Consider the following 57671-nt stretch of genomic DNA (forward strand, 5'->3'; position numbering starts at 1 on the left):
ATCTCCAGCGATAACGACCATATCCCATAAGCCAACTTGAATGGCTTTAGTCACTAAATCCATCCGCATTTGAATATTTTCATTTGCTTCTTGCATCTTTTGCAGCGCTTCATTCACTTGTGCCACTGCTTCTATCGTTTGGCTAGAAGAAAATGCAGCAGTATCTAGTCTTGCTGAAAGGTCTCCCTTTTCAATTCGTTCTATTAATTGACTGCTTTCATTCAGAAGGACTTCAGTCGATGAATCATTTCCTTTTCTCTTAAACATCTTTCATAACTCCTTTCAACTCTTACGTTTTTGAAATATTTTACAGTTATAAACAATTCTTTATTAGGACTTTAGTAATACAAAAGATATATCGACAAAAACAGACAATTGTTTATGTCATAATGAAGGCAAATGTTTATTTTTTCATGGGATTTCATATGTTGGATTTGGATGAAGGAAGTGTTTTATGGAGTTATGTGGGTAAAATGATAGAATCAACCTCTGTTTTTGTCTGAAAAATCTCTTTTTTTATATTGACACTGGCGTCTTGAAAAAAGAAAATGGAACATAAGCATTTTTAAAAAAGGAGAACGTCATGAGCGCGAATCAGGAGCAACAAGAATTAAAAAAGCTTTTATCACCGCGTCACATTCGCATGATTGCGATGGGCGGGGTCATTGGTACAGGAATCTTTAAAGGAAGTGCCGATACAATTGGTTTAGCAGGTCCTGGGGTGATCTTTTCCTATGTATTTGCCGGATTGCTGCTCCTCATTGTGATGGCAGCATTAGCCGAAATGGCCATTGTGTACCCGGGAAATAATCTACGCGACCTTATACAAATTGCGCTTGGTCAACGTTTTTCATTTGTCGTCGGCTGGGTTTACTGTTTTATGTGGCTCACTGTATGTGTCATTGAGATTATTGCAGCTGGCAGTCTGCTTCAATACTGGCTGCCGAACGTACCGCTATGGTCACTATGTTTACTTTGCTCACTCTTAGTCATCGGAATTAACTTAAATAATGTAAAATACTTTGGTGAAATTGAATTTTGGTTCGCTGGAATGAAGATTTTCGTTATTATTGTCTTTATTATTCTCGGTGCAGCATTATTATTTGGGATCATTCCAAACGAACAAAGCACACCAGCGCTTACCAACTATCAAAACTTCGTCCCGAACGGATGGGGAGCGATCTTTGCATCACTTTTAGTGGTTATTTTCTCTTATGGAGGCTCTGAATTGATCGGGCTGACCATTACTGAAACAAAGGATGCGGAGAAGGTCTTGCCTGGAGTAGTCAAAAGTATGATGTGGCGGATTATCTTATTCTACACATTGCCGATTTTGATCATCTGCGGACTCATTCCTTGGAATCAAATTGACCCAAATAACAGTCCTTTTGTCCAAGTCTTCTCTGCTGCTGGTATGCAAGGCGCCTCTCACTTCATTAATTTCGTCTTGATTACAGCCGTTCTATCTGCGGCGAATTCTGGAATTTATGGAACGACGAGAATGATTCATTCTCTTTCTAAATCAGATGGCGGGCCGAAAAAGCTGGCACAGGTCAACAAAAGAGGCGTACCCATTTTGAGTTTATGGGTCACCGTTCTATTTCTTCTCATTGGAACATTCTTTGCTTACTTATATCCGGACCAAATTTTCAGCTATATGCTGGCTATTCCTGGTTTTGCGGTTTCACTCATTTGGATCAGCATTTGTATGGCACATCTAAAGCTACGTCCAAAATATCCACAGGAGCCGTATTTCAAAGTGTGGCTGTTTCCGTATTTGACTTTATTTGCAGGTCTTGTACTCAGCTTGAGCTTTGTTTTGTTCCTATTCAGACAAGAAAACCTGCCTAGCTCCATTATCAGCATCGGCTTCTTAGTCGCTGCCATCATCGCTTCATTCTTAATGAAAAAGAAGGCTTAAACGCCAAAACCCGCCGAAATGGCGGGTTTTTTCATGAGCTGCTATCTTCTGTTACTTCAAAATCAACCGACGCTTTTGGAATGCCGTTGATGATAATCGTTAAAGTATGGATTCCCTCATAGTGCTTTCTCGTCGTCATATTTTGAAAGGACTGTGACCTGACGAATTCTCTATGTAACGCTGCACTTGTTTCAAACTCTGTGATTTTAAATACCTTTTGGTTGCGGGTACCCCGAGCTTTGACATAGTCTATGGCATACTCTACACGCAACTTTAGTGGCTTAGCAGCTTGAAGTGTAAATTGAAAGATCATTTTCTCTCCAATACGAATTGGATTTTGCACTACCTTCAAATCCGTTACTTGAACAGATGGATCGTCCCCATAACCAAACAAAGCCATGATATCTGGATCGCCTTTTTTTAGTAAGGTACGGGATGCATGTTTGATGATCCAGTTCGTATGTTCATTCGTTCCATACCAGCTTTTAGCCGTCTTCTTCATCAGATCAGGCTGAATTGCAGAAATATCATTTAAGTGGTTCGCTACACTTTTTTGCACATACCGCGCTGGGTCCGACTTCAAGTTTTCTAATATAGGGAACGTAACCGAAGGGTCTTTTTTAAGTGCAGGAACAGTTAATCCCCATGGCAAACGTGGTCTGCATCCTTCACTAGCAAGCCGCCGGATATGCTCGTTTTGATTCTGTGACCATACGAGCATTTGCGCCAGCATTTTGTCTTGATCCTGAATTAGAAAAGGCCGAACAGCAAATTCAGAAGTGGAAAAAGGCGTAAAGAATTCGAGCGCCTTGATCGAGATATCCCAATGTGTTAGACCGTACGTTTCGACGTAGTCTGGAAATACAAGCGCACTAAGTCCTGAAAAATGCGGGGCTGTCTGACGCAGCACCTCAATTGCCTGCTCATAATCCTTAGGTAGACAGGCATGTATTGATTCAGTGACTCTTCTCATTCTGCCTTTTAACTCCAGCTGCTCCCAATCCTTTTGGAGCACAAGCCGCTGGAATTCTTCAGCATCAAATCCAGTCGACGCTTGTGCAAGTTTCTCGGCTAATTCTGCAATAAATAATTCATGATAAACGTGTTTTAATGGTTCGATCTTGTCCGCCTCCCACTTCTCAATATCTTCATTTTACCCCAATCTGAAAAAGGTGGTATGGCTAAAAGCAAAAACAGCCCCATTCCGAAGAATCAGGCTGTTGCGTTTCACTATATAAACATATTAATGATCATAATAAATGCAATGGCACTAACAGAAATGATCGTCTCCATAGCCGTCCATGTCAAAAACGTTTCTTTAATGGTCATACCAAAATACTCTTTAATCAGCCAAAAACCAGAGTCATTCACGTGAGACAAAATCAACGAACCCGCCCCTGTAGCTAACACTAGAAGCTCTCTGCTCACATCCGGCATAGATGCAGCAATCGGTGCGACAATACCGGCTGCGGTCATCATGGAGACCGTAGCAGATCCTGTTGCCACACGAATAACCGCAGCAATCAGCCAGCTAAGCAAAATTGGCGAGATCGGCGAGTGTTTGGCTAAATCTGCAATATAATCACCGACACCTGAATCGATAAGCACATTATTGAAAGCCCCGCCTGCTCCAATGACAAGCAGAATGGAAGCGATCGGACCTAAGCACTCATTACTAAAGGAAAGCACCCGGTCACGGCTCATACCTTGCACAAAGCCAAGACTGAAGAAAGAATACACGGTTGCAATCAGCAGTGCTGTAATTGGATCTCCAATGTACTTGAATATCTGAAACCATAAACTGTCCTCTGGTAAAATAATATCTGCCAGTGTGGCAAGAAGCATTAGAATCACTGGCACCAAAATCGTAAACATCGTATTTGCAAAGCCGGGAAGTTTTCGATCTTCATTGCGTTCAGTAAATTGCTTTCTCAGCAGCTCCGGAACTGGTTTATGAATCCGTTTTCCAATCCACTTTCCATACAGCGGCCCAGCAATAATAGCTGTCGGTAAACCGACAATAATGGAAAAGAAAATGGTTTTCCCCACGTTGGCATGATAGATGCCGACAGCCGCCATGGCAGCTGGATGAGGCGGCACAAGACCATGAACGACAGACAAGCCAGCAATGAGCGAAATCCCAATTGTCACGAGCGAGATGCCCGTTTCAATCGCAATCGTAAACAATAAAGGAATGAGAAGAACGAATCCGACCTGGAAAAAGACAGGTATCCCCACAATAAAGGCAACAAACATCATTGCCCAATGCACATTTTTTGTCCCAAACCGGCCGATTAATGTGTGAGCGATCCGCTCAGCTCCACCTGATTCAGCCATCATTTTCCCAAGCATGGTGCCAAGCGCTAGAACTATGGCCAATAATGATAACGTATTGCCTAACCCTGTTTTAATGGATTGAATGATTTCCTGCAGGTCCATCCCTGTGGCAAAGCCGACTAACATAGAAGTAATAATTAAACTCACAAACGGATTCAACTTAGCAACTGTTATGAGGATGAGTAAAAGGACAATTGCTGCAATCACGATGAATAAAAGCATGCTCTCCCACCTTTTCCCTGATGTTTAATGATTTTGTTTTAATTGCAGCGCACTGATGACATCAAATTCATCCTTCAGTTTGTCATAGAGGCGCTCATATAAGTAAAACAATTCTATGTATGTTTCATTGTTCTCCATATTTGGTTCATGACGGGCAGAGATTCGAATCCAATCTTGAACCTCTTCTATCTCTTTCATATAACCTAAACTATGAAGTGCGAGGACAGCCGCCCCAAGTGCTGATGCCTCGTAGCTTTCTGGAACAAGTACTTCCCTGCCCATCGTATCCGCTAAAATTTGCCGCCACAGCGGAGATCGCGCAAAACCGCCCGATGCCCTGACATCCTTTGCTGAACCGGTTAAATCCCTTAAGGCAACACCGATTGAGAAAACACTCATAATGACGCCTTCTAACACAGCTCTTATAAAATGCTCCCGCTTATGCTGAAGACCGATCCCAAAGAAAGTACCTCTCGCATTTGGATTCCAATAAGGTGCACGCTCACCCGTTAAAAATGGCAGAAACAGCAGCCCCTCTGAGCCGGCTGGAACTTTTTTCGCGATATCAATCATCAGATCGTAAGGATCCACTCCAAGGCGCTTTGCTACCTCCACCTCCGAGGATCCAAATTCATCCTTCAGCCATCTCAGCATGATTCCGCCATTATTCGTCGGTCCTCCAACCACCCAATGCTTATCAGTCAGCGCATAGCAGAACGTTCTTGATTGTTCATCTGTGATTGGTTTGTCCACGACCGTACGGACTGCACCGCTTGTCCCAATCGTGACAGCCACCTCCCCTTTTCCAATCGCTCCCACACCTAAATTCGCTAGAACCCCATCATTCGCACCAACCACAAATGGTGTATCTTCCGCAATACCCATTCGCAGGGCGATCTCTGGCTGAAGACCTCTCAGCTGATGCGTCGTCGGAACAAGTTCAGACAATTGATTGGCTTTAATTCCAGTAATACGAAGCGCCTCTTCATCCCATTGAAGCGTTTCCAATCGGAACAGCCCTGTTGCTGAAGCAATTGAATAATCGACCACATACTGGCCAAAGAAATGATAAAGAATATATTCTTTGATGGAAATAAATTTCGCTGCCTTCTTGAAGACATCAGGTGCCATTTCCTTGAACCACCTTATTTTTGAAAGCGGTGACATTGGATGGATCGGTGTACCGGTTCTTTTATACACTTGGAAGCCATCCATGTCCGAAATGATTTGCTTCGCTTGTTCTGCACTTCTGTTATCTGCCCAAATGATACTGTTCGTTAACGCCTTGCCATCTTTATCCATCACAATCAAGGAATGCATCGCTGTACTAATTCCGATGCCTATGAGACGTTTTGCATCAAATGCTGCTTTCGTCAACACACCTCTTACACTTGCAATGACAGCTTCTAATATATGTTCAGGGTCCTGTTCAACCCATGCTGGTTGGGGCTGAATGAGATCATAAGGAACCGAATGCTTTGCTATCACTTTCCCCTGTTGTCCAAACAGAACCGCCTTTGTACTTGTTGTTCCAATATCCAAACCAATTACCGCCTGGTTTCCCTTCATCTGTATCACGCCCAATCATTGATTTGAAATCATATTTACTGTTTTCATATACCTGTTAAATCCCATTATAGGAATAATTTTTTCGACATTCAACGACTGAAAAGAAAATTTTTTTCACTTAAAAGCTCACAATCGTTACCACAACAGCATTTTTCATTAATAGAAAAATTTATTTTTGAAACCATTACACCCTTTTTTGTGAAATGGTTTCTCTCATTTGTTTTAAATTCGATAAAGTTTCCTGCTGCCTTAAGTGAGCAAGTGCAAAGTATAGTACGTCAATGACAGTGAGCTGAGCAAGTCTTGCAGACATCGCCTCTGTTCGAAAGGCCGTTTCCTGCGTCGATGTATACAATGTAACATCAGCAAGCTGGCTTAATGGAGAGCGCTGATAGCTTGTAATACCGATGGTTTTCGCGCCTTTTTCCTTTGCTGTTTTCATCGCATCGAGTAAATCTTTATTCCGGCCAGAATGAGATATACCGATCACTGTACTGTGCTGGTCGAGAAGACCGGCAGACATCGCTTGAAAATGAGAATCGGTGTGAACAATACAGTTGATGCCTGTCCTCATAAATTTATGAAAAGCGTCTGTTGCAATGAGGCCAGACCCGCCACTCCCATAAAACTCTAAGCGCTTTGCTTCATGAATGAGTTGTATGGCTTTTTCTACATCTTCTGGATTCAACAATTGAAAGCTATCCTTTAATGCGGATATATTCGCCTGAAAAACCTTTTGCATAAAAACGGCCGTATCATCATCAAGACTCATTTCTTCGTCTACATAATCAGGCTTTGTTTGATCTATTTCCTGGGCAATTGCAATCTTCAAATCTTGAAAGCCCTCAAATCCAAGCCTTTTACAAAGACGAAAAATCGTTGCCTCTGAGCTCGCTGTCTTTTTGGCAAGCTCGACAATAGATAAATGAATAATGTCGCCAGGTTCACTCGTAATATGTTCTGCTATTCCTTTCAGCTTTGGCGGCAACCCTCTGCTTGCTGCTCGTATTTTTTCAATACTACTTAAACTGACAGAAGCCAATTGACTTCACTCCTTCCTTTTCATGTGAGCGCATACATTTCCTCATGTTCCCATCTTATAAAAAAGAAGCCTGTTTGCACAGACTTCTTTTTTATGAATTCATCGTTTTGATCAATAAATCAAAAAAAGCTTCAGCATCTACATCCATACACACTTGGACATTGCGCTCTTTTTCCCATTGGTGCTGAAAATCACCGATCATTTGACCGTCACAAAACTCACTCTTCGTCTCCACTTCTACATGAAAAGCCTGTGTGCTTACAAGCTCCTTGTTAATGGCAAGACTTACAGCAAGCGGATCATGCATGGCACACGCCCACACACCATTGCGCTCAAAATAGCGCTGGCGGTAAATGCTTGTACTCTCTCTGATGTAAGCTGCCAACGTTCCCTTTTGAATGGCATCGATTCTCTCATCTGTTAACAAGACCTGTCTCGTGACATCCAGCCCTACTTGAGTCAATGAAGGGAACCCAGCCTCCAGCACCAATTTTGCCGCTTCTGGATCTGCATATGTATTAAATTCCGCAACCGGTGTGACATTCCCCTGTCCTTGCACGACTCCCCCCATAAAAATGACCTCTTTCACGTGATGAATCAGCTCAGGGCATTTTTTTACCGCAAGGGCTAAATTCGTTAAAGGCCCTGTCAACACAAGCGTGACCTGCTTCGAATACTGCAGCACTTGTTCAATGATAAAATCAGGCGCAAAACCAGCATCTGCGGTCTTCTTAGGCCGGGCATCCTTTAAAGCGCCGCCAATTCCATCCTCACCGTGTACCCGGTGTTCATAATGAGGTGCTCTTAAAAGAGGGGTTGCTGAACCTTTGATGACAGGAATGTTATCTGCCTCAACCAGCTCAAGCACTTTACACGTATTCAAAGTAGCGGTATCGACAGACACATTCCCGCACACCGTTGTAATCCCCAACATATCAAACTGCTTACTTTTCACTGCCAGCAAAATCCCAATCGCATCATCGATTCCAGTATCTACATCTAAGATCAATTTCTTAGTATTTGGCATGGGTGAAATCTCTCCCTTGTTTGTAAGTGTTGTTAAGTGAATGATAGCATATGCCTGTTTCAACTATTCAGCGAATATTAGCAGGTTGATCTTATTACTCTTTTTCTCCAATGTCTTTGAGATATTGCTCTCGTTCTTTTTTGGGGAGGCTTTTTAGGAAATTCTCTTTTAATTCCGGTTCATCTTTATATTTTTCCCAATCCCTGAATCGAATTGATAACTCGTATGAATAACTCATTGAACTAATTTCATTCGTTCTATACTTTAAAGATGCAGAAAAATTGAACTTCTCAGGTTCATCGTTAACGTACCCTTTAACAATAATATAGCCCATAGGACTAATGGTAACTCCCTTTTTAAAAGTTATATCTTTAATGAATTGATGGATGTCCATTTCATGAAGATCTTCTTCTATTTTCGGTTTCATTTTTTCAGCTAGTTCTTCTGCCTTTTGTTGATCACTTTTCTCTTTTTCTTGCACAGTATTATTTCCTCCTGAATCGCTAGTTTTATTTTGCTTATCATGTTGGATTAAAAGCACTACCACCGATATGATTATTACTACAATTAGAGCAAATAAAACCTTTAATGTATTTTTCATTAGCAACTATATCCACCTTTTAAAAAGTTAAAATATATTTTTAAACTTTATGCTCTTTAAATCCCAGACCATAATAGATATTTAATAAACTATATAATATAATTATTATGATAAATATTACAGGAGTGACAGTTTTGTCTAAAAAGATATCAAGAATTATGCTTAGCGACGAAGACTATAATAAAATTTCGGACGAATCCTATAAAATAGAAAATTATAGTGATTCAAACATGATAAAAATAAGTAATGGTAACAACATGTACGTCATTGATTATAAAGAGACAGAAAAAGGGCTCAATGCCTTAACTCTTGTTTCTGAAGAGGATTTCACTCGATCGAATGGCGGCAAAGACCTCACCAAAATCAAAAACGCAGTCATCGCATACCGTGGCTCAGAACCGATTGGTGCAGGCCAATATAAAGATACCATTAAAAAACATGGAAAAAAAGAGTCAGATGATCTTCTTTCTACCATTTTGACGAAGCTGCCTCCTTTTAGTCGGTCGAAGGGTTCACAGGAAGTGACGACTAAGTTGACAACAGGTACAACCGCCTATACAAATGAAATTGTTCAAGATTGGATGGTTTCGGATACAAAGTATCTGATTAAAAATATCCCATTTGAGCATGGTGCAGAGAATCAAATGGTTCAAGCGGATCGGTATGCGAAAGAAATCCATAAGAAAATGCCGAATGCGAAGATGTATGTCACAGGGCATTCACTCGGCGGGTCAAATGCTTCCTATGTTCTTGTCAAAAATGATTTTATTCAAGGCGGGGTCACCTTTGAGAATCCGAATATTTACCCAAATCTATCGGATGGTCTACAAGCTAAAGCATTAAAAGGCGATTACCGCAGTAGATTAACAGAATATATCAATCTCAATGACGGGCTTTCTCTTTTAAATCGGCATACGACAGAAATCGGTCGAGTGAAAGTGATGTATGATGCCGCTCTCCCTGAAGGCGTCGATTACTCCGAGGACTCCTCAAAAGCCGTCCAATTCATAAAAGACCTCCTCAATCGGGCAATGAGTGTGAATCCTTCACTGGATGCGAATTTATTTCTTGAAGCCCTCGCTGGCAGCCATGGATTAGATCGTTATACCTTTTCGCCAGATGGCTCCGTTCAAACCATTGATGATATGTTGAAAAAAAATCCTTCTCTTACTACGGCCATGTTACAACAGTTGGGTCAATCTAATGTTGATCCGCATAGTGTAGTGGCGATTTTAATTAAGTCCCACGTTCTCATGAACACAGGGCGTAAATTCTCGACATATGCTGATCACCATATGCAGCAAATCATTCGCAAAATTGAGAAACTCGATGACAAAGTAGATCAATCGGTAGAACGAGTTCGTTCGAGATACAAACAAATTGTCGGTTTCGGTTCGTATGATCAGCTGACGGCTTCAGATGTAGATGCCGTGATTCGCCACTTAAAAACAGAAGGTCTTGAAAATGAGTTCTATTCGGTCAAAAAGTATGATACAGCGATAGATAGCGCTATGAATATGAAAAGGTGGATGGACTCAATATCAGATGATATGAGCGATCTTGGAAAACAATACCACAATGCAGATACAGCCCTGGCAAAGAACATGGGTATTTCTTAAGGAGTACGATAAATGGAATTTTCAAAGAAACAACCAACAGATGCAGATCGTTTTTTGCAAAGAATGACAGATACGCATACATCAAGCTCCATCTTCTCAAAAGCAAACTTTGACACGGAAGACATGACACCAGCAGAGCTGGCAGCTTTGAAAGCAAAGATTAAAGAAGAACAGAAAACAGCACTTATCAGAGCCATCCGGCATCAGCTTCAAAATGAGTTTGCAGATGACCGTCAAGAAGCGGAAAAAATTTTAGATCTAATCGATGAACTTCAGATCAAAGTGTATACACATCAAAATCGCATCCAAACACATATGTCAGGTCAAGCCATTGATGCCTTAATAGAAAAAATTGAACAAAGACTCAAGTTCTACGAAATGAAAGAAGATGTTCGTTCCGCCATCAACTCGATTGGCATTTAGATGAACCTTCCATCCGATGAATCTTTTCCCCGCCTCACTCGTATATACTAAAAGAGTGATTGATTTGAAAGGAGATCTGTTTGTGGGATATATTCTGTTATTTTCGGTTGTGATCGGTCTTGTCCTGACCCTTTTGCTCACACCAATTAGGTTGATTATAAGAAAGAAAGGAACAGAACAGCAGGTGCCGTTCATGTGGATTGCTGGCCTTGCTTTACTGTTTATGATCGGTATTTTTGTTTTCTATTACATCACCAATTTAGATCGGAACCCTTCCTCCCTATGGCTGATTGGTCTTGTTGTGACAGCAGCAGGCGCCTTTTTGTCAGTTGGATTGGAGCGTAAAATCAAAGGCGTGCTGTTCCTTATTCTATTACTGCTCGGTGTTTACATGGCGACAGCTTTTCTATTCAATGCGAATGAGAAATTCGATGTCTCCAAAATGGAGCAAAAAGTAGAAATCAAAGCGTTTGAAGAGACAGAAACACCTGCGAGTGTACCGCCTCAATTTGCCCGTAATAAAATGAAGAAATCGTTCGGACAGGTTCCACATACAAGCTACTATGAGCTTGGCAGCTTGCAAATTCAGAAGGTCAACGGTGAGTATGTTTACATCGCTCCGGTGGAATTCTCGGACTTCTTTAAATGGATTCGTGCAGGCAGCACGCCGGGTTACTTTACATTAAGCGCGACTGACTCATCTGCTAATCCAAAGTTCGTGAAGACGGAGATGGTTTATACGCCTTCCTCCTATTTCAACAAAGAAATTGAGCGGCATATCCGTCTCCAGTACCCAGATTTGATTTTCTACGGCGATACACAGCTGGAAATCAATGATGACGGCAAGCCTTATTACATTCAAACGTATGGCGATTTCATCTCTGCACGAAACGGCTTTAAAGCTTCCGGTGTGGTCGTTGTTGATGCCAAAACGGGTGCCACGAAGAAATATGCTCTAGATCAAGTACCTGCCTTTATCGACGGTGCTGTTTCACCAGAGGCGGTCAGCCTGCAAAACAGCTATTTCGGAAACTATATTCACGGGTTCTGGAACAGTATGTTTGGGAAGTCAGATGTAAAGCTGCCTTCCGATGAAGGAACGGAAGCCAATGTGAGCCCAGTGTTTGATTCAAAAGGAGATATGTATTACTTCACAGATTTCACAAGTCCGAAAGAGGGCGTTGATTCCATGCTCGGATATGCCCTCACAAATGCCCGGACAGGAAAAGCGACTTATTATACCGGAAATCTTGAAGAATCCTATATGGATTCTCAGGGCGCTCTGCAAATTATTGAGAAACGATTCATCGAGAAGAAATGGAAAGGGCGCATGCCGATTCTCTATAATTTCTATGGTGAAGCCAGCTGGCTCACACCGGTTCTCGATTCAAATGGATTCCTGCAAAACTACTTTATCGTTTCTGCAGCCAATCCAGAAATCGCTGCGTACGCTTCTACACCAAACGAAGCACTGAGAGCCTATAAAACAGCTCTGCAAAAAGGCGGCGGTACCGTTAACAGTTCCTCTAAGCAAGAAAAGAAAGAAGCAGCAGGGAAGGTCAAACGAGTCTACAAAGAAAAGACCGGTGATTATACAACCGTCACCTTCCTGCTAGACGATGGAAAAAGCTACACTATGTCATCTGAAAAAGAACCTCTCGTCATCTATTTAAAAGAGGGCGATCAGGTCACCATGAAATATACAGATACAGGTGAAATCTTCCTTCCAGTCGATGAAATTAAAATCAAAGGGTTATAAAAAAAGAAGCTTCTCCTATTGTGGAGAAGCTCCTTTTTTCTCTTTCCTTAACAATTCAACGAGCAATTCCTTATTTTTATTTCCCCCAGTCATCGGTGACTCGACATAGGAGAATTTTCGTTTGAAATCCATGCCTCTCACAGAAATAACAGCCAATTCACCGCCAATGCTGCCTCGCTGGAGGACATATTTAGATAAAACAGAAAGACCCATTCCGTGGATCACAGCTTCTTTAATGGCTTGATTGCTGCTAAAGGTCACAAAGGTTCGTGCTTTCAGTCCATTTGATTTCAGGACATGCTGTAAATATTCTCCTGTCCCTGATCCCTCTTCTCTCGTGATCCATGTTTCGTTTTGTAATTGATCAATGGTGACATCTTTTTTCTTGGCAAAAGGATGATCTAATGGCGCCACAATATACAGCTCGTCCTCTAGAAAAGTTTCTACAGAAAGCTCTTTGTCATTGGTTTGTCCTTCGATCAAACCGATATCGACATGGAATAAACGGACGTGTCCGGCGATCGCCTCTGTATTATCAATGACCACCTCAATATCAACATGCGGATAGAGCTGATGAAACTCCGCCAATATTTGCGGCAGCACATACTCACCAATTGTGAAGCTCGCCCCGATGGTCAGCTTTCCTCTTGCCAAATGATGATGCTCATAAATGTCCTGCTTCGCCTGTTCATAGAGACGAATGATTTGTTTTGATCGATGGTATAGCATATCCCCTGTTGGTGTAACGGTTAATTGCTTTGGCGAACGATTCAGCAGAACGGTCTGGAATTCCTGCTCCAAGTTCTTAATATGAAGACTGACACTCGGCTGAGAAATCCGCAGCTTTTGGGCTGCTTTTGTAAAGTTCTTCTCCTCCACCACTGTCACAAAAGTCTTCAGTGCATCGTAATACATCGGTCCCTCTCCTATCAGAAATCTTAATCCAACACCTTACATATATATATCTTACTAATTCCTTTCCAGCACGTAAAGAACCGCCTAAACGAAAACAATTTAATAAAAATATTTACTAATTTTTTTAAAGACTCTATACTAAGAGGAGATATTTTCTATAGGAGGTGCTGATTTGGCAGCTAAAATAAAGGACATTGCAGAAAAAGCAGGTTTATCCATTGCAACGGTATCTCGCGTACTGAACCAAGATCCCAACCTATCTGTCACTGATCAAACACGCGAAAAAGTATATGCCGCCGCAGAAGCTTTGTCCTACCAAAAGAAGACATTCAAACATTCATTAAAAAAAATCGCCTTTCTCTATTGGATGACTGAAAAGGAAGAGCTTGAAGATATTTATTTTAAATCCATTCGACTAGGCATTGAGGAACTGACCAACACTCGGAGTTTAAATGTTACCGCTTACAATCCGTCTGATGGGCTTCATTCCATTGATCCTGCTACAGAAGGGATCATCGCCATCGGCCGATTTAAAACGTCAGAGCTTGACCAATTATATGCTGTCACTCCGCACATTGTCTTTATTGATACGACACCAGATGAAGATCGTTTTGATTCTGTAAAGCCGAACCTGAAACGAATTGTTCAAAAGATCATCGATTCTTTTATTGAAAAAGAACACTCATCCATTGGATTCATTGGCGGCACAGATCTTGATCTCAATACGAATGTGCACATTCCAGATATTCGTGAAACGACTTTCCGTGAATACATGCTTGCCCGCCATATGCTTGATGAGCGATTGGTCTATATCGGCCACCATTTCTCAGTCGATGAAGGCTATGCGCTCATGATGAAGGCGATTGATGAGCTTGGTGATGATCTGCCCACCGCTTTTTGTGTCGCTAGTGACCCTCTTGCCATTGGCTGCTTACAAGCATTAAATGAGCGCGGATTTTCTCTGCCGAATCGCGTCAGCGTTTTTAGTATCAACGATATTCATGTATCTCAATATGTGTCGCCGCCGCTCACCACGTATCATATCCATACGTCATTACTTTGTGAGACAGCGATCGATTTACTTTTAGAAAGACTTGTGGACGGCAGAACATTGCCTAAAACTGTTCTGATTGCCTCAGAGCCTGTTTTTCGAAAAAGCACCATATAATCAACTGGAAGCCCCTCCTAATATGGAGGGCTTCTTTTCTCTCTATATTAGTAAAAAATTTTACTTAATAAATTTAATAAAATATGTTTACTTTTTTTACTTAAGTTGATATTCTCACATTAAGAAAGCGTTTTCTTATCATCTGTGAAAAAAGAACGAGAGGGGATTACCAATGAAAAAGGGAAAATGGGCGACATTATCAGCAGTCGTTGGTACTGCTGTGCTTCTGCTTTCAGCATGCGGGCCAGGAGATGACAATTCAAGCGGGAGTCAGCCAGCATCTACAGGTACAAAGACCTTGCTAGTATGGGAGGATGTCAAAAAGTCTGATGGGATTCAAGACGCTGTAAAAGAATTCGAAAAACAAAACGATGTGAAAATCAAAGTGGTCGAAAAAGCGTATGCTGACCAAATCGAAGCTCTCCGCCTTGATGGAGCAGCCGGGACAGGCCCAGACGTCATCACAATGCCTCACGATCAAATTGGATCAGCTGTCACTGAGGGGCTGTTACAGGAAATCAAGCCTGATCAAAAAGTAATCGATTCCTTTACAGACGAATCCATTCAATCACAAACGGTAGACGGCAAGCTGTATGGCCTTCCGAAATCCGTTGAAACGACTGTGCTTTTCTATAACAAAGACCTTGTCAAAAAGGCACCAACTACACTTGATGACTGGTATGACCTTTCGAAAAAGCTGACAAAAGACGGGAAATACGGTTTTGTTGCGAAATGGGATGAAATTTACTATGCACAAAGTGTGTTAGGCGGATCAGGGGGCTATATTTTCAAACAGAAAAGCGATGGCTCCTATGATGTGAATGATATTGGCCTGAACAACAATGGCGCCATCGAAGGCGGAAAATACATTCAAAAATTCTTTAGCGAAGGACTTTTCCCGAAAGGTATCATCGGTGAACAAGGAATCAATGTCCTCAACTCCTTATTCACAGAGAAAAAGGCGGCAGCTGTCATTTCTGGTCCATGGTCATTTGGTCCATATAAAGAAGCTGGAATTGATTATGGCGTAACAGAGCTGCCAACACTCCCGAACGGAAAGCATATGAGCTCATTCCTAGGTGTAAAGAGCTACAACGTCTCCTCTTATTCTAAAAATAAAGACCTTGCTGAAAAATTTGTTGAGTTTATCACGAATGAAAAAAATTCGAAGAAGCGATTTGAAGTAACAGAGGAAATTCCACCAGTGAAAAAGCTGATGAAGGATCCAATTATTACTGAAAACGTCAATGCGGATGCTGTTTCAAAACAAACGAAATATGCCACGCTGACACCGAATACCCCTGAAATGGCAGAGGTGTGGAAGCCGATTGACAGCGCATTAGGTCTCATTGCAACCGGACGAACAGATGTGAAAAAGGCATTTGATGATGCGGTCAATCAAATCGACTCTCAAATTAAAGCAAATCACTCTAAATAATCATCAAACACGGGTAGCCTTTAAGTCTATCAAGCTGCCCGTATTTGATCTAATTTCATATGAAGTAGGTGTTAGACGTGACGGGTAACCTTGAACTAGACCGCACACACATAGTGGAATCAAAGACACACCGGAGACGGGCGCTAATGTTCTCCTTAATACCCGGGATGGGGCAGATATACAATAAACAGTACGGCAAAGGGGCACTTTTTTTCCTATTCGGCGTCTCTTTTATCATCGTATTTTATGATTTATTTAATATTGGCTTCTGGGGGCTGTTCACACTAGGTACGATGCTGCCTCGTGACAACTCTGTTTTTCTTTTGGCAAAAGGGATTATTGCGCTGTTAACAGCTGGTTTTGGTATCGGCTTTTACGTACTCATGATGCGTGACGCTTTTATAAACGGAAAAAAACGTGATCAAGGGGATCCGCTTCATTCCATCCGAGCTCAATATCATCAGCTTATCGACCAAGGCTTTCCTTACTTAATGAGCACTCCTGCTTTCTTTTTACTTCTATTCTCTGTTGTCTTTCCTATTATGTTCAGCTTTGCGCTGGCTTTTACGAACTACGATCTATACCACTCGCCTCCTGCCAATCTGATTGATTGGGTAGGGATCAAGAACTTTCAAAATATCTTTTCAATTGATATTTGGAGAGACACTTTCATTGATGTACTTGGCTGGACCGTCGTATGGACGTTGGCTGCGTCGACCCTTCAATGTGCCATTGGCATCTTTCTAGCGGTTCTGCTCAACCAGAAGGATTTAAAGGGAAAACGTTTTTTTAGAACGATTTTGATTCTTCCTTGGGCTGTTCCAGGTTTTGTGACCATTTTGGTGTTTGCCGGACTGTTCAACGATACATTTGGAGCCATTAACAACACACTTTTTGCATCGATTGGGATTGATCCAAAACCATGGCTAACAGATCCATTTTGGAGCAAAATCGCCCTCATCGCGATGCAGACTTGGCTTGGATTCCCTTTTGTTTTCATTATGACAACCGGTGTTTTACAGGCGATTCCAGAGGATCTATACGAAGCTGCGACCATTGATGGGGCAAACTTCTTTCAGAAATTCCGGTCCATCACGTTACCGCTTGTCCTTTATTCCATTGCGCCTATATTAATCACGCAATATACGTTTAACTTTAACAACTTTAATATCATCTACTTATTTAATGGTGGAGGACCGCCTGTGGCTGGCTCAACTGCTGGGGGAACGGACATCTTGGTTTCTTGGATTTACAAACTCACGATGCAGTCTTCTCAATATGCACTTGCTGCCGCAGTCACGATCTTACTTTCAATCTTTGTCATCGCCATTGCACTCTGGCAGTTTAAGAGAACGAATTCATTCAAAGAGGAGGACATGATGTGATATGGGATCAAAACAAAATAAGCTCATTCGCCTGAGCATCACTTATTTTATCCTTTTCATTGCCTCCATTTGTATTCTATATCCACTGCTTTGGACGATCGGTGCTTCCTTTAATCCTGGGAACAGCCTGATGAGTACCAGTATGTTTCCGAAGAATCCAACGTTCAGCCATTTCACCGAGCTGTTCTTCGGTCAGGGGGCACTTTATGCAAAATGGTATTGGAACTCAATGAAGATCAGTATTGCCACTATGGTTTTAACGCTGATTCTTGTTAGTTTTACAGGCTATGCCTTTTCCAGATTCCGCTTCAAAGGACGGAAAAATGGGCTGATGCTCTTTTTGCTGCTGCAAATGATTCCTCAATTTTCAGCGCTGATTGCGATTTTTGTTCTTGCTCAAATGCTTGGACTCATTAATAGCCACCTTGCCCTGATTTTGATTTATGCAGGTGGACAAATTCCGATGAATACGTATTTAATGAAAGGCTATCTTGATGCGATTCCGAAGGATCTCGATGAATCAGCCAGAATGGATGGCGCAGGGCATTTCCGGATTTTCATCCAAATTATTATGCCGCTCGCTAAGCCCATCTTAGCCGTTGTCGCGATCAACTCATTTACAGGTCCACTGGGTGATTTCATCATTTCCAGTGTTATTGTCCGCTCACCCGAAATGTATACGCTCCCAATCGGTCTGTACAATCTTGTGTCAGATAAAATGGGTGCCAGCTACACGACCTTTGCAGCCGGGGCTTTACTCATTGCGATTCCAGTCGCTTTATTGTTCCTTGTTTTACAAAAACAATTTGTGTCCGGTCTCACACAAGGCGGGACAAAAGGATAAGGGGAGATTTGATGAAAAAATGGTTGCTTGTCACTGTTGCCTTTTTCTTTCTGATAGGGTTAGGTGTTTTGCCTGAAGCTAAGGCAGATGCGATTTCTGTTCAGCCGATCAATGGATTGCAAGGTGATTTCATCAAAGGAGCCGATATCTCTATGCTTGCAGAAGTAGAGAAAAGCGGCGGCAGATACTACAACCAGAACGGACAGCAGGTTGATCCACTCAAGCTATTAAAGGATAAAGGCGTCAACTATGTGCGTATCAGACTGTGGAACCATCCATATGACAATCAAGGCCGTGCCTATAACGGCGGGACAAATGATCTCAATACAGCCATCGCTTTATCGAAACGTGCAAAAGCACAAAATATGAAAGTGCTGCTTGATTTTCACTATAGTGATTTCTGGACCGATCCTGGTAAACAATTCAAACCGAAAGCGTGGGCGTCCCTCTCACAAAGTGATTTAGAAAAAGCAGTCGGCACTTACACAGGCGATGTGCTCAAAGCGATGAGAGCGCAAAATGCCTTGCCGAATATGGTTCAGGTCGGGAATGAGTTGAACTCAGGTATGCTGTGGCCAAACGGAAAAAGCTGGGGTGAAGGCGGTGGTGAATTTGATCGGCTCGCTGCTTTGCTAAAAGCTGGCACAAATGCCGTCCGCTCTGTCGATTCAAACATCAAAATCATGCTTCACCTTGCACATGGCGGAGACAATGGTGCATCCCGCTGGTGGTTTGATGAAATCACAAAACGAGGCGTCTCATTCGATACAATCGGTTTATCTTATTACCCGTATTGGGACGGCGGCTTTAGCGGTCTTACGTCCAATATGAATGATATTAGTGCCCGCTATAACAAAGACGTCATCGTGGTGGAAACTGCTTACGGCTTTACGACAGCAAACGGTGACAACCTAGATAACTCATTTAATCAAGACTCTGTCAACACAGCCGGCTATCCAGCCTCACCTCAAGGCCAGGCATCTTTTATACGAGATCTATCCGAAAAGATTTCAAAAGTAAACAACAACCGCGGAAAAGGATTCTTTTATTGGGAGCCGCTTTGGATTCCAGCGAAAGGTGCTCCGTGGTCTAGTCAATACGGGCTCGCTTATATTCAAACCACCGGTACTGTCGGAAATGCGTGGGAAAATCAAGCGATGTTTGATTTCAACGGAAAAGCACTACCTTCTCTTGATGTATTTAAACAAATGACACCGTAACTAAAAGGATAGGACGTGACAAAATGGGAAAGCGTTACCCACTCGTTCACCCAAATGTGAAAGGCTTTTTGCATGGTGGCGATTACAATCCAGATCAATGGCTCCATATGCCAGAGATCATTGACGAAGATTTTCGATTAATGAAGCTTGCACACTGTCAAACATTCTCCATCAACATATTCGCATGGAGTAAGCTAGAGCCAAAAGAAGGTCAATATGACTTTGCTTGGCTGGATGACATTATGGACCGCTTGGCAGCGCAGGGGGCACACGCCATTCTCGCTACGCCAAGCGGGGCAAGACCTGCTTGGCTGTCGCAAACATATCCAGAAGTATTGCGCGTCGAAGCGAATCGTCAGCGTAACTTACATGGACTGCGCCATAATCATTGCTTCACCTCTCCGGTTTATCGAGAGAAAACGAACACACTCAACCGGCTGCTTGCGGAACGCTACAAGGATCATCCAGCACTGATCATGTGGCACATTTCAAATGAGTACGGCGGCGAGTGTCATTGCGATCTTTGCCAGGAAACATTTCGAGACTATTTGAAGGACAAATACAATCATGATCTTGAGGCTTTGAATCAAGCATGGTGGACAGGATTTTGGAGCCACACGTATAGTGATTGGTCACAAATCGAGTCTCCCGCACCACACGGGGAGCACATGATTCACGGCATGAACCTGGATTGGAAACGCTTTGTCACAGCGCAAACGATTAATTTTTATCAAAATGAAATTGAACCGCTGCGGGAATTGACGCCTCATATCCCAGTAACCACGAACTTTATGGGTGACTATCCACATATGCGTCCATTCCTTGGGCTGAATTATCATCAATTTGCTAAAGAGGTCGATGTGATCTCATGGGATAGCTATCCTGCTTGGCATAGCGGCAGAGAAACAACTGCCGAATTAGCATCAAACGTCGCCTTTGTACATGATTTGTATCGTTCATTAAAGGACGGACAGCCGTTTCTCGTCATGGAGAGTACGCCGAGTCTTGTGAACTGGCATGAAGTAAACAAGGTCAAACATAAAGGCATGGCACACCTTTCTGCCATGCAGGCCATTGCCCACGGATCAGACTCCGTGCTTTATTTCCAGTGGCGGCAAGGCCGAGGCGCCTCTGAGAAATTCCACGGTGCCGTTGTCGATCATTCTGGTCATGAACATACGCGCGTGTTTCAAGAGGTGGCTGATCTAGGGAAACAACTGGAGCAGCTGCAGCCAATTGCGGGCACATCCGTTCAGCCAGAGGTTGCCATCATTTACGATTGGGAAAACCACTGGGCCATTGATGATGCGCAAGGCTTAAATAATACAAACAAACGATATGTAGAGGCTTGTCAAACTCACTATCGAAGCTTTTGGAAAAAGGGCATTCCTGTTGACATTGTCGGAATGGAAAAGGATTTCTCATCCTATCGTGTGCTTATTGGGCCAATGCTCTACATGATCAAACCAGGCGTTGCAGAAAAAATTGAAGCCTTTGTCAAAGCGGGCGGCATTTTTATTGCGACTTACTGGAGCGGCATGGTCGATGAAAATGATCTCTGTTTCCTCGGAGGTTTCCCTGGTCCTCTCCGTCATGTACTTGGCATTTGGGCAGAGGAAATCAACACTTTGATGCCAGATGAACATGTGTTAATGACGACAGGGAATGGACGCACCTATCATGTCGGACAATATTGCGAATCCATACATCCTGAAACGGCCTCTGTGCTAGGGCATTTTGAGAATGGTTGCTACGAAGGACAGCCAGCCCTGACTGTCCGTTCATTAGAAAAAGGGAAGGCATACTATATGGCCTCAGAAAATGAACAGGCTTTTTATGATGAGTTTTACGAAGACCTTATCGCAGGCATTGGCATACAACCCGTCCTATCCACTGCAATTCCAGAAGGAGTCAGTGTACAAAAACGAACAGACGGTACGCAGGACTATGTGTTTTTGATGAATTTTTCAGAAGAGCAGCAGAACATGTCACTAGATTCAGAGGCAAGCTATGAGAATATACTGACTGGCCAGCAAGTGCCTGAGCAGCTTCAACTTGATCCTTACGAGTACGTCATCCTGAAAAAATAATTGAAAGAAGCGTCCATTTATTGGGCGCTTTTTGATTTTAATGAGTATATATACCCATATTTATCGCTGTGAATTTATTAGTTATTTTTTATCTAAATTTTTTTGCAATATTTGATGCCGCATTACGACTGGTCTCTCCATCCTTTTTTACCATTGTATAGGTATGAAAGCGGTTGCTTCATACTCATAAATTTGATAATCTTTTTTTTCAATGCACCTATGGGAGTGCATTGGATGAAAAGAATAGATAAATGTAAACGGTTTATTTGCAGGGGGAGGGGCTTATGTTAACGTTTGTTGGATTGTTGATTATTTTAACGATTGTTGTGCTGCTGATTTGGGGAAAAGCAAGTCCAATTGTCGCCATGGTCATGGTGCCTTTAATAGGGGCACTCATCGCGGGATTTGGGATCAATGACATTCAAACCTTCTTTGAGGAAGGGATTATCAAAGTATTACCGGTGGCGACCATGTTTATCTTCGCCATTTTATTTTTTGGCATTTTGCAAGATACAGGGTTCTTTGAACCTGTAATTAAAGCTTTAATCAAGCTGACAAAAGGAAATGTTGTCACAGTTGCAATGGGAACTGCTTTGATTGGGGTTATCGCACACTTAGACGGAGCAGGGGCTACGACCTTTTTATTAACTGTACCTGCACTGCTTCCGCTTTATAAAAAATTACATATGAGTCCTTATTTACTGCTGTTATTAATCGGGACGAGTGCCGGATTAACCAATATGATTCCATGGGCCGGACCGACTGGACGGGCAGCAAGTGTCCTGAATATGGATCCCTCTGAACTCTGGGTGCCGCTCATTCCAATTCAGCTCATTGGCGTTGTGCTCGTATTAGGGATGGCATTCATTTTAGGAAAAAGGGAAGAAAAACGAATTCGGGTGAAAATTGCTGCAAATGAAATAGCTGCGGTTCAACTAGAAGGCGCAGATTGGGATCGTGCGATTCAGTCTATTAGTGAAACGGGAGACGCCTCTTTAAAGCGTTATCATCTCATTTGGGTCAACCTTATCCTATTTGTATCTGTTGTCGTGCTTCTCGTGTTGAACGTGATTCCTGCTAGTTTTATGTTTATGATTGGCCTGTCACTGGCACTATTGATTAACTTTCCGAATGTGAATCTGCAAATGGAAAGGATTAAGGCACACGCACCTAGTGCGCTGATGATGGCGGCTGTCATTTTCTCCGCAGGGTCATTTTTAGGAATTCTTGAAGGCACGGGGATGCTGAAAGCCATTGCTGTGGACAGTATTCACATTTTACCAGCCTTCTTGCTGCCATTTTTACATATCATTGTTGGGCTGCTTGGGGTGCCTCTGGATATGCTGACAAGTACAGATGCCTATTATTACGCCCTTCTGCCAATTGTTGAATCCATTACATCTGAAGTTGGCGTACCAGGCACTTCTGCGGCATATGCCATGATGATTGGGAACATCATCGGAACCTTTGTCAGCCCGCTTGCTCCCGCTGTTTGGCTCGCTGTAGGTCTTGCAGGGGTTGATATGGGGAAACACATCCGCTACTCTTTCTTTTGGATGTGGGGATTCAGTATTATCCTTCTGTTCGTGGCGATGCTGATTGGCATCATTTAAAAAGAAAGACATGCGCGGATATGCGCATGTCTTTTCTATCATTATGAAGGATATTCACTTGTGTGAATGTCTGTATTCGGCTTTCTAATAAGAGACATTAATCCAATGATAAACAATAGAACCATTGGAACGAATGCAAGGCCAACTGTTCCAATTAAAAGAGTCACAGCAGAAACCAAGAAAAGAATACCTGATAGCACGGCACGGCGGTCAGTTTTCAAGAAAATCACACCAACAATCGACAGCACAGCCGCAATTGCGGAAACGACCATGAACTGAGTACCAAATGCATGAACCGAAGCCTGAAGCGTTTCGATCGGCAATGTTTCTCCTTCCTCTTTTAACACTTCATTGATTTCATCATAAAAAGATGGACCCACAGAAAGGATTAATGCCCCAAACCCAACACCAATGGCATTGAGGACAATACTAATAATCCCCATAATTTTTTCACCTTTACGTTTCATCATGTGTAAACCTCCTAAAAAGTTAAATTAACCTGTTTTCACTTCACGCTTTTGGAAGACAATTAAGGCAATGGCTAAGAAAATAGCCCAATAGATGACTAGGACGATTAATGAGAATCCTAGAGACATACCTTCGATAAAAGTAGGTGTGTCCGCGAAATATTGTGCAGGATCGTTGGCAAACAATAAGTATTTCGCCCAATCAAAGAAGAACATCAAAATGCTTGTGATGGATGCTCCAACAATATAAGCTAACACACTAATCGCAATAGAAAGGGCCTCACTTCTAAATACCGTTGAAATGGCAAAAGAAAGTGTTCCTAGTACAACAAACATAGCACAATGTGCCAAATAATATGACACCATATTTGTAAGCTGAGATTGTTCAATGACTTTACCATTTTGATAGGACAAGTACACATAATCATGATTAAGTCCAAAGAAGATCGCACCTAGAATAAATGACAGGATAAATAGGACCGCGATCAGAAATAGAGAGTAAAGCTGAACGGTAAAGTATTTAGATAAAAGTATTTTCATTCTTGATGGTGGACGAATGAGTAATAATTTAATTGTACCATGCTTATATTCAGCCGAGACAATCGTCGCTGCAATGATAATCACAAATACACCGACCAGCTGAAGCAAATCAGCATTGATCTTCACATAAGTCCATGCATTTTTACCGAATTGATCTACAGGAGGTAAATTATGCTTGATTCGATACTCATTGATTGCTATTTCGCTTTCAAGGGATCTCTTATAAAATCCTATATTATCCTCTTTCAATTCTTCCTTGTTTGCTTTATTGATCGCTTGCAGTTCAGTCTTCCAATCACCTGAAGCTTGATCTTTGTCATTTGTTTTCACTGCAAAGATCAGCGTGGCAACCATACCTAATACAAGAAGCCCAACCATAATCCAAGTACCAATACGATAACTGATCTTCATCCACTCGTTTTGAATGAGGCGAATCATACGTCTGCCTCCTTTTTACCTGTTAAGCTTAAGAACTTATCTTCTAAGGTTTGTTTTTCGATTTTAATTTCGTACAAATGAATAGACGCGCTGCTCAAATGACGAATTAATTCTGGCATTTTTTCTTCTAGCATAGAGAAGAATAAGTACTGTTCCTCTTCTCTTACAGTGACGCCTTCCTCAAATGCACCAATGAGCTTCTGTGCTTCTTCAAGCTCCCCGGCTGCTACCTTCATTCGATAATTAACCATATCATCCTGCTTCGTCTCAGCACGTTGATCCTCAATAGCAACTAGCTTTCCTGTTTGGATAATTGCAAAGCGATCACACATCAATTCCATCTCTGACATGAGGTGACTTGAAACAATAACAGCCAGCCCTTCTTCCTTCGCAAGCCTTCTCAAGTAATCTCGTATCATTCGAATCCCCTCAGGATCAAGTCCATTGGTTGGTTCATCTAAGATTAGCAGTTTCGGTCTATGTATGAGTGCTTGCGCAATGCCCAATCGCTGTTTCATTCCTAATGAAAATGTACTCACACGTTTATGTTTCACATGCTGTAAGCTGACTAGCTCTAACAGCTCATCAATTCGCGCTTCATCCACTTTCCCATTCATTCTGGCAAAGTGAACAAGATTTTGCCTTGCCGTTAAGTGATTATACATTTCTGGGTTTTCAATAATGGCACCGACATCTTGGATGGCATGCTGATAGGAGGTTTGAATACTATGACCATTAATCAGAATGTCACCAGATGTAATGGGAGAAAGACCGACCATCATACGAATGGTTGTTGTTTTCCCTGCACCATTTGGTCCTAAGAAGCCAAAGACTTCGCCCGCTTGGACAGAAAAGCTCAAGTCTTGAACAATCTTTTTCCCGCGAATATGTCTAGATACATTATGCAGTTCTAAAACGTTCGTCACGTTACCTCTCCTTCTTTGTCTAAGTATCATCTATCATTCTATTTCCTGACAAACACCATGATCCGTCAAAAATAGAAATACACTTCCATATGGTACAGCACTGCCCAAAAGTTGTGAAGGGGATTAGCCAAAATTTAGCGAATCATCTGCCTTTTTTAAGGTAGGGTTAAGAAAACTGCGGATTTTTATGTGAAAAGAGGCTTGATTTTTTAAAAAATGAACCTTTTTCAACAGGTATATATGTATGGAATTTTGTTTGAGATTATTCCTTTCACCTATAAATAAAGAAAAGAGGCCTCTTACAGCCTCCTTTCATACATTATATCTTCTTCACAAACTCTGATTTTAATTTCATTGCGCCGAAGCTAGGAATTTTACAATCAATGTTATGATCGCCTTCCACTAAACGAATGCCTTTGACCTTCGTTCCTATTTTCAAAACGGATGAAGAACCTTTTACTTTTAGGTCTTTAATAACAGAGACCGTGTCCCCATCACTTAACAGGTTCCCATTCGCATCTTTGACAACAAGCTGTTCCTCTGCCGCTTGTTCTTGTTCAAGTGACCATTCATGCGCACACTCAGGACAAATCAACAGACTGCCGTCCTCGTAAGTATAAGGTGAGCTGCACGAAGGACAATTCGGTAGATTAGACATTTTTGTTTCCTCCAACTTTCTACATCATTTATATCGATTTTACCACATTTCTATAGAAGGAATGTGATAGAAAAGGAAACATTTTTCATCGTTTACTTTTTTATTCCAAATTCTAACACAGCTGCGATATTCCGAGCTGTTATCTCTACATGAAGATTCGCATCGTGTATCGCCTCAGAAAGAGAGGTGATACCTGGAACAATACTAAAAAGTGCATCAATTCCATGATCATGTACGAATGCACTGTCTTTTGAAAGAGAGCCTGCGATGGCAATCACGGGTAGATTATACTGCTTCGCTGCTTTGGCTACGCCGATTGGCGTTTTTCCATAAATGGTCTGCCGGTCAATTCGGCCTTCTCCCGTAATGACAAGGTCTGCCTCCTTGATGATGTCATCAAAATGAACAGCTTTCAGCACAATATCGATTCCTCTTTGCAAATCTGCTTTTAAAAAGCCTAATAAACTCGCACCAAGTCCTCCTGCCGCTCCTGCCCCTGCTGCATCTTCAAAGGATATATTGAACTGCTTTTCAGCTACTCGTGCAAAATGAGCTAGGTTCTTGTCTAACACTTGAACCATTTCTTCATCTGCTCCCTTTTGAGGGCCGAAAACGGCAGACGCTCCTCTCTCACCTGTTAAAGGATTATCCACATCACAAGCCGCCTCCAGCCGGACAGATTGCAGCCTTGGATCGAGTCCAGATAAATCAATTGAAGCTAATTGATGAAGTGCCCCGCCGCCTGACGTCAGTGCATGTCCTGTTTTATCAAGGAAAGCTGCACCTAATCCTTGCATCATTCCAACACCGCCATCATTTGTTGCACTTCCGCCAAGCCCAATGATCACATGCTTCGCTCCATTATCCAGCGCTGTAAGTATTAATTCACCAGTTCCTCTCGATGTCGTCCATAACGGATTACGTTTTTCTCGCGGAACAAGGTGTAATCCAGAGGCTGCAGCCATCTCTATGACAGCAGTCTGACTGTCTCCTAACATGCCAAAAAAAGCATCCACAGGCTCACCAAGCGGGCCCGTGACCACTTGATGAACAATATGCCCGCCCGTCGCATCAACCAACGATTGAACAGTCCCCTCTCCGCCATCTGCCATTGGCAGTTTGATATACTCTGCGTGTGGCAAAATAGAACGAAATCCTCGTTCAATGGCACATGCTGTCTCATAAGCAGACAAACTTTCTTTAAATGAATCTGGTGCGATCACAATTTTCATCCTATCAGCCCCTCATTTCTTATCATGTCCTTTAGCCAAACAGCTGGAAAACGCCAAAAATAATGGTCGATACAACGGTTAACGTCAAACCGATTAACGATTCAAAAGGCATGAGCTTTAAACGCTCTTTAATATCCATTTGAACACTTCCTGCTGTTGCATGGAAAAAGCTCCCGTGCGGCATATGGTCAAGCACTGTTGCGCCAGCATGAATCATGGCTGCCCCTGAAAGAGCAGATACACCAAGCCCAATCAGTGTTCCACTAAACACACCGCTCGCTACCGCCGTGCCAGCTGTTGTCGAAGCAGTAGCGGCTGACATAAATATCCCTGAAGTTGGTGCAAGTAAATATGGAGGTAAACCCGATGCATCAAGTGCCTGAATAAACACATCTTTTAAGGAAGAATTCGATACGATTCCTGCTAATGTACCTGTCCCTAATAACATAATCGCGACACCTGACATTTTATGAAGCCCAGACATCGCATAATCATTGAGAAATTTCCCTTTTTTCATGAAAAGAGCGCCTACAATCCCTCCAATTGGTAAGGCGATCATTGGATCTATATTGATTTGAAAAAGCGGCCTTAAAGCCAACAATAAAATGGTAACCAGCGGACCAGCCAGTGCTTGAAAAAAAGCAGGTATTTGAACTTTACTTTGCCCGGTTTCCTCTTCAAGAACGGGTGTCCCCTTGTTTGCAAGCTTTTTAGCTAATACATATGTAACCGCCAGCCCGAACACAGCTGGAATGACACCCGCAGCCATCATTGAAGTCAGAGGTACACCAAAAGCATCTGAAGCGGCAATGGCATTCGGATTCGGTGACATGATATTTCCTGCCTTCCCGCCTCCAATCATAGCAAGGAGAATTCCCGTTTTTGAGAGCTTTGCGCGTTTGGCAATGGCAAGTGCGATGGGCGCTACCGTAATAACCGCAACATCTACAAACACGCCCACTGCTGTTAAAATCATCGTTGCAAGTGCGAGTGCTAATAGTGCCCTCGCCTCACCAAGCCTTCTCACGATGGCCTCAGCGATCGATAACGCTGCACCCGACTCAATGAGAACACCAGCCAGTACACCTGCCGCCATAATTCTAAGGACAGCTGGAATCATGTCCTTAGCACCTTCCATCATGACGTTGACGGTCTGAACAATATCTACACCGCCAACCAAGCCGCCTATAAATGCACCTGCCAGCATGCCATAAGCAGGTGATACTTTTTTTAGAATGAGAACAATCGCGATCACAAGCGCCGCCAGGGCTCCCAAAGTACTTACCGTTACATATCCACTCATCCTCAATCCCCCTAAAAATATCTTTCTCCAATTGTAAGCGTTTACCCAAAGGGATTGTGTTGTGAATCTGGATGAACTTTTTCATCTATCACTCTACTCAATTGTGCATTTGCACAATCAAGATAATTGATTCATTAGCTGCGCCATATAAAGCTCGATTAACTGTTTTACATGACGAGGGTCTTTTCCAGTCAATTCTTGAATTTTGTCTAAACGATAACGCAATGTATTCCGATGAATAAATAAACGATCAACAATGCTCTGCAAATCACCGCCCTCTTCAATGTAAACCCTTAATGTATGGGCGAGCTCTGCTTCTTGTGTCAGCGGCTTGTAAAAGTCAGTCCATCGACTTTTCTTTTCAGCAATTCCCGCAATCATGAATAAGCTTTCCAGCTGATAAGACTCAAAGAAATACATACTTTCTTCCGGATCAAGAGCTTTCCCTAATCTCAGGGCTTCTCTCGCATGCTGAAAAGAAATTGGCAGCTGGCTGATGTCGTCAGCGACAGTCCCTACCCCCACTAGCACTTGGCCTCCTATTGCTCTTTGCATTGTTCTTTGCAGATGACCTGCCACCTGCTTTAATTGATGTTCAGGTATGGAATGACTTAAAAGAATCAATTCATGACAAAAGGTCATACCAAGTAAATCATCCGCCTTCTTATCATATTGAATCGCATGCATCAATTTATGAACAGCATCCTCTGAGGATGGAACTGGCTGAAAAACAATAGCCCTTCGGCGCTTGTCTAAATCCATTCCCAGCCAAGCAGCTCGATTTTTCAGCTGATGATCCCCAACATCAGAATATGAAATCAACTGATTGACAATTTCACTTTCTATTCGATGACGCCATTGAACCCGTTCAAGCAGAAAAGATTGCTCTAACACCAGTTCAGCTGCCATCTTCACCAGCTCGGCATGATGCCGAATGTCCTCTGGCTCACCAGTAATCCCAATCACACCAACTACTTGTTCATGAAAGCAAATAGGCAAGTTGATCCCGGGTCTCACTCCTTCTAAGCGCAAGGAGGTCTCCTGGTCAATTTCCACACTGTTCCCGCTTGTCAGCACAAGTCGTGCACCATCATGTTTCTGGCCAATCCTGTTTCGTTCACCAGAACCAATAATGACACCATCTGCATTCATCACATTGATGTTTTTATGTAAAATATGCATCGTACGTTCAACCATTTCTTGAGCCAATTCACTGGTTAAAAATTGCATGAGGCATCTCTCCTGAAGGTGTTTTCATTCAATGTATCATAGTGTCTTTGAACAATAAACGCAAAGTGTTTAAAAACCAGCCATTGACAAAGACACCCTAAAAGTGTTTAATCAAATCAAAGACCGACCGACAGTCTAGTTAAAAGAAAGGATGGCTTTATGAGAACCGTTAAACATCCTGAGGAACGTAAAAATGACATATTAAACGCAGCAGAAGCGCTTTTTTCAACCAAAGGCTATCAGAAAACAACGATTATTGACATATTAAAAGCCGTTGGCATTGCAAAAGGCACCTTTTATTACTACTTTGCATCCAAAGAAGAAGTAATGGATGCCATTATTGACAGGATCATCAAAGAAGATATCATCGTGGCAAAGCGTATTGCGGCTGATCCAGACCTTCCAGTCGTTGACAAACTATTTCGTATCATCATGGCGCAATCACCTCAGCAAGGAAGCCATAAACAGGGGATGATCGATCAGTTCCATCAGCCTTCTAATGCAGAAATGCATCAAAAAAGCTTAATTAAAGCCATTAAAGAACTATCACCAGTGTTGGCAGATGTCATTCAGCAAGGTGTAGAGGAAGGGACATTCAAAACGAAGTATCCGCAAGAGACGGTTGAATTCCTTCTCGCTTCTGCACAGGTCATATTTGATGAAGGCCTGTTTCAATGGACAGCCGAAGAAAGTATACAACGCGCTTTAGCTTTTATCGATATACTCGAATCCTCATTGCATGCAGATAAGGGGAGCTTTTCCTTCCTGCTGAAGCGATTATCTGGTGAGCAGGATGAAAATAATCAGTGATTGGTCACTTCAATACCAATCCTGCATACATTATAGACTGACGGTCGGTCTAAAAGGAGAGTGATATTTATGAATGTATTATTCAAAAGAGATTCATCTCACTTTATCTACCTCGTTCTCGGACAGATTATTTCCGTTTTCGGATCTTCTCTCATTCGATTTGTTCTATCTTTACATGTGCTTGATATGACACAACGAGTTGATTTATTTGCCTTACTTTTCGCTTTATCCAATATCCCGTTCCTTCTCTCCCCATTAGCTGGTGCAATCGCTGACCGGTTTAACAGAAGGAACTTGATGATTTTATTTGACGTCCTCGCCGGCATCATGATTCTTGCTTTTTATTTCTGGTTATTATCTGGAAATGATTCGCTCTACATGATAGGAGCTGTCATGATACTTCTTGGTGTGATGAGTACGTTCTATGCACCTACTGTGATGTCCAGCATTCCACAGCTAGTGAAAGAAGAGCAATTAGAACAAGCGAACGGCATCGTCAATGGCGTTCAGGCACTTTCAGGTGTTCTCGCACCTGTTATCGGTGGTGTTCTATACGGAATGATTGGAAGTCAATTCATTATAGGTGCCAGTGCCATCGTATTTTTCCTATCTGCGTGCATGCTCTTACGATTAAAAATACCCTTCTCCTCTAGTCCGCTGACAGATTCTATGGGCAAAGTGCTCATAAAAGATATGAAACAAGGATTTTCTTATATCGGCAGCCAGCCGTTTCTAAAAAGAACCATGCTGCTTGCTGCAATGTTAAATTTCATTCTTACACCATTTTTTATCGTAGGTGGCCCAATCATTTTAAGGGTCACAATGAAAACCAGTGACATCATGTATGGAATAGGAATGGGCTTGATTGAGTTCGCTGTCATCGCAGGTGCTCTGCTAGTTGGACTTGTAGCGAAGCATTGGCGCATTCCTACTTTATATCGCTGGATGCTTGTCATCGCCATCATCCTGCTGCCTGTGGCGTTCTCAACATCGACCATGGCTCTACAATTTGGCACTTATCCAGCTTATTTTCTCTTTTTAGCAGGATGTCTTCCAATTGCTATGCTGCTTACAATGATCTCGGTCGTTGTGATATCACATATTCAAAAGAAAACTCCAAATCAGCAATTAGGAAAAGTGATGGCCAATCTAACAATGGTTTCTCAATGTGCAGTTCCGCTTGGTCAAATGATGTATGGGTTCTTGTTTAATACGTTTTCAGCCAACATGTATGTGACTGTGTTAATCGTCAGTGTTTTCATGTTTGCCCTAGCCTACCTAACAAAAAATATGCTTCAACATGAAGGGGAATCAGCCTCATGAGATTCGCCTTTATAAAGAAAGACTTAACCCGCCACCGTCTTATTTCAATTGGTTTAACTATTTGCATCATGATGACTTCATTTCTCGCAGCAAGTGCCGCTCAAATGACAGTACAGCTGAATGGGTCCATTTCTGGCCTGCTCCATTCTGCTAAAGCGCCAGACTTTGTCCAAATGCATGACGGCGACCTAAATGAAAAAGACATTGAAGCATTTTCAAGTAAGCAGTCCATGGTAAAAGCTCATCAAATCGTCCCTATGATACCAATTGAACATGCAAACATCAGGTTCGGACATGAGCCTGCCAAAGCAGGTGTGATGGATCATTTATTTGTGAAGCAAAATCGCAATTTTGATTTTCTTTTAAATCAACAAAACGAGAAGCTCATTGTCAATAAAGGTGAAGTGGCTGTCCCAATTTATTTTCAACAAAAGTATCATCTCAACATAGGTGAAACATTACTGATTGAGAAAGGAGCTAATCAATTCACCTTTCGCATTAAAGCGTTCTTGCGAGATGCACAAATGAACCCCAGTCTAGTCAGTTCAAAAAGATTTCTTCTTCATAACGAGGATTGGGACGCAATAAATCAAGTGTTTCAACAAAAAGAGTACTTAATCGAATTTTTACTGCATGATGCCGCGCAGACAGATGCTTTTCAAGCAATCTATCAATCATCACAGATGCCACAACAAGGCCCAGCTGTCACACTGCCTTTGCTGCGCATGCTGAACGCATTGACAGATGGAATGGTGATTGCCATTCTTTTGCTTGTTTGCCTGCTGCTCATTAGTATAGCCCTTCTCTCACTCCATCTTGCTATGACGGCTTCTATAGAAGAAGATGAACGTGAAATTGGCATACTGAAGGTACTTGGGATTCCTTTAACAAAAATTAAGCAATTATACGTTGGAAAGTATGCCGTGCTTGCTTGTGCAGGATGTATAGCAGGCTATGTGTTAACACTTATATTTGGTGATATGTTTACGGCCAATATTCAGCAATACATGGGGAATCAGCCTTCTTTTGATCATTTGTTAATCCCGCTTTTTGTTTCTATTGTGACAGCAATGATCGTCATCTCTTGCAGCTATGCTGTCCTAAGAAAGTTTGGTCAAATATCAGCTGCTCAAGCCCTTCAAGGTGGTATCCATTCATCGAATCATAAGAAAAAAATACCTATGCACCTCAAGAAAAGCAGGTTCTTACCGATCCATATTTGGCTTGGTTTAAAAGACCTGATATCACGAAAGAAGTTGTACACAACGATTACTTGTATTATTGCACTTTGTACATTTTTAATGCTGATGCCTATTCAGCTATGGCATACCTTACAATCACCGAATTTCATCACATACCTTGGCTCTGGTAAAAGTGACCTCCGAATTGATATACGCCAAGGAAATCAACTAACGAAAAATACAAACGAAATAGAATCAATGATTCGTGAAGATCGGAGCATTCAAACAGCAGCCATCTATGAGACTGCTTCTCTTCAGTCGAAATCAAAGGAGAATTCATTAGAAACGCTCTATTTAGAAACAGGTGAGCTCTCAGCATTTCCCCTCACCTATTTACAAGGGCGGCAACCTTTAAAGAATGATGAAATTGCCTTATCCGTGTTAAATGCAGATTCACTTAAGAAAAAGATAGGAGAAAGAATCACTCTCGTAACTAACGGACATGAAACCCAAAGAACGGTGACAGGTATTTATCAGGACGTCACCAATGGAGGCAAAACAGCAAAAGCAATATCACAGCCATTTCCTCAATCAGCTCTTTGGAAAACCATTCAAATCCAACTAAAACCAGGAGTAAATATTGCAGAGAAAAAGGCGATATTTGAAAAAAAGGTATCTCCTGCAAAAGTGACAGATATGAAAGAATACGTTCATCAAACGATCGGCAGTACAGCAGCTATCGTAAAAGTCGTTGCATTTTTTGCTGCATTAGCTGCCTTTGGAACCGCCAGCTTAATGCTATTCATGTTTTTGCACATGTTAAAGGCGAAAGATTCAAGCCGGAACAACATGTTAAGAACAATTGGATTTTCTATAACAGATATAACAGCACAATATATAACAAGTTTTATTGTTGTTCTCTCTTTTGGCGCCTTTATTGGAACAATCGCGGTCAATACAATTGGTCCTGCTTTGATGAGTATAGGTGGAGCATCATTAGGGGCGTCGAGCCTCCAGTGGCTGTCACCGCAATGGGTGTCAGTTGTGTATCCACTCACACTATTTATTGTCAATTTAGCTTTGACCACCTGGTTATTAAAGACATTTTTTTCTAGTCAAACGACAAGGCATACACTTTAATAAGGAGTTGTTTCACATGGAACACTTGATTGAAACGAAGCGATTGTCACTGCATATCAATTCATTAAAAGGACAGAAACAAACGATTCTTAAGGATATTCATTTATCGATAAAGCGTGGGGAATTCGTGACCATTATGGGACCTTCTGGATGTGGAAAAACATCCTTACTTTATCAGCTTAGCGGCATAGAAACAGCTTCAACAGGAGAGGTCAATTATAAAGGCCGATCACTATCAGAAATGACAGAAAAACAGTTAAGTGCTCTGCGCTTAACTGAGATGGGATTTGTCTTTCAGCACAGCCACTTATTAAAAAATCTTAATCTATTTGACAACATCATTGCAGCAGCTTATTTAGCAAAGAAAAAGCCAAGACAAGAAGTGAATGAACGAGCTCAATATTTAATGGAAAAACTTGAAATTGATCATTTGGCAAATAGATATTTGACAGAAGTATCGGGAGGACAGCTTCAAAGAGCCGCTATCTGCCGAGCGCTCATGAATGAACCAGACATACTTTTCGCTGATGAACCAACAGGTGCTCTTAATTCCAGTACAACAAAGGAAGTGATGAATATTTTTTCAAGAATCCACTCTGAAGGAGCAACACTGCTGCTTGTTACACATGACCCCAAGGTGGCTCTTCGTTCTGAAAGAATCATGTTTATGAATGACGGAGAAATGGCAGACAGTTTACAATTAGGAAGATATGATCGTTCAACTGCCGAGAACCGAGAAATGAGATTAAATCAATGGCTGCAAAATTTAGGTTTTTAATTTGAGTAAAATCAGGCAGGAAACTGCCTGTTCTACTTTTTCTGGCACTCAAACGAGTAATCCATAGACAAACTATTTGTTTCTAAGATGATTTTGCCGCCAGCTTGTTGACAAGATTCTGTCAGCAGCTCAATTTCTTTGCTATAGAAGTATCTCTTTGACATATATAGAGTCACTAAAACAAGTAAAAGAGTCGTGATAATGACTGTGATTTGTCTGTTTAAGCTTTGAAATCTTTTTTTCATTTCAACATCCTTTCTAAAAGGTCGGAGTTGGTGTTTAATACTTACTTTTGTCGTCATCTATCAGTTCCTTATCTCATGATCTAGCAACATCATACCTGATTTTCTTTCCTAGATCGACCTTCCAACTTACCTATCGATTAACTAAAATCTAGGATCTTTTTAATTGCTAGGAACCACAGTCACTGTAACACCAAAGATATTACAAAATAAGATATGTACTTAATACCGTTCATACTAATTCGCCCCCTTTATTAATGCACTAAGCGCTGGCAGATTCCCATCCTTGACTGCGCTCTTTCCAACGATTTTTATGATCTCAACAGTTAATTTACCCCATAGCTTTTTTAGATCAGTTTTGCATTCTACCTGTAATAAATCAAATTCCAGTGAAGTCAATGATCTTGTTGATCACACATGATTTCCATAATTTATTAGAAGCTTCTATATCATCTGACTTGTAACTTGTTGAGTTTTATCTATCAATGGATTCTATAAATTTGTTTTTTAATGTAATTTTAAGGTTTTTTTGTTTATGAACATGTTAAAATATAGAACGTTAGTAACTTAGGATTCTTTCATCTTACAGGGAAATTTTTCAGGCTAAAAATTTAACAATTTACAATTTAATAGTTTTTTATTGTAAAATACAGTTAGGAGTTGATTGTGAAATAATTAAGGAGAGATGAGGAGTCTATGAATAAAAAGTATAAATTTAATGTCACTGGTTTTATTATAATGATTATTTTTGTAGTTGTTATTTTTAATCTTACAATTAAAACTGGGAATTTCTATCTTATTCCTATCATGGTTTTGGGTGCTGTTATTATTCAATTTCTGTTTAATCACTTTATCAGATATGACCTTTTTAAAAAAATAAGTAAACGATGAGGTAAAATAAATGAAAAATAAAATGATTATTACTGGTTTAGCTGCATCACTCCTAATTGGCCTACCATTATCTGGGGGTGGGAGCAATGTTTTAAATGCTAAAGAAATCAAAATACAAAATGATGAATTTAGTGGGATTGAAAAAGTTGAAGAAAATAAAATATTTCTTAATTCGGGAATTGTTGTAACTAAAGTAAGTGATGAAAAAACAACAGCAACTGATGAAGATGGGAATTTAGAATTTGAAGTAATTAGAAAATCTGAAAGTCAATTAGAATTAAAAAATTTAAAAACTGGCGAAGTTAAAGAAATTGAAATTAATTCAGAAGTATATTATGAAACTCCTTTAGAACAAGCAAAAACAGATGCACTTATTAATAAAGATAATCAAGTATCAGAAGTAACTACATATGCAGCTGGACCTCCGAAAGGATCAGTTAATGGATATAAATACAAGAGAACTACAAATCATAATACCTTACTAGATTCTGCTAAAGAAGGAGCTATAGTTGCTATTATTACATCAGTCTGTGGACCATTAGGTACTGCAGCAGGAGTAGCATATTCAATTGCTTCAGTATATAAAGCTTCAAAATCTAAAATGATGTATTGGAAAGAAAGAACTTATACAAAACAGATAGGGAAATGGCAACTTTCTGTAAAAACCCAATACAATTACTATAAAGATTCAAAGTATAAAAAATATATCAAGACTATTACAAAATATAAAACGTATCAAGGTGGAGGAATTTAATAATTCATCTATCCAAAAAACAGACTCAAATGAGTCTGTTTTTTTAATAAAAATGCCTTGTTGTATTAGAAACAGTAAAACTGATACATCAAAAATTTAAAAATTAGGGAAGATCTATGGTAAAGGGCCATTGTCATTGGTGTTCCATTTCCAAAATTGCCACCACTTTTTTTGTTGAACTGCAGCAATCTGTTTTTTCATTTCTTCATTCTCTTTTAGAGCCTCTATGAGGTTTTTGTCGCGTTCCTCAAGCTTAGCCTCAATGTAGTGTTGATGTTCATGAATTGTCTGAATAAGAGATTGGATGATTTGTTTTTGTTCATTCATTTGTGAGTGAAGAGTATTCCTTATGTCCTCTATCGACTCATTCAGCGTCAATGTTGTACTTTCTGTATGATTGTATATTTTGATATTGATTGGATGTCCTTCATTAGTGAGGATGGTCTCAATGTTTTCTATAGAATTTCCTTCTACGTATAAACCACGAATTTTTTCAGCAAAGGAATGGACTCATTTGCTACTAAATAGCTTTCTCCGTTTTTCTTTATGTTCAAATGATGGCCATGTTGACGAATGTATCTTCGTAATGTGGTATCTGGTATTTGAAGTTCTTTCTCATTTATTTGTAATATACCAATGATATTTTCGATCATAATCCTAAAGCCCATTGTATATACTCCTCTTTTAGACAATTAAAAAAGATTTTAATCATTTGTAAAAACATTCAATCACCATTACAAATTCGTTCATCACATGACCATTGGTCCTTTTTATTACCCCTTGTCAATCGCCTCACCGAAACGATTATATTTTACCAAAAATTGTGATATCGTTTTTTATGAAACAGGTGAAAGGATCTTAACGAGGTGAAATTTCCATGGCTATCATTTCTGCTGAACAGGTGGGGAATCGTTTAAATGATTGGAGAATTGCAATTCGCAAGCACGATGTACACAGTGCAAAAGCAATGTATACAGAATTAAAGGAATTACTTCAAAAAATGGAAGAGAATCAGGAGGTCTTGACCTATTACTCATTGCTAGAAGGCAAGTATAAGCTCATGTTATATGAACGAAGAGGTACGAAACTGAAAGAACAGCCAGAGCCGGATTGCCCCTCTAAAACAAACGACTTAATTGAATACTATTTTTACCTATACAAAGCTCTTTACGCGTCATATAAAAGAGACTATGCATCAGCCATTGGACTGTTTAAAATTGCCGAGAAAAAACTACAACACATTCCTGATGAAATAGAAGTAGCAGAATTCCATACGAAAATCGCTAACTTATATATGCTGCTTCGTCAAAGCCTAATTTCTCTACACTACATTCAGAATGCTATTGATATTTTCAAAAGCCATGAAGGATATGAAAGAAGACTAGCTGCAGCCTTTGTCATCGCCGCTGCTAATTATATGGACATTGGCGACTTTATAAGGGCAGAAAATTACTACAAAAAAGCATTACACATCGCAGACAGTCTCAATGATCATTTTCTAACATCACAGCTTTATCATAATATCAGTATTTTGTACGCCGAAGCTGGCGAATCAAAAAAATGTATCGATGCCCTAGAAAAGGCTCTTAGTGACGAAGACTATCTCTCATCGTGTTACTTCCATCACTCCATGTACATGTTAATGAAAGAGCTGCTTTCTATCGATGAAAGGACACAAGCTCTCTATTACTTCGAATTGGTTAACCAAAAACATGAATCAGAGAAATGCCCCATCTATACAGCAAAAATGAATTTGCTTTACCATCTATATTTCACTGAAGATATGGCTCAAAAAGCTCAAGCCTGTTTCGATGAAATCAGCATTCTTAAAAAATTAAAAGATGCTGAAGGAGTCTGTGAATTAAGTGCATTAGCAGCAAAACACTTTGAAGAGCTGGGAGCAATTCATCAAGCCTACTTCTTTTTGAAGGAAGCTGATCGCATGAAACATCCTATCATTGACTGGGGGAATTCTAATGAAAAAAATGAGTTTATTGATTATCACTTTGACCATCGTTGTTTTAGGACAAACAGGGACTTTCAATTCATTAAATGATGAAAATGGTCCAACAGAACGACCTATCGGAACTTAATATAAACATTTGCCAAATAAAGAACCACTCGCCTCATCAAGGCAAGTGGTTCCACATTTATTTTAGTTGCTGATAAGAAATGAGGCGGTGTATATGTACCGCAAGATAAGTCAGCTCATCATTAGGAATGATGATACTATGCACCTGTTTAATATAGTCTTTGATCTTAAAAGCAACATCCATCGCTTGAGGATATAAATGTGCAATTTGTTCAAATAACTCATTTTCTTGATCTGATAATAATTTATCAGCATAAAATCTTTCTACAAAGAATTTCACATGTGTAATGAACCGGCTGTAATGAATATTCTCTTGATCCATTTTCATATTCAACGTATAGCGAACAAGATTGACAATACTTCCGATCATCTTGGCGTATTTCATACCATCTTTCGACTCGGACTCTTCACCTAATGCATTAATCAAGTGAAAGGCAATATTGGCAGCTTCTTCTTTTGGTAATTGTATGCCCAATGTGTCATTGACTAACTCAAGTGCGTAGTTCCCTACTTCAAATTCTTCTGTATAGTAATTTTTGATTTCCCAATACACACGATTCGTAATATTAATATTCTTTTTATGACGTTCCACTGCAAAATTCAAATGATCCATTAAGGTAAAATAAACACCTGAATTTAAAGTTGAGCTTAACCGTTTTTCTGCATATTGGACGATTTGCTGAGTTAAATCGATAAACTCCTGAGGCATTGAATCTAACAATTGAAGAAATTCTTTTGCTCTCATGTTATCGACTGACATAAAGACTTGGTCCGCTTTTTTCTCTTCTATCATTTGACCTGGTTTCTGGCCATAGCCAATTCCTCGGCCGAACAAAACCATCTCCTGTTGGTTCTGATCTTCAGCCAGGACCACGCTCGAGTTTAAAACTTTTTTGATTTTAAACATCGTCATCACCTGTTTTCATGATTGTGGTGTTCAATCAAGCGATTCACCATTTGTCTCAATGACTTTTTGGTACCAATAAAATGAATCTTTTCGAGATCGTTTTAATGTCCCGTTCCCGTCATCATCTTGATCTACGTGAATGAAGCCGTACCGTTTTGACATTTGTGATGTACCTGCACTAATAATATCAATCGAGCCCCAGCTCGTATATCCAAAGAGATCGACGCCTTCTTCAATGGCTTCTCTCATTTGACGGAAGTGCTCTTTGAAATAGTTAATACGATAGTCGTCATGGATTGAACCATCACTTTCAACTATATCCTTTGCACCCATGCCGTTCTCGACAATGATAAGAGGTTTTTGATAGCGATCATACAATTCGATCAAAGAAATTTTCAGACCAACCGGATCAATTTGCCAGCCCCAATCAGTTGAAGGAAGATAAGGGTTTTTGACTCCACGAATGGTATTCCCTTCTGTCTCTTCTAATCCATCTTGGGCTGATTCCGTTAAAGACATATAGTAGCTAAATGAGATAAAATCTACTGTGTTTTCTTTTAAAATGGTAAGATCATCTGCTTCCATATGAATATGAATATCTTTTCTCTCAAGCATACGCTTGATCAGTGGCGGATACTCGCCAAACACCTGAACATCTGCATAGAAATAGTTTTCTAAGTTTTGTTTCAAAGCTTGTTCTACATCATTCGGGTGGCACGTATGCGGATACGTTGTCAATTTTGTCAGCATACATCCTACCTGGCTGCCTGGAATGATACGATGGCAATCTGCTGTTACGAGAGCAGATGCAACAAATTGATGATGAAGTGCTTGGTACACCGTCTCTTCTACTTTTCCTTCTGGGCAGCGATCAGGAATTATTCCCGCTGTAATGAAAGAGTGTCGGTGAATACTATCAATTTCATTAAAGGTAAGCCAATATTTCACATCATCTTTATAACGTTCGAAACAAACATTGGCGAATTTCACAAAGAGGTCGATTACTTTTCTTTCAACCCAGCCGTTATATTTCACACTAAGGGCTAAAGGCATTTCATAATGAGAGAGAGTCACGATCGGTTCTATGTTGTGTTTTTTCATTTCTGCAAATACACGATCATAAAATTGCAGCCCTTTCTCATTCGGTTCAGCTTCTTCTCCAGTAGGGAAGATACGACTCCATGCAATAGAAATTCGAAGTGTTTGAAATCCCATTTCAGCAAAGAGAGCCAAATCCTCTTTATAGTGATGATAGAAATCGACACCTCTGCGTTTTGGGTATTTTTTATCGTCTGGATCTTTCATCGCACGATCTATATTTTCAGTGGTAACTGCAAGATGGCCTTCATAATCTTCTACACTCAAGTTGGAACGGTACATTGCAATATCTGCAACAGACGGCCCCTTTCCATCTATATTCCAGGCGCCTTCTGCCTGGTTAGCAGCAATGGCGCCGCCCCATAAAAATCCTTTTGGAAAACCTTTGATTTTTGTCATATGATTAGCCTCCTAATTGTGTAACAACCATCAATGTATCTTGACGATTGACCTCTTGTAATGGCTGTACCTTAATATCATATTGATCTGTATTTGTGACTACAGCAAGTGTTACTGGATCATATCCTGCTTCCATGATTTTTTCTAGATCAAATTCAATCAATAAATCACCCGCTTGAACACGATCTCCAGCCTGTACTTTTGGATGGAAATACTGCCCTTCCAACTGAACGGTGTCAATGCCGATGTGGAATAATACTTCAACTCCATGGTCCGTTTTCATACCAAGTGCATGGTTTGTTTCGAACAGCAAGGTTACCTCTCCATCTACAGGTGCATAAAGTGCTCCTTTTGAAGGTACAATGGCAATTCCTTCTCCCATGACCTTTGAAGAGAAAATATCATCTTTCACTTCGGATAGAGAGATCATTTGGCCAATCACAGGGCTTTTGAATGTTTCGCCTGCTCCAATTTTTTCAGCAAACCCAGCTTGATCCTTTGTCTTTTCTTCTACTGTTCGATCTTTACCTAATATAAAAGCAGCGATAAAGGCGACAATAAACGAAATGACCGCTCCAATGATAGCAAACATCAGATTTCGCGGGAGCTCATCTGATATAAACATCGACATGCTTGCTAAACCAGGGCCAACAAGCACAAAGGCTTGTATACCAACTAATCCAATGAAAATTCCGCCAACAAACGAACCAATCATAACACTTCCTAGAACTCGCTTATTTTGCAGTGTCACACCATACAGCGCTGGCTCTGTGATGCCAAAAAAGGCTGATATCCCTGCCGAAATGGCTGTTGATCTAAGTACCTTGTCTTTTGTTCGAAGTGCCACAGCGAAACACGCTCCACTTTCCGCAATATTATGCGCAAGTGATGCCGGTAAGTAAAGTGCTTCTTTCCCAAGGGTTCCCATCGTTGTGACTGCATAAGGAACCATTGCTTTATGCATGCCCGATGCAACCATGAATGGGAGGACCGCTGCTAAAATGGCGACAGCTACCCAACCTACCGTATTAAACATCGCAAGAATAATAGATGAAAAACCTTGCCCCGCTGTAAAACCAATCGGTCCTAACAGAAGTAGCGTAACTGGTACAGTAATGACCAATGACATCATCGGAACGAAGAAAATCCGAATTGGTTTTGGTGAAAACCGTGTAAAGAATTTTTCCATTTGCGCGTAAAGCAATACAGAAAGGATTGCCGGAAACACTTGATACGCATAAGCTATATTTTTCACATCGAATGACAGTAATTGTGCACCTTCTGTAAGCATCGCCGTCATGTTCGGCAGAAGAAGCGCACCGACTGCTGATAGTGCGACCAGTGGGTTTACTTTTAGTTTATTCGCCGTCGTTACAGCAACTAGTAAAGGCAGAAAGTAAAGTGGTGCGTCACCTACCATGTTCAGTATTTGATAGGTTTGTCCCTTTGCATCCATCCAGCCTAATAAAGAGAAAAGGAGAAGAAATGATTTTAAAATTCCTCCGCCTGCGATAGCTGGTACAAGCGGCTGAAAGACACCGACAATGAAATCTAACAGAACTGTGCCTGCTTTTCTTTTTTCTTTTGGCTGATTGGATGGCACGTCTTGGCTTGATGAGCTGCTGCCTATTAAATTTGTTACCTTTTGATACACTTCAATGACGTCATTCCCAATGACTACTTGGCATTGTCCTGTCATTCTGACAGCTATGACACCCGGTGTTTTTTCCAGTGCTGGTACATCTGCTTTTTTCTGATCAATGAGTGTGAAGCGAAGTCTTGTTGAACAATGCTCAAGGTGCGCAATGTTTTCTTTGCCACCTACATGCTGTAAAACGTCTTTGGCAACTTGTGTGTAATTCATTTTTCCTCCCCCTTTTCTCATACATGAGACCTATATTTTGGCAATAAAAAAAGGACCTAAAACGACAAATAAAAGAAAAATTCATCGTTTTTAGATCCTGCCTGCATGACCAGTCACATGTCTAATTTATTGATATTGGATTTGTTTTTAGTATATATGCATTATATGAAAGCGTCAACATTTATTTTTCTAAAAATTATTGGGGTCTATATACCTAAAATACTTTTCTCTATTCACTTATAGGAAACCTTCTACTCTTTTGTTCCTTCTATCATCAATCAACAATATTTTTCTCCACAAAAAACCAGATAAGTTGATTCACTCATCTGGTTTAAATTCATCTATTTTCTCTTTTCTTCTGCCTTCTTTTTAAATGCTTTCGCTTGTTTTTCATATTCCTTTTTCGTGACAGCTTTTAACTCTACTGAATCGCCTGTCATGATATATGGTTTAGGGAGTTTTTTATATTCCTTCCTCGTGAAAGCTTTTAACTCTACTGTACCGTCTGTCTTTTTAATTGGCAGCTTTACTGATTTTGCATCTCGATCAGTCGAACCTATAATGACACCATCTTCAATTATAGGATCATAGCTCATTTCGAAAAATCCTGCCCCATCAGTAAAGCCCCCGACCTCTATTTTCATTTCTTTATAGGGCTTACAACCTTCTTCAGAAACAGTTGTTATTAAAAAGGAGCCGTCCCATCCATTCTCAACATGCATGCTTTCCACTTGTAAAAATAGTTGTTTATCCTCTGCCGTATATAGAAAACCATATACTTTCGCCACTTTATCCCTGAAGTGTCTCATATTTTCATAATATCTAGTTTCTGATGAATCAACTAGATTTTGATGTCGATTTTGAATCTTTTTTTGATACGTATCTAGCTTTTTTTGATTGATTGCTTTATAAATCGTGCTTTGCTTCTCGCCTTGTTTTTTCACAGAAAGGTTTTTCCCCGAAAAATGAACTTCGTATATGATCGTTTCTTTTCCTTTTTTCATTTGAAATTCATACCCATTTTCTTTTGAATGGCCGGTTATGACATATTGTTTTTTATATAATTGAGGGTCCCACCAAATTTCTTCTATATATCTTTCATTCAAATGGCCTGTTACTTTCCCTTTGTTCTCAAATACCTCAAACCAGCTCAGTCTATCCTGAGTTTTATACGCAAATGCATAGGAATGATTCAATGAATTTTTTTGTGCGATTGCTTGATATGCTGTCCAGCCGCCTCCACCCAAGATGAGTACGGCCAGGATAGACACGACCCACATTTTCAATTTGCTCATACGTACCTCCTCTAATATATAATTGAGAAATCCACCTCAACAATATTTCACCATTTTTTCAACTAAATCCTTATTAGTTTGAAAATAGATCTTAGAATATTTGCGATAACGACTTAAATCTATGCAAAGCATTTTCCTTTTTTCATGGAGAAGTTAGAAATGTTAACCCCATATTCACCTGATCCAATACGGTCTATTTTTTCTTTTCTTCAGCCTGCTTTTTAAATGCTTCCGTTTGTTCTTGATATTCCTCTTTCGTGACAGCTTTAAATTCTATTGTACCGCCTGCCATTTTAAAAGGAAGCTTAATTGAGGTTGCGTCTCGATCGGTTTCACCTACAATAAAATCATTTTCAGTTCCAATTCCAGGGTAAGTGACCAAATCAAACATCATACCGTCCGAAATACCTCTGGCCTCATATTTTGTTTCTTTATAAGTTTCACTACTATCTCCAGGAACGGTTCTCATCAGAAAAGATCCTGACCATTCAGACTCAATATGCATGCGTTTTACTTGTAGAAATAGCTGATATGAACCATCCTCTGACGTGTACAAATAACCGTAAGTACCCGTTACTTTCTTGATGAAGTTTCTTACATAATCATAAAATCTATTCTCTGTGTCATCCATCAGTTCATCATATCGGTCATGAATGTCCTTTTGTACAGCTCGTAGTTTTGTTTGATCAACTGCTTTGTATGTGATGCTTTGTTTTTCACCTTGTTTTTTCACAGAAAGATCTTTTTCAACAGGGTGAACTTCATATGTGACCGTCTCTTTCCCTTGCTTCACTTGAAATTCGTAACCGTTTTCAATCGTTTTGCCGGTTAATTTATATTTGTTGATAAATAGATTAGGATCAAAATGCCTTTTTGGATTTTCCTCCAAAATGGTTTCATTCAGATGACCTGTGACTTTTCCTTTTTTCTCCGTTACTTTGAACCAGTTCACATGATCCTTTGTCTTATATGCAAAGGCGTAAGATTGATTCAATACACTCTTTTTTGCATTTGCTTGATATGCTATCCAGCTGACAGCACCCATGATTAGTACCGCTAGAATTGCCACGATCCAGATTTTCGATCTATTCATACATACCTCCACCGACAGAATTTAATTTTTTCTATCAATATATGAGTGAGTCACCTCCTTTATCGAATTTTTTTCAACAACCCCTTGTATCTGCCACTCCACATCATTTATTATATATCTAAAAGATATATCTTTTAGATAGGTGTGTTGATATGAAAAAATACAATGATACGACGTATGCGATTTTAGGTATTTTAACGACAGATTGTAAGTCAGGGTACGAAGTGAAGCAATTAATTGATAGGAGCTTGCATCATTTTTGGAAAATCAGTTATGGACAAATTTATCCAGCTTTAAAGTTAATAGTCGAGGAAGGCCTTGCGGAGGTTTCACCTGCTGCTAGCTCTGGTCGCTCAGACAAGCGGGAATATCATTTGACTGAAAAAGGACTGGACACGTTAAGAGAATGGCTGGCGCAGCCGCTCGATCAGTTACCAACAGAGCGTAATGAGGTGTTATTAAAGTTATTCTTCGGTCAATATCTTTCGTTTGAGAAAAAACTAGCGCTTTTACAGGATTATGAGAGGCAGCTCCGTATTCGTTATGAGACATATGTTGCGATTGAACAAAACATTCAAGAGCTTTACCCAGATGAAGCGGATGCGAAGTATTGGCTGTTTACTTTAGATTATGGGAAAAGAGTGGCTCAAGCAGGAATTGATTGGTGCGTGGAGACATTCCATTCGATGAAGAAGGAAGGGTAAATGAATGAAAAAAGACATACGTGCTGGCAGATTTACAACGGACAATTCTGATTCGATTGTGGTGTTCATTATCGGAATGAGGATCAACAAACGCTGGGCCATTCATCAATGGATGCCTGTGTTCATGGCGATGCCTGGCATGATCAAGGAGCTGTATACCCATCAAGAGGAGCTAGGGTTTCTTGGGACAGAGAATTACTTTGGATTACGCACGACAGCAATGATTCAATATTGGAAATCAACAGATGACCTCCTTGCCTATGCCAAGATGGAGAAGCATTTGGCTGCTTGGAAAAGATTTAACCAAATGGCACGAAATAATGATGCGGTCGGAATTTATCATGAAACATACCAAATTCAAGCCGGCTCGTATGAATCCGTCTACGTGAACATGCCTTCCTACGGACTGAGCCAAGCGAGAGCGCCTATTCCAATTGACAAAGGAAAACAAACAGCGAAGGAACGTCTGAATACAACAAATTCCTAGAGAGCGATTCTCTAGGAATTTCTTTTTGCAACAGATACAAAATGCTTTAATATGCGGGCTGTTAATCCCCATATGGTGTAGTTTTCGTAATCATAAAACCATTCCTCGATTGAACGGCTCCCCCAGCTGTATTTTTCACCATTCATGATTTTTTCATAAGGGAAGTCCTCTCCTGGTGTTGGCTGAACGGATACATGATGTAGGTACGGCTCATATTGGCTGAGCCATGATAGAGGCACGGTAAAGGTCTCTTCTACTTCTTCTTGATTAAAGGAGTGTTTCACTTTTTGCTCATCAATGATACCGACATATGGGTATACGACAAAGGATGGAGAAGCGATATAAGGACTGAGCTGCCCAACGATTTCGACCGATTCTGGCGGGATACCCAGCTCTTCATGTGTTTCTCGCAGTGCAGCTTCCTGTGCTGTTTCACTGCCGTCGAGCTTGCCCCCAGGAAAGCTAATATCCCCCGGCTGTTTTCTCATCGTCAGCGATCGTACCTCAAATAATATATGCCATTCTCCATTTACTTGTACTAAAGGGATAAGGACTGCTGCTTTGAACGCTGTCTCTTCTCCAATGAACAACGGTTGTGATTGATGTAAGTCATTTTTTAATTGATCAATGAACACGGCCATCACCTGTTTTCTGTTTCTCTTTCCTTTAGCGTATCATGGTTCACCTTTTCAATAAAGATGATCTTTCTGACAATAATTTTTATCAATTTGACAACTTTACTTGTCAAATTGAATATAATACTTTACAATCAAGGAAAGATTTCAATTAAAACTTGAGGTGACAGAATGAAAAATCGGTTAAAAGAGCTTCGTGCGCGTGATGGTTTAAACCAAACTGAGCTTGCGAAACGTGCAAAGGTCTCTCGTCAAACCATCAGCTTAATGGAACGTGATGAATTAATGCCGTCTCTCTTGCTCGCTGTTAAGCTTTCACGAATTTTTCAGGAACCCATTGAACGTATTTTTCTATTCGAGGAGGATGAACTATCATGAAAACTGTATACAAAATGCTCTTAGGTGCTCTCCTTGGCTTTCTCGGTGCTTATTGTCTGCTGGCAGCCGAATTTGAGATGACACTTCTTGATATTGCATTTGAAGCGACTCTTGTTATCAGTGGAGTGACAATTTTATTGATTATTTATTGTTTTTCAGGGATTTCACGTATGAAAAAAAGAGTGTCTCTTTCGGTCTCTGGAGATGAGGAAGATGAACTGGAGGCAAAGCAATATCGGACCTTTACTGATTCGACATTAGCCAATACGGTGAGTACGATTTTGTCCATTATTGCCATCGGTATAACCATCGTCACCGAGCAGCCACTCTGGTTGATTCTGGTCAATGCTGCTTTATTTATCGTCACCATTATCAGTTCTTATGCAGCGATATCCGTCCTCAAACTTGTCTATCCTAATCGCAATCTGCCAAATCCGTCCGACAAAGACTATAGTAAAAAGCTGCTCGCCATTTCAGACGAAGGGGAAAAGCATGTCATGCTTGGCGGACTGTTTCACACGTATCAAATGATGAATATTCTATTGACCAGTGCCATGTTTATTTTGATTGTGTATTCCCTTGGAGCCAATCACTCTCAGCTGTTCTCGATCGTGGTCATTGGGGTTGTTTTGATCATTTTGAATGCAAATTATGTGCTAAAGATTAGAAATCGTTAAATGATAAAAAGCACAGCTCTGTCAAAAGGCTGTGCTTTTTCCGTCCGTTACGAAGCACGGCGTTTCTTTCGTGCATAAATCAAAAATAAGAAACCAAACCATACCGGTGTCAATAGTAGCGCAGGACGTGTTGCATCTGCGAAGAGCATGATCACGAGAATGGCTGCAAAGAGCGCAAGAACGCAAATATTCACAAAAGGTGTGAACGGTGCTTTAAAGGTAGATGCTGCATGCAGTTCAGGCCGTGTTTTTTTATATTTCAAATGACAAATTAAAATAATACTCCATACCCAAATGAAACAAATGGCACTAATCGTCGTAACAATCCCAAAGGCTTGTTCGGGAATCAGCTTGCTTAAAAGAGCACCGACCGATACTACAATCGTTGAAACGAATAGCGCATTACTAGGGACAGCGTGCTTGTTCAAACGTCCAAAGGAAGCTGGCCCCTGCTTTTGATGACTGAGATTATACAGAATACGGCTTGTCGAGAACATGCCGCTATTACAAGCTGATGCCGCAGACGTCAACACAACAAAATTGATAAGCCCCGCTGCTACTGGTATCCCAATGAGCCCAAAGGTTTTCACAAAAGGACTTTCTGATGCACTGAGCTCAGTCCATGGGTTGATACATAGTAAAACAAAGATCGCACCCACATAGAAAAATAGAATTCTTAATGGAATCTTATTAATCGCAGAGGGAATGTTTTTTTGCGGATTGGCTGTTTCTGCTGCGGATACGCCAACCAGTTCAACTCCCACATACGCAAAAATCACCATCTGGAATGACAGCAAGAAGCCTGTGACACCATTCGGGAATAACCCGCCATGAGACCATAAATTCGTTACTGTCACCGGTCCGGCATCGGTTTGAAAACCAATGATTAAAAGAACAATTCCAACACCGATCAATAATAGAATCGTAATCACTTTAATGAGTGCAAACCAAAATTCCATTTCTCCGAAAAGCTTCACTGTTAGTAGATTCAATCCTAGTAAAATCAACAAACAAATGATGGCAGGAATCCATTGCGGAATGTCAAACCAATACTGTACATACACCCCAACCGCAATGACATCCGCCATCGCTGTCATAATCCAGCAAAACCAATATGTCCACCCTGTCACAAAAGATGCCCACGGGCCGAGATAGTCCTCTGCAATATCGGTTAATGACTGATAGCCTGCCTTCGATAGAAGCAATTCTCCAAGTGCCCTCATGACAAAAAAGATGGCCATTCCGACAATTAAATAAGCAAAAATGATTGATGGACCTGCCAATTGAATGGCTTTTCCAGAGCCTAAAAACAGCCCTGTTCCAATGGTTCCGCCAATGGCAATCAATTGTACATGACGGTTTGATAAATCTCGTTTTAATTCTTGTTGTGCCAATGCTAACACCCTCCTACGACACGATCTTATACTGAAATAATGAACTCTTTAAAAAGTCCATAAAAAAAGAGATTGGATGCGCTCCAATCTCACGGTCATAAAAGAATAGCAAAATAGAGAAAAGTAATACACGGCATCATCCATGTATCACAAATACAATATTTCGTACTCTTCTGTCCTTTTGCCTGAGATTGTGAACCCTTCGGCGCCGCACATACATGCGGTCTCTCCAGAAGCTGCTCCTGCTATAGTGTGACCCACAGCAATCATAGCCTTCGTTATTTAATTAAAATGTTGCTATTTCTGAATAATTTTATATTTTACGCCTCAATCAGAAAGCTGTCAATGGTAATCTTTTATGATTTACAGTGATACCCATATGTCTTCACTTCATCAATCCCCCCTAATTCATGTATAATAAACCAAAAGATGTTCGGCTCGTCTGATGGAGAAATCCCTCTTGATCATGAACAAAGTTAGGCAATCCATTGAAGTTGGTGAAGATAAATGAAAAAAATGAACAAACAGCGTGTCACATTACAGGAAGTCGCCAAGCATGCCGGTGTCTCGACTTCAACGGCATCACTCGTTGTTCGAAACAATCCTAGAATTTCTGAAGCCACTCGAAACAAAGTGCTTCAATCCATGGAGGATTTAGGATACGTATACGACCGCGTTGCTGCCAACATGCGGTCAAAAAGCTCAAATATCGTTGGTGTGATTGTGACGGATATTTCTAACACCTTTATTTCGGAGTTTTTAATTGGCGTGCAAACCACGCTTGAATCATTGGGCTATACCGTTTTACTTGGTACGACCTTTGACAGTGTCGACAAACAGGAGCGGCTCATTTCCACCATGGTAGAGCACCGAGTGGGCGGAATTATTTTAAACCCAGCTTCGAAAAGCTCTGCTCGAACCGTCAAACAATTAAATCAAATTCGCACGCCAAAAGTACTGGCAAATCGTGAATTATCAGATGTGCAATGTGATTATGTCGGTGTTGATTATGAACAAGGTACTTGGATGGCGGTTCATCATCTTCTTCAAAAGGGACATCGGCGCATCGCCTTCTTAGGGGGGATCAAGACCTCATCGACTTGGATTGAGCGGATGAAAGGTTTCAAAAGAGCCCATGACGAAGAAAATGCGGCAATTGATGATTCCCTTATTATTGATATCGTACCTACTCGTGAAGGCGGGAAAGAAGCACTCGCTCAAGTGATGGATCAATCCGAGCCTCCTACCGCTATTTTTTGTTTTAGTGACTTAGTTGCATTTGGAGTCATGCAAGAACTATCAGCACGGGGCATCCAGCCAGGTGAAGATATTGATGTGGTTGGATTCGATAATGTTCCTGAAGCGGAGATGTACCATCCGCCGCTCACCACTGTTTCTTCCTTCCCCCGATCCATCGGGGCAAAAGCAGCGAACCTTTTATATCATAAAATGCACGAGCAGGATGAAGAGCTGCAGCGATTGATTTTAAAGCCTCAACTTCATATTAGAGAAACCTCTCCATCATGATGAAAAGAGAATTGTGTGCAGCAATTCTCTTTTTTTATTGAACAAGTCAACTATTTCTTTGTTTCATTTTTCTTTTTTTAAATCACAAAGTCATAAACTTGACACATTTAAAATGCAGGAGTATATTTATCTCGTTGCTTCTTTTAGTATATCGTTATACCTATTTCGTCATATCGTTATTTCTATCAAAAAACAGTTAAAAGTGATTTTTTATGATTCTGATCAAATCATGAAGTTTCACTTCCTAATCAAGGCTGTTATTATTTTTTACATTTTAGTAGAACGATGTACTTAATTGGAGAACAGATGAATATTCATTATTTTTTCATCAATAAGGGGTGTTGTGATGGGCTTCATATTATTCATTTTGAAGGAAACAATAACAAAGGGTATACAAAGAATTTGACCTTAAAGGGGTTTCAAATATAGGAGTGGGAACATGAAAAATCCTTATATTAAATCGTCACTTGGCATGTATTTAAACTACTTCATGCTTGGCATGATCAATATTATTGTAGCTTCCAACATGGACAGCTTATCTGAACGCTACCATGTAGATATTCCGAAAATCAGCTTGCTTGTATCGGCGATCGGAATTGGTAAACTCATTGCTCTCTTTTTCTCAGGTCGGTTAGCCGATAGCTGGGGACGTAAGCCTGTCATTATTACAGGAAATTTTCTTTACTTATTATTCTTAATCGGTATTCCAACGACAACGAGTTATACACTGGCATTTATCTTTGCGATTTCAGCAGGTATTGCCAACTCACTGCTTGATTCAGGAACCTACCCTGCTTTGACAGAGTCATTTCCGAAAAAAGCAAGTTCGGCTTCTGTTTTAGTAAAAGCGTCTGTATCCATTGGGGCGACTGTTCTTCCATTTATCTTGGCGTACCTAGTGGCACATGACATCTTCTGGGGCTGGGCGTTCTTTGGACTAGGGCTTCTTTATTTACTTGTAGGAATTTACTTACTCTTTATGCCATTCCCGAACCATAAGCAAGTTTCTTCACAAGATGCTCTTCCAGTACAGGACCAGCTGAAGGAAGAACCAAAAATGCTTGGTGAAGGCTTAGCCGTTGTTCTTATGGGATTCACGTCGACTGCATTGTTTGTCGTATGGCAGACATGGCTTCCGCAGCTCGGGTTAAAATTAATCGGACTTGGCACAGGACAAGCCACACAGCTTCTATCTTATTTTAGTATTGGTGCACTCGTATCTGTTCTCTTGCTTTCGATCGTCTTAGATAAATTCATTTCACCGATTATGGTGGCAATCATTTATCCAATTGGGGCGTTCCTTGCAATGCTTTCACTTTTCCAAATCGAAACGTACAGCATTGTCATTGTCAGCACCTTCTTCTTAGGGCTATTTACAGCAGGAATCTTCCAGCTGGCGATGAGTATTATGATGAAATTGTTCCCGACAAACAAAGCAACGGCTTCATCCTACGTTAATATTGCGGCAAGCTCAGCGTTTATTCTCGTGCCGCTCATTACAAGTGGGTTGGTCAGCACGTACGATATTAAAATGACGTTATTTTTCGATATGATCATTGCGGTTATTAGCGTATTACTAGCGGTCTTTGTTCTTGGACGCATGAAAAAATTATTTAGATAATTAAAGGAGATGTCAATCATGACAAACATACATGAACGAAATATTGATGGAAAAACAAAATTAGTCGGTCTTCTTGCTACACCAATCGGACACAGCCTTTCACCACGTATGCATAACCTTGGCTATACACTAACAGGTATCAACTATGCTTACCTCGCATTTGAAGTAGGGAACGATGAACTAGAAGCAGCCGTAAACGGTATGAAAGCAATGGGTGCAGCTGGATTTAACGTCTCTATGCCGAACAAAATGAAAGTACTAGATTACTTAGACGAACTAGATGATTCTGCAAGATATACACGTGCAAGTAACACTGTAGTAAACAAAGATGGTAAGCTCATCGGCTACAACACAGATGGTCTTGGATATGTGAGAAACTTGATTGAGCATGGCGTTGAATTAGCCGGCAAAAAAGTCACACTTGTTGGCTCTGGTGGCGCGGCAACTCCGATTGCGATTCAGCTTGCACAGTCCGGTATTCGTGAAATTAGTATTTTTGCTCGTAATGACCAATACTTTGTTCAAGCAGAAGAAAATGTAAATTACATCAACAACGAAATGAAATCTTTCGGTGTCAAAGCAAACATTTTCCCACTTGAAGACAAAGACGCTTTCCGCCGTGAAGTAGCAGAAAGTGCGATCCTGGCAAACGGGACAAGCCTTGGCATGAAACCACTAGATCAGCTCAGCATTATCGATGATACACTTGATGTACTTCGTGAAGATTTGATCGTGACAGATGTCGTATACAACCCGCAAAAAACAAAGCTTCTTGCACAAGCACAGGAAGCTGGCGCCAAAACGATTAACGGTCTTGGAATGATGTTATGGCAAGGAGCACTTGCTTACAAACTCTTTACTGGTGAAGATATGCCAGTTGATCAAGTAAAACAAATTCTTTTTGAAAATGACCGTTTCTAAAACAAAAAAAAGACGACTTCCTAAGCGGAGGTCGTCTTTTTTTAATCATGTACCATAACTTGACGGTAGCGATACAGGATATACAGTGCGCCGATAATGGCTGCAACAGCCACCACTGCATCGAACATAAAGATTTGTAAAATGGACGCGTGACTCTGAATTAACCCTGTTACGACCGGGATGACGATAGCCGACACGCCGCCCGCTGTGGAGATAATCCCAGTCATCGTTCCTTTATTTTTCCAGAAGAATTCAGCCATCACAGTTAACGTTAGCTGAAAAACTCCTGCTGTTGAAAATCCTAATACAAAAGCATTGACGGTTCCTATCACTGGGGATTTCACGACCAAGAGCACACAAATAGAAACAAGTGTAATGATTGGATAGATCAGTAGCACAGTGACCGGACGGACAAAACGGCGCAGCAGAAATGCGAGCATTACGACAGACAGCAGCCCGCCCATGCTATAGTAACTGAGCAGTTTCACAGCACTGCCCGATGCCATCCCCAAGATGGTCTCACCGTACGTAGGAAGCCAAATTTGCGGCAGTGCATACAGCCCATTTGACGTAAAGCTGATCAAAATGAGTGCGATCCCTTCCCTCCAAAATGTAGGCTCTGTCGAGAAGCGCGGAAGTCCATCATGCTTCGTTACCTGGACTTGCTCCACCTTACGATGATTCGGAAATGGTAAGGTCCACAGCATCAAGACATTCACAAGATAGATCAGAGCAGGAACAAAAAATGAAATTCCATAAAACAAATCATGCTCTGCTAAAAAGTAAATCGCCAGTGGCAAAATGGTGGCCCCAATGGAGATAAAGGCCTTCACCATCACATTCGCAGATCCTGAGTTTTGCGGAAAAGCCTCCATTAACGCAGGATACGTTCCTGCATCCATTGCCGAATTCGCGACCCCTGCCAAAATCGCAAACGCAAACGCGATTTGATAATTCGGAGACAATGGGATTCCGATGAGGAACACCGCCATCAGCACACCAGAAACCAAAATGACCGGCTTCCGCCCGAAACGATCTGACAGTACGCCTGATAAACCATACGTGAGCACCCTGCCAATGCCAAGCGCCGAAATCATATAACTAATTCCCGCACTATTGGTATCTAATTGTTCGATTAAAAATGGCATATTTGAAGCCAAAATAATATTGACCATACCTAATAAAAAGTAATTAATATACAGACTAGAAGCCGTTCTCACATACGGATTCCTCATCCTGACACACCCCTCAACACCATCGCAATGAAGTGACAAATAATGGTTACGCTTACAAGATCTCATATGTGAGGAAGAACAGCTTTGCAGCCTTCACGTTCATACATCTCATCATGTCATGCAGCTCACAGCTTACACGCCCTTCATGTATCAAGCATTTCTTCAATTTTTCACTGCTCTTATTTTATACGAATGAGAAAGGTAAAGATAGTGAATTGCTTAAATTTGAGGGGAATTCATCGATCAAGCGTATGACACCATCGATAGAAAAAAGGAGTGGTTAGCTGCCACTCCTTAACTGATGTCTCATTTCTGTTCATCGTTCATTTTCAACCCATTTTGACGAATGACTTCTTGATACCAGTAAAAGCTTTTTTTAGGTGTTCGATTTAACGTTCCGTTTCCATCGTTATCTTGATCAACATGGATAAACCCATATCGCTTTTCCATTTCAGATGACGAGTAACTAATTAAATCAAGAATTCCCCAGCTGGTGTAACCTATTAATTCGACTCCATCCTCAATGGCTTCCAGCATTTGCTGGAAATGCTGCTCATGATAGCTAATCCGATAATCATCATTTATCTTTCCATCTTCCACCTTGTCGTATGCACCTAATCCATTCTCAACTATAAATAGTGGTAGTTGATAGCGATCGTATAAATCATTTAAAGAGATACGAATTCCAATCGGGTCGATCTGCCAGCCCCATTCACTCACTTCTAAATATGGGTTTTTCACTCCACCTATTGTATTGCCGCTGACAGTTTCCATGCCTTCACTATTTTCAGTAGCAACCAAGGAATTGTAGTAACTGAATGAAATAAAATCAACCGTATGCACCTTTAATAATTCGTCATCTCCCAGCTGTTTCTCAATGTGAATGTTTTTTTCTTTAAACAGTCGATTGATAAAACGCGGATACTCACCACGCACCTGTACATCTGTAAAAAACATATTAAACTGATTGTTCTTTGATGCCTTCAGAACATCCTTTGGATTACAAGAATACGGATATGTTGTTAATTTCGTCAGCATACACCCTATTTTTGCCCCTGGGATCATTTCATGACAATATTTAACGGCCAAAGCACTTGCAACAAATTGATGATGCAATGCTTGATAAACTGCCTGTTCTACATTGTCAAAGCGCTCTGAAACGATTCCACCACTTGTAAATGGATGTCGGACAATACTATCAATTTCATTGAAAGTCAGCCAATACTTGACTTTATCTTTATATCGATCAAATACAACTCGACTAAATTTCACAAAGAAATCAACGACAATGCGATGAGACCATCCTCCATATTGATTCACTAAGTATAGCGGCATTTCATAATGAGATAACGTAACGAGTGGTTCAATATCATGTTTCTTCATCTCATCGAATAGGCGGTCGTAAAATAATAATCCCGCTTCATTTGGCTCTTCTTCATCACCGTTTGGAAAAATACGTGTCCATGCAATCGAGACACGTAACGTCTTCAATCCCATTTCTTTGAACAGCGCCATATCTTCAGGATAACGATGATAAAAGTCTACACCTCTTCGTTTCGGATAACCTTCAGCGGTATCTGCACGCATCGCTTGCTGAATTTGTTCTTCATCCACTTTGTTGTGCTTTTTATAATCAGACTTACTGAGACCTTTTTTAAAGATCGCCACATCAGCAGTCGATAGCCCTTTTCCGTCTACATTCCATGCGCCTTCTGCTTGGTTTGCCGCGATGGCGCCTCCCCATAAAAATCCTTCTGGAAATTTCCTGATTTGATTAGACATGTTTCTTCCTCCTCAAGACTATGCGTTATTTCTTTGAACCACTCGATTGACATGAATAATTAAATACATTTTTTCGTCACTGGAAATCGTGTAATCCACACTTGTTTTAATATATTTCTCGATTTTCTCCACACATTTTACTTCTTCAGGATACTTCCTCATGATTTGATCAATTAGATCGTGATCATCTGTTTCAAGCATTTTGTTCTCCAGCAAACGCTGAACAAAGAACTGTAAATGTGTTAAAAACCTGGAGTAATTAATCGTATCTGTCGGAATGTCGATCTTATAATGCATTTTGATAATATTTAAAATGTCTTTGACCATATTAGTCATCATCACGATTTGATTTAAATTATCTTTGGTCTGCTGCGCATTTACTAGATGAAATGCAATATTCGCCGCTTCTTCTTCAGGCAGCTGAATGCCTAACTGTTTTTCAATCAGCTCTAGTGC

At 40.7% G+C, this 57671-nt stretch carries 52 protein-coding genes and 1 riboswitch (2 of these 53 cut by a window edge); of the genes, 24 read left to right on the top strand and 28 right to left on the bottom strand.

Annotated elements, in window-relative coordinates; all coding sequences use genetic code 11:
• Positions 1-267, bottom strand: the start of a protein-coding gene (locus AC3WTB_RS09505; protein WP_492333640.1) for a methyl-accepting chemotaxis protein. It extends 1248 nt beyond the left edge of the window; the window shows 267 of its 1515 coding nt (coding positions 1-267); the start codon lies at positions 265-267; its stop codon lies off the left edge, out of view.
• Positions 268-583: 316 nt separating this feature from the next.
• Between AC3WTB_RS09505 and AC3WTB_RS09510 the strand changes: the two genes are divergently transcribed.
• Positions 584-1921 (top strand): amino acid permease, encoded by a 1338-nt coding sequence (locus AC3WTB_RS09510; RefSeq protein ID WP_024423951.1) that lies wholly within the window; start codon positions 584-586, stop codon positions 1919-1921.
• 31 nt (positions 1922-1952) lie between these two features.
• Here the strand turns inward: AC3WTB_RS09510 and AC3WTB_RS09515 are convergent, their stop codons facing one another.
• From AC3WTB_RS09515 to AC3WTB_RS09540, 6 genes are all read right to left on the bottom strand, one after another.
• The gene (locus AC3WTB_RS09515; RefSeq protein WP_366206528.1) at positions 1953-3041 is read right to left on the bottom strand and encodes a DNA alkylation repair protein; all 1089 of its coding nucleotides are present in this window, start codon (positions 3039-3041) and stop codon (positions 1953-1955) included.
• 110 nt (positions 3042-3151) lie between these two features.
• Complete coding sequence (locus tag AC3WTB_RS09520) at positions 3152-4480, bottom strand: GntP family permease (protein WP_039182672.1); 1329 nt, start codon at positions 4478-4480, stop codon at positions 3152-3154.
• Between the two features lie 24 nt (positions 4481-4504).
• Positions 4505-6049: a gluconokinase gene (gene gntK / locus AC3WTB_RS09525; RefSeq protein ID WP_251180903.1), complete on the bottom strand. Its 1545-nt coding sequence runs from the start codon at positions 6047-6049 to the stop codon at positions 4505-4507.
• 184 nt (positions 6050-6233) lie between these two features.
• Positions 6234-7091 (bottom strand): MurR/RpiR family transcriptional regulator, encoded by an 858-nt coding sequence (locus AC3WTB_RS09530; protein WP_039182677.1) that lies wholly within the window; start codon positions 7089-7091, stop codon positions 6234-6236.
• A gap of 91 nt (positions 7092-7182) precedes the next feature.
• On the bottom strand, positions 7183-8118 hold the full coding sequence (locus tag AC3WTB_RS09535) for a nucleoside hydrolase (protein WP_492333641.1): 936 nt from the start codon (positions 8116-8118) through the stop codon (positions 7183-7185).
• A 94-nt stretch (positions 8119-8212) separates the two neighbouring features.
• Positions 8213-8719: a DUF1433 domain-containing protein gene (locus AC3WTB_RS09540; protein WP_492333642.1), complete on the bottom strand. Its 507-nt coding sequence runs from the start codon at positions 8717-8719 to the stop codon at positions 8213-8215.
• Between the two features lie 107 nt (positions 8720-8826).
• Between AC3WTB_RS09540 and AC3WTB_RS09545 the strand changes: the two genes are divergently transcribed.
• From AC3WTB_RS09545 to AC3WTB_RS09555, 3 genes are all read left to right on the top strand, one after another.
• Entirely contained in the window at positions 8827-10338 is a 1512-nt protein-coding gene (locus AC3WTB_RS09545; protein WP_492333643.1) for a lipase family protein, read from the top strand.
• 12 nt (positions 10339-10350) lie between these two features.
• Complete coding sequence (locus AC3WTB_RS09550) at positions 10351-10761, top strand: hypothetical protein (protein ID WP_047203721.1); 411 nt, start codon at positions 10351-10353, stop codon at positions 10759-10761.
• Positions 10762-10843: 82 nt separating this feature from the next.
• The gene (locus AC3WTB_RS09555; RefSeq protein ID WP_492333644.1) at positions 10844-12520 is read left to right on the top strand and encodes a hypothetical protein; all 1677 of its coding nucleotides are present in this window, start codon (positions 10844-10846) and stop codon (positions 12518-12520) included.
• Between the two features lie 15 nt (positions 12521-12535).
• On the opposite strand, the gene AC3WTB_RS09560 is transcribed toward AC3WTB_RS09555, so the two are convergent.
• Complete coding sequence (locus tag AC3WTB_RS09560; RefSeq protein ID WP_041087486.1) at positions 12536-13435, bottom strand: LysR family transcriptional regulator; 900 nt, start codon at positions 13433-13435, stop codon at positions 12536-12538.
• Positions 13436-13607: 172 nt separating this feature from the next.
• Here AC3WTB_RS09560 and AC3WTB_RS09565 point away from each other — a divergent pair, with 172 nt between their 5' ends.
• The 7 genes from AC3WTB_RS09565 to AC3WTB_RS09595 all read left to right on the top strand — a co-directional run bounded on the left by AC3WTB_RS09565 (position 13608) and on the right by AC3WTB_RS09595 (position 23193).
• Positions 13608-14603 (top strand): LacI family DNA-binding transcriptional regulator, encoded by a 996-nt coding sequence (locus AC3WTB_RS09565; protein ID WP_492333645.1) that lies wholly within the window; start codon positions 13608-13610, stop codon positions 14601-14603.
• A gap of 172 nt (positions 14604-14775) precedes the next feature.
• On the top strand, positions 14776-16041 hold the full coding sequence (ganS, locus tag AC3WTB_RS09570; protein WP_039182694.1) for a galactooligosaccharide ABC transporter substrate-binding protein GanS: 1266 nt from the start codon (positions 14776-14778) through the stop codon (positions 16039-16041).
• Between the two features lie 146 nt (positions 16042-16187).
• Complete coding sequence (locus AC3WTB_RS09575) at positions 16188-17426, top strand: carbohydrate ABC transporter permease (protein WP_212044511.1); 1239 nt, start codon at positions 16188-16190, stop codon at positions 17424-17426.
• 1 nt (position 17427) lies between these two features.
• Positions 17428-18270: a sugar ABC transporter permease gene (locus AC3WTB_RS09580; protein ID WP_041087477.1), complete on the top strand. Its 843-nt coding sequence runs from the start codon at positions 17428-17430 to the stop codon at positions 18268-18270.
• An 11-nt stretch (positions 18271-18281) separates the two neighbouring features.
• Positions 18282-19490, top strand: a complete 1209-nt coding sequence (locus tag AC3WTB_RS09585) for a glycoside hydrolase family 53 protein (protein WP_039182699.1) — start codon at positions 18282-18284, stop codon at positions 19488-19490.
• Between the two features lie 23 nt (positions 19491-19513).
• A complete protein-coding gene (locus AC3WTB_RS09590; RefSeq protein ID WP_492333646.1) occupies positions 19514-21580 on the top strand; it encodes a beta-galactosidase in 2067 nt (688 codons plus the stop codon).
• A gap of 284 nt (positions 21581-21864) precedes the next feature.
• Positions 21865-23193: a CitMHS family transporter gene (locus tag AC3WTB_RS09595; protein ID WP_058838401.1), complete on the top strand. Its 1329-nt coding sequence runs from the start codon at positions 21865-21867 to the stop codon at positions 23191-23193.
• Positions 23194-23234: 41 nt separating this feature from the next.
• Here the strand turns inward: AC3WTB_RS09595 and AC3WTB_RS09600 are convergent, their stop codons facing one another.
• The 7 genes from AC3WTB_RS09600 to AC3WTB_RS09630 all read right to left on the bottom strand — a co-directional run bounded on the left by AC3WTB_RS09600 (position 23235) and on the right by AC3WTB_RS09630 (position 29987).
• Positions 23235-23663: a DUF4064 domain-containing protein gene (locus tag AC3WTB_RS09600; protein ID WP_039182706.1), complete on the bottom strand. Its 429-nt coding sequence runs from the start codon at positions 23661-23663 to the stop codon at positions 23235-23237.
• Between the two features lie 24 nt (positions 23664-23687).
• Positions 23688-24638 (bottom strand): DUF2705 family protein, encoded by a 951-nt coding sequence (locus AC3WTB_RS09605; RefSeq protein ID WP_058838400.1) that lies wholly within the window; start codon positions 24636-24638, stop codon positions 23688-23690.
• Positions 24635-25564, bottom strand: coding sequence for an ABC transporter ATP-binding protein (locus AC3WTB_RS09610; protein WP_492333647.1), 930 nt, complete (start codon positions 25562-25564; stop codon positions 24635-24637). The genes AC3WTB_RS09605 and AC3WTB_RS09610 overlap by 4 nt, the downstream gene beginning before the upstream one ends.
• A 319-nt stretch (positions 25565-25883) precedes the next feature.
• Complete coding sequence (locus AC3WTB_RS09615) at positions 25884-26222, bottom strand: zinc ribbon domain-containing protein YjdM (RefSeq protein ID WP_034281410.1); 339 nt, start codon at positions 26220-26222, stop codon at positions 25884-25886.
• A 92-nt stretch (positions 26223-26314) separates the two neighbouring features.
• Positions 26315-27454: a glycerate kinase gene (locus AC3WTB_RS09620; protein ID WP_492333648.1), complete on the bottom strand. Its 1140-nt coding sequence runs from the start codon at positions 27452-27454 to the stop codon at positions 26315-26317.
• Positions 27455-27485: 31 nt separating this feature from the next.
• Positions 27486-28757, bottom strand: coding sequence for a GntP family permease (locus AC3WTB_RS09625; RefSeq protein ID WP_492333649.1), 1272 nt, complete (start codon positions 28755-28757; stop codon positions 27486-27488).
• Between the two features lie 117 nt (positions 28758-28874).
• On the bottom strand, positions 28875-29987 hold the full coding sequence (locus AC3WTB_RS09630; RefSeq protein WP_492333650.1) for a CdaR family transcriptional regulator: 1113 nt from the start codon (positions 29985-29987) through the stop codon (positions 28875-28877).
• Between the two features lie 159 nt (positions 29988-30146).
• Here AC3WTB_RS09630 and AC3WTB_RS09635 point away from each other — a divergent pair, with 159 nt between their 5' ends.
• The 4 genes from AC3WTB_RS09635 to AC3WTB_RS09650 all read left to right on the top strand — a co-directional run bounded on the left by AC3WTB_RS09635 (position 30147) and on the right by AC3WTB_RS09650 (position 35219).
• Positions 30147-30797: a TetR/AcrR family transcriptional regulator gene (locus tag AC3WTB_RS09635; protein ID WP_039182718.1), complete on the top strand. Its 651-nt coding sequence runs from the start codon at positions 30147-30149 to the stop codon at positions 30795-30797.
• 69 nt (positions 30798-30866) lie between these two features.
• On the top strand, positions 30867-32120 hold the full coding sequence (locus AC3WTB_RS09640; RefSeq protein ID WP_492333651.1) for an MFS transporter: 1254 nt from the start codon (positions 30867-30869) through the stop codon (positions 32118-32120).
• Entirely contained in the window at positions 32117-34441 is a 2325-nt protein-coding gene (locus AC3WTB_RS09645) for an FtsX-like permease family protein (protein WP_492333652.1), read from the top strand. Before AC3WTB_RS09640 ends, AC3WTB_RS09645 begins: the two co-directional genes overlap by 4 nt.
• Positions 34442-34457: 16 nt before the next feature.
• Positions 34458-35219, top strand: a complete 762-nt coding sequence (locus AC3WTB_RS09650; RefSeq protein ID WP_492333653.1) for an ABC transporter ATP-binding protein — start codon at positions 34458-34460, stop codon at positions 35217-35219.
• A 32-nt stretch (positions 35220-35251) separates the two neighbouring features.
• Here AC3WTB_RS09650 and AC3WTB_RS09655 read toward each other — a convergent pair whose 3' ends face one another.
• Positions 35252-35464: a hypothetical protein gene (locus AC3WTB_RS09655; protein WP_058838595.1), complete on the bottom strand. Its 213-nt coding sequence runs from the start codon at positions 35462-35464 to the stop codon at positions 35252-35254.
• An 898-nt stretch (positions 35465-36362) separates the two neighbouring features.
• On the opposite strand from AC3WTB_RS09655, the gene AC3WTB_RS09660 reads away from it, so the two are divergent.
• Positions 36363-37106 carry a hypothetical protein gene (locus AC3WTB_RS09660; RefSeq protein WP_492333654.1) on the top strand — a complete coding sequence of 248 codons (744 nt, stop codon included), beginning with the start codon at positions 36363-36365 and terminating at the stop codon, positions 37104-37106.
• Between the two features lie 114 nt (positions 37107-37220).
• On the opposite strand, the gene AC3WTB_RS09665 is transcribed toward AC3WTB_RS09660, so the two are convergent.
• Both AC3WTB_RS09665 and AC3WTB_RS09670 read right to left on the bottom strand, forming a co-directional pair.
• Entirely contained in the window at positions 37221-37484 is a 264-nt protein-coding gene (locus tag AC3WTB_RS09665) for a DUF3967 domain-containing protein (protein WP_492333655.1), read from the bottom strand.
• A 92-nt stretch (positions 37485-37576) separates the two neighbouring features.
• The gene (locus AC3WTB_RS09670) at positions 37577-37774 is read right to left on the bottom strand and encodes a hypothetical protein (protein ID WP_458210087.1); all 198 of its coding nucleotides are present in this window, start codon (positions 37772-37774) and stop codon (positions 37577-37579) included.
• A 209-nt stretch (positions 37775-37983) separates the two neighbouring features.
• Between AC3WTB_RS09670 and AC3WTB_RS09675 the strand changes: the two genes are divergently transcribed.
• A complete protein-coding gene (locus AC3WTB_RS09675) occupies positions 37984-39162 on the top strand; it encodes a response regulator aspartate phosphatase (protein ID WP_492333656.1) in 1179 nt (392 codons plus the stop codon).
• A 94-nt stretch (positions 39163-39256) separates the two neighbouring features.
• On the opposite strand, the gene AC3WTB_RS09680 is transcribed toward AC3WTB_RS09675, so the two are convergent.
• The 5 genes from AC3WTB_RS09680 to AC3WTB_RS09700 all read right to left on the bottom strand — a co-directional run bounded on the left by AC3WTB_RS09680 (position 39257) and on the right by AC3WTB_RS09700 (position 45854).
• Positions 39257-40105, bottom strand: a complete 849-nt coding sequence (locus AC3WTB_RS09680) for a PRD domain-containing protein (RefSeq protein ID WP_047203741.1) — start codon at positions 40103-40105, stop codon at positions 39257-39259.
• Between the two features lie 30 nt (positions 40106-40135).
• The gene (locus tag AC3WTB_RS09685) at positions 40136-41602 is read right to left on the bottom strand and encodes a glycoside hydrolase family 1 protein (protein WP_058838389.1); all 1467 of its coding nucleotides are present in this window, start codon (positions 41600-41602) and stop codon (positions 40136-40138) included.
• Between the two features lie 4 nt (positions 41603-41606).
• Positions 41607-43466 (bottom strand): beta-glucoside-specific PTS transporter subunit IIABC, encoded by a 1860-nt coding sequence (locus tag AC3WTB_RS09690; protein WP_492333657.1) that lies wholly within the window; start codon positions 43464-43466, stop codon positions 41607-41609.
• Positions 43467-43807: 341 nt separating this feature from the next.
• The gene (locus AC3WTB_RS09695; RefSeq protein ID WP_492333658.1) at positions 43808-44761 is read right to left on the bottom strand and encodes a hypothetical protein; all 954 of its coding nucleotides are present in this window, start codon (positions 44759-44761) and stop codon (positions 43808-43810) included.
• 193 nt (positions 44762-44954) lie between these two features.
• Positions 44955-45854, bottom strand: a complete 900-nt coding sequence (locus tag AC3WTB_RS09700) for a hypothetical protein (protein ID WP_492333659.1) — start codon at positions 45852-45854, stop codon at positions 44955-44957.
• A gap of 152 nt (positions 45855-46006) precedes the next feature.
• Here AC3WTB_RS09700 and AC3WTB_RS09705 point away from each other — a divergent pair, with 152 nt between their 5' ends.
• The gene (locus AC3WTB_RS09705; protein ID WP_047203745.1) at positions 46007-46558 is read left to right on the top strand and encodes a PadR family transcriptional regulator; all 552 of its coding nucleotides are present in this window, start codon (positions 46007-46009) and stop codon (positions 46556-46558) included.
• Between the two features lie 4 nt (positions 46559-46562).
• A complete protein-coding gene (locus tag AC3WTB_RS09710; RefSeq protein WP_268473429.1) occupies positions 46563-47045 on the top strand; it encodes a DUF4188 domain-containing protein in 483 nt (160 codons plus the stop codon).
• 11 nt (positions 47046-47056) lie between these two features.
• Here the strand turns inward: AC3WTB_RS09710 and AC3WTB_RS09715 are convergent, their stop codons facing one another.
• Positions 47057-47680, bottom strand: coding sequence for an NUDIX hydrolase (locus AC3WTB_RS09715; RefSeq protein ID WP_268473428.1), 624 nt, complete (start codon positions 47678-47680; stop codon positions 47057-47059).
• A gap of 171 nt (positions 47681-47851) precedes the next feature.
• Between AC3WTB_RS09715 and AC3WTB_RS09720 the strand changes: the two genes are divergently transcribed.
• Both AC3WTB_RS09720 and AC3WTB_RS09725 read left to right on the top strand, forming a co-directional pair.
• The gene (locus AC3WTB_RS09720; protein WP_003215336.1) at positions 47852-48058 is read left to right on the top strand and encodes a helix-turn-helix transcriptional regulator; all 207 of its coding nucleotides are present in this window, start codon (positions 47852-47854) and stop codon (positions 48056-48058) included.
• Positions 48055-48735, top strand: a complete 681-nt coding sequence (locus tag AC3WTB_RS09725; protein WP_492333660.1) for a DUF3169 family protein — start codon at positions 48055-48057, stop codon at positions 48733-48735. The genes AC3WTB_RS09720 and AC3WTB_RS09725 overlap by 4 nt, the downstream gene beginning before the upstream one ends.
• 47 nt (positions 48736-48782) lie before the next feature.
• Here AC3WTB_RS09725 and AC3WTB_RS09730 read toward each other — a convergent pair whose 3' ends face one another.
• On the bottom strand, positions 48783-50129 hold the full coding sequence (locus AC3WTB_RS09730) for an amino acid permease (protein WP_047203748.1): 1347 nt from the start codon (positions 50127-50129) through the stop codon (positions 48783-48785).
• Positions 50130-50292: 163 nt separating this feature from the next.
• A riboswitch (glycine riboswitch) is annotated at positions 50293-50372 on the bottom strand.
• A gap of 264 nt (positions 50373-50636) precedes the next feature.
• Here AC3WTB_RS09730 and AC3WTB_RS09735 point away from each other — a divergent pair.
• From AC3WTB_RS09735 to AC3WTB_RS09745, 3 genes are all read left to right on the top strand, one after another.
• Positions 50637-51656 (top strand): LacI family DNA-binding transcriptional regulator, encoded by a 1020-nt coding sequence (locus tag AC3WTB_RS09735; RefSeq protein ID WP_268473424.1) that lies wholly within the window; start codon positions 50637-50639, stop codon positions 51654-51656.
• A gap of 439 nt (positions 51657-52095) precedes the next feature.
• Complete coding sequence (locus AC3WTB_RS09740) at positions 52096-53277, top strand: MFS transporter (RefSeq protein WP_144493805.1); 1182 nt, start codon at positions 52096-52098, stop codon at positions 53275-53277.
• A gap of 18 nt (positions 53278-53295) precedes the next feature.
• Complete coding sequence (locus tag AC3WTB_RS09745) at positions 53296-54198, top strand: shikimate dehydrogenase (RefSeq protein WP_024423990.1); 903 nt, start codon at positions 53296-53298, stop codon at positions 54196-54198.
• 41 nt (positions 54199-54239) lie between these two features.
• Here the strand turns inward: AC3WTB_RS09745 and AC3WTB_RS09750 are convergent, their stop codons facing one another.
• The 3 genes from AC3WTB_RS09750 to licT all read right to left on the bottom strand — a co-directional run.
• On the bottom strand, positions 54240-55433 hold the full coding sequence (locus tag AC3WTB_RS09750; protein WP_492333661.1) for an MFS transporter: 1194 nt from the start codon (positions 55431-55433) through the stop codon (positions 54240-54242).
• A 306-nt stretch (positions 55434-55739) separates the two neighbouring features.
• The gene (locus tag AC3WTB_RS09755) at positions 55740-57215 is read right to left on the bottom strand and encodes a glycoside hydrolase family 1 protein (protein ID WP_058838379.1); all 1476 of its coding nucleotides are present in this window, start codon (positions 57213-57215) and stop codon (positions 55740-55742) included.
• 18 nt (positions 57216-57233) lie between these two features.
• Positions 57234-57671: the 3' portion of a BglG family transcription antiterminator LicT gene (gene licT / locus AC3WTB_RS09760; RefSeq protein ID WP_059377348.1), read on the bottom strand. 405 nt of this gene lie beyond the right edge of the window; 438 of the gene's 843 nt are visible here — the last part of the coding sequence; its start codon lies off the right edge, out of view — the gene reads right to left on this strand; it ends in the stop codon at positions 57234-57236.

The sequence above is a fragment of the Bacillus sp. EB106-04-04-XG123 genome, assembly GCF_058791855.1.

What these genes read in the sequence shown, in the direction of transcription:
- AC3WTB_RS09510 (WP_024423951.1), top strand. Translation starts at nt 584, where the DNA reads ATGAGCGCGAATCAGGAGCAACAAGAATTAAAAAAGCTTTTATCACCG.
- AC3WTB_RS09520 (WP_039182672.1), bottom strand. Translation starts at nt 4,480, where the DNA reads ATGCTTTTATTCATCGTGATTGCAGCAATTGTCCTTTTACTCATCCTC.
- gntK (WP_251180903.1), bottom strand. Translation starts at nt 6,049, where the DNA reads ATGAAGGGAAACCAGGCGGTAATTGGTTTGGATATTGGAACAACAAGT.
- AC3WTB_RS09535 (WP_492333641.1), bottom strand. Translation starts at nt 8,118, where the DNA reads ATGCCAAATACTAAGAAATTGATCTTAGATGTAGATACTGGAATCGAT.
- AC3WTB_RS09540 (WP_492333642.1), bottom strand. Translation starts at nt 8,719, where the DNA reads ATGAAAAATACATTAAAGGTTTTATTTGCTCTAATTGTAGTAATAATC.
- AC3WTB_RS09545 (WP_492333643.1), top strand. Translation starts at nt 8,827, where the DNA reads ATGATAAATATTACAGGAGTGACAGTTTTGTCTAAAAAGATATCAAGA.
- AC3WTB_RS09550 (WP_047203721.1), top strand. Translation starts at nt 10,351, where the DNA reads ATGGAATTTTCAAAGAAACAACCAACAGATGCAGATCGTTTTTTGCAA.
- AC3WTB_RS09560 (WP_041087486.1), bottom strand. Translation starts at nt 13,435, where the DNA reads ATGTATTACGATGCACTGAAGACTTTTGTGACAGTGGTGGAGGAGAAG.
- ganS (WP_039182694.1), top strand. Translation starts at nt 14,776, where the DNA reads ATGAAAAAGGGAAAATGGGCGACATTATCAGCAGTCGTTGGTACTGCT.
- AC3WTB_RS09575 (WP_212044511.1), top strand. Translation starts at nt 16,188, where the DNA reads ATGTTCTCCTTAATACCCGGGATGGGGCAGATATACAATAAACAGTAC.
- AC3WTB_RS09580 (WP_041087477.1), top strand. Translation starts at nt 17,428, where the DNA reads ATGGGATCAAAACAAAATAAGCTCATTCGCCTGAGCATCACTTATTTT.
- AC3WTB_RS09585 (WP_039182699.1), top strand. Translation starts at nt 18,282, where the DNA reads ATGAAAAAATGGTTGCTTGTCACTGTTGCCTTTTTCTTTCTGATAGGG.
- AC3WTB_RS09590 (WP_492333646.1), top strand. Translation starts at nt 19,514, where the DNA reads ATGGGAAAGCGTTACCCACTCGTTCACCCAAATGTGAAAGGCTTTTTG.
- AC3WTB_RS09595 (WP_058838401.1), top strand. Translation starts at nt 21,865, where the DNA reads ATGTTAACGTTTGTTGGATTGTTGATTATTTTAACGATTGTTGTGCTG.
- AC3WTB_RS09600 (WP_039182706.1), bottom strand. Translation starts at nt 23,663, where the DNA reads ATGATGAAACGTAAAGGTGAAAAAATTATGGGGATTATTAGTATTGTC.
- AC3WTB_RS09605 (WP_058838400.1), bottom strand. Translation starts at nt 24,638, where the DNA reads ATGATTCGCCTCATTCAAAACGAGTGGATGAAGATCAGTTATCGTATT.
- AC3WTB_RS09615 (WP_034281410.1), bottom strand. Translation starts at nt 26,222, where the DNA reads ATGTCTAATCTACCGAATTGTCCTTCGTGCAGCTCACCTTATACTTAC.
- AC3WTB_RS09620 (WP_492333648.1), bottom strand. Translation starts at nt 27,454, where the DNA reads ATGAAAATTGTGATCGCACCAGATTCATTTAAAGAAAGTTTGTCTGCT.
- AC3WTB_RS09625 (WP_492333649.1), bottom strand. Translation starts at nt 28,757, where the DNA reads ATGAGTGGATATGTAACGGTAAGTACTTTGGGAGCCCTGGCGGCGCTT.
- AC3WTB_RS09630 (WP_492333650.1), bottom strand. Translation starts at nt 29,987, where the DNA reads ATGCAATTTTTAACCAGTGAATTGGCTCAAGAAATGGTTGAACGTACG.
- AC3WTB_RS09635 (WP_039182718.1), top strand. Translation starts at nt 30,147, where the DNA reads ATGAGAACCGTTAAACATCCTGAGGAACGTAAAAATGACATATTAAAC.
- AC3WTB_RS09640 (WP_492333651.1), top strand. Translation starts at nt 30,867, where the DNA reads ATGAATGTATTATTCAAAAGAGATTCATCTCACTTTATCTACCTCGTT.
- AC3WTB_RS09645 (WP_492333652.1), top strand. Translation starts at nt 32,117, where the DNA reads ATGAGATTCGCCTTTATAAAGAAAGACTTAACCCGCCACCGTCTTATT.
- AC3WTB_RS09650 (WP_492333653.1), top strand. Translation starts at nt 34,458, where the DNA reads ATGGAACACTTGATTGAAACGAAGCGATTGTCACTGCATATCAATTCA.
- AC3WTB_RS09655 (WP_058838595.1), bottom strand. Translation starts at nt 35,464, where the DNA reads ATGAAAAAAAGATTTCAAAGCTTAAACAGACAAATCACAGTCATTATC.
- AC3WTB_RS09660 (WP_492333654.1), top strand. Translation starts at nt 36,363, where the DNA reads ATGAAAAATAAAATGATTATTACTGGTTTAGCTGCATCACTCCTAATT.
- AC3WTB_RS09670 (WP_458210087.1), bottom strand. Translation starts at nt 37,774, where the DNA reads ATGGGCTTTAGGATTATGATCGAAAATATCATTGGTATATTACAAATA.
- AC3WTB_RS09675 (WP_492333656.1), top strand. Translation starts at nt 37,984, where the DNA reads ATGGCTATCATTTCTGCTGAACAGGTGGGGAATCGTTTAAATGATTGG.
- AC3WTB_RS09680 (WP_047203741.1), bottom strand. Translation starts at nt 40,105, where the DNA reads ATGTTTAAAATCAAAAAAGTTTTAAACTCGAGCGTGGTCCTGGCTGAA.
- AC3WTB_RS09685 (WP_058838389.1), bottom strand. Translation starts at nt 41,602, where the DNA reads ATGACAAAAATCAAAGGTTTTCCAAAAGGATTTTTATGGGGCGGCGCC.
- AC3WTB_RS09690 (WP_492333657.1), bottom strand. Translation starts at nt 43,466, where the DNA reads ATGAATTACACACAAGTTGCCAAAGACGTTTTACAGCATGTAGGTGGC.
- AC3WTB_RS09695 (WP_492333658.1), bottom strand. Translation starts at nt 44,761, where the DNA reads ATGAGCAAATTGAAAATGTGGGTCGTGTCTATCCTGGCCGTACTCATC.
- AC3WTB_RS09700 (WP_492333659.1), bottom strand. Translation starts at nt 45,854, where the DNA reads ATGAATAGATCGAAAATCTGGATCGTGGCAATTCTAGCGGTACTAATC.
- AC3WTB_RS09705 (WP_047203745.1), top strand. Translation starts at nt 46,007, where the DNA reads ATGAAAAAATACAATGATACGACGTATGCGATTTTAGGTATTTTAACG.
- AC3WTB_RS09710 (WP_268473429.1), top strand. Translation starts at nt 46,563, where the DNA reads ATGAAAAAAGACATACGTGCTGGCAGATTTACAACGGACAATTCTGAT.
- AC3WTB_RS09720 (WP_003215336.1), top strand. Translation starts at nt 47,852, where the DNA reads ATGAAAAATCGGTTAAAAGAGCTTCGTGCGCGTGATGGTTTAAACCAA.
- AC3WTB_RS09725 (WP_492333660.1), top strand. Translation starts at nt 48,055, where the DNA reads ATGAAAACTGTATACAAAATGCTCTTAGGTGCTCTCCTTGGCTTTCTC.
- AC3WTB_RS09735 (WP_268473424.1), top strand. Translation starts at nt 50,637, where the DNA reads ATGAAAAAAATGAACAAACAGCGTGTCACATTACAGGAAGTCGCCAAG.
- AC3WTB_RS09740 (WP_144493805.1), top strand. Translation starts at nt 52,096, where the DNA reads ATGAAAAATCCTTATATTAAATCGTCACTTGGCATGTATTTAAACTAC.
- AC3WTB_RS09745 (WP_024423990.1), top strand. Translation starts at nt 53,296, where the DNA reads ATGACAAACATACATGAACGAAATATTGATGGAAAAACAAAATTAGTC.
- AC3WTB_RS09750 (WP_492333661.1), bottom strand. Translation starts at nt 55,433, where the DNA reads ATGAGGAATCCGTATGTGAGAACGGCTTCTAGTCTGTATATTAATTAC.
- AC3WTB_RS09755 (WP_058838379.1), bottom strand. Translation starts at nt 57,215, where the DNA reads ATGTCTAATCAAATCAGGAAATTTCCAGAAGGATTTTTATGGGGAGGC.